The organism is Methanothrix thermoacetophila PT (genome assembly GCF_000014945.1).
Taxonomy (GTDB): domain Archaea; phylum Halobacteriota; class Methanosarcinia; order Methanotrichales; family Methanotrichaceae; genus Methanothrix_B; species Methanothrix_B thermoacetophila.
The window spans coordinates 1,493,035-1,550,705 of record NC_008553.1; the positions used below are offsets into that span (position 1 = coordinate 1,493,035).

Annotated in this window: 55 protein-coding genes, 2 tRNA genes and 1 other RNA gene (2 of these 58 only partly in view); 37 read left to right on the forward strand and 21 right to left on the reverse strand. The window is 53.9% G+C overall.

What is annotated here, in order from left to right; translation table 11 throughout:
* The 3 genes from MTHE_RS07285 to MTHE_RS07295 form a co-directional block, all read left to right on the forward strand.
* Window positions 1-518: the 3' portion of a VIT1/CCC1 transporter family protein gene (locus MTHE_RS07285; protein WP_011696563.1), read on the forward strand. Its footprint begins 76 nt before the window's first position; only the last 518 of its 594 coding nucleotides appear in the window; its start codon lies off the left edge, out of view; its stop codon occupies window positions 516-518.
* Between the two features lie 234 nt (window positions 519-752).
* Window positions 753-3,578 (forward strand): DNA-directed DNA polymerase, encoded by a 2,826-nt coding sequence (locus tag MTHE_RS07290; RefSeq protein ID WP_011696564.1) that lies wholly within the window; start codon window positions 753-755, stop codon window positions 3,576-3,578.
* A gap of 166 nt (window positions 3,579-3,744) precedes the next feature.
* Complete coding sequence (locus MTHE_RS07295) at window positions 3,745-4,695, forward strand: EF-Tu/IF-2/RF-3 family GTPase (RefSeq protein ID WP_011696565.1); 951 nt, start codon at window positions 3,745-3,747, stop codon at window positions 4,693-4,695.
* A gap of 134 nt (window positions 4,696-4,829) precedes the next feature.
* On the opposite strand, the gene glgP is transcribed toward MTHE_RS07295, so the two are convergent.
* Window positions 4,830-6,983, reverse strand: a complete 2,154-nt coding sequence (glgP, locus tag MTHE_RS07300; protein WP_011696566.1) for an alpha-glucan family phosphorylase — start codon at window positions 6,981-6,983, stop codon at window positions 4,830-4,832.
* Between the two features lie 544 nt (window positions 6,984-7,527).
* Between glgP and MTHE_RS07305 the strand changes: the two genes are divergently transcribed.
* The 3 genes from MTHE_RS07305 to MTHE_RS07315 are packed head-to-tail and all read left to right on the forward strand — an operon-like array spanning window position 7,528 to window position 10,367.
* Window positions 7,528-8,538 (forward strand): hypothetical protein, encoded by a 1,011-nt coding sequence (locus tag MTHE_RS07305; RefSeq protein ID WP_011696567.1) that lies wholly within the window; start codon window positions 7,528-7,530, stop codon window positions 8,536-8,538.
* A gap of 1 nt (window position 8,539) precedes the next feature.
* Entirely contained in the window at window positions 8,540-9,751 is a 1,212-nt protein-coding gene (locus tag MTHE_RS07310; RefSeq protein ID WP_011696568.1) for a YcaO-related McrA-glycine thioamidation protein, read from the forward strand.
* On the forward strand, window positions 9,708-10,367 hold the full coding sequence (locus MTHE_RS07315) for a TfuA-related McrA-glycine thioamidation protein (RefSeq protein ID WP_175265908.1): 660 nt from the start codon (window positions 9,708-9,710) through the stop codon (window positions 10,365-10,367). Before MTHE_RS07310 ends, MTHE_RS07315 begins: the two co-directional genes overlap by 44 nt.
* Window positions 10,368-10,507: 140 nt before the next feature.
* Here MTHE_RS07315 and MTHE_RS07320 read toward each other — a convergent pair whose 3' ends face one another.
* Window positions 10,508-11,602 carry a methionine adenosyltransferase gene (locus tag MTHE_RS07320; RefSeq protein ID WP_011696570.1) on the reverse strand — a complete coding sequence of 365 codons (1,095 nt, stop codon included), beginning with the start codon at window positions 11,600-11,602 and terminating at the stop codon, window positions 10,508-10,510.
* Window positions 11,603-11,877: 275 nt separating this feature from the next.
* On the opposite strand from MTHE_RS07320, the gene MTHE_RS07325 reads away from it, so the two are divergent.
* From MTHE_RS07325 to MTHE_RS07350, 6 genes are all read left to right on the forward strand, one after another.
* The gene (locus MTHE_RS07325; protein WP_011696571.1) at window positions 11,878-13,560 is read left to right on the forward strand and encodes a hydantoinase/oxoprolinase family protein; all 1,683 of its coding nucleotides are present in this window, start codon (window positions 11,878-11,880) and stop codon (window positions 13,558-13,560) included.
* A 28-nt stretch (window positions 13,561-13,588) separates the two neighbouring features.
* A complete protein-coding gene (locus tag MTHE_RS07330; RefSeq protein ID WP_232840931.1) occupies window positions 13,589-14,986 on the forward strand; it encodes a histone deacetylase family protein in 1,398 nt (465 codons plus the stop codon).
* 31 nt (window positions 14,987-15,017) lie between these two features.
* Complete coding sequence (locus tag MTHE_RS07335; RefSeq protein WP_011696573.1) at window positions 15,018-15,545, forward strand: hypothetical protein; 528 nt, start codon at window positions 15,018-15,020, stop codon at window positions 15,543-15,545.
* A 228-nt stretch (window positions 15,546-15,773) separates the two neighbouring features.
* Window positions 15,774-15,857 (forward strand) — tRNA-Asn (locus tag MTHE_RS07340).
* Window positions 15,858-16,144: 287 nt separating this feature from the next.
* Complete coding sequence (locus MTHE_RS07345; RefSeq protein WP_011696574.1) at window positions 16,145-17,515, forward strand: AIR synthase-related protein; 1,371 nt, start codon at window positions 16,145-16,147, stop codon at window positions 17,513-17,515.
* Between the two features lie 223 nt (window positions 17,516-17,738).
* The gene (locus MTHE_RS07350) at window positions 17,739-18,191 is read left to right on the forward strand and encodes a hypothetical protein (protein ID WP_011696575.1); all 453 of its coding nucleotides are present in this window, start codon (window positions 17,739-17,741) and stop codon (window positions 18,189-18,191) included.
* Between the two features lie 81 nt (window positions 18,192-18,272).
* Here MTHE_RS07350 and MTHE_RS07355 read toward each other — a convergent pair whose 3' ends face one another.
* Complete coding sequence (locus MTHE_RS07355; RefSeq protein ID WP_011696576.1) at window positions 18,273-18,920, reverse strand: RNA 2'-phosphotransferase; 648 nt, start codon at window positions 18,918-18,920, stop codon at window positions 18,273-18,275.
* Window positions 18,921-19,139: 219 nt separating this feature from the next.
* The gene (locus MTHE_RS07360) at window positions 19,140-19,835 is read right to left on the reverse strand and encodes a MarC family protein (RefSeq protein ID WP_011696577.1); all 696 of its coding nucleotides are present in this window, start codon (window positions 19,833-19,835) and stop codon (window positions 19,140-19,142) included.
* Between the two features lie 213 nt (window positions 19,836-20,048).
* Here MTHE_RS07360 and MTHE_RS07365 point away from each other — a divergent pair, with 213 nt between their 5' ends.
* On the forward strand, window positions 20,049-21,413 hold the full coding sequence (locus tag MTHE_RS07365) for an NAD(P)/FAD-dependent oxidoreductase (RefSeq protein ID WP_011696578.1): 1,365 nt from the start codon (window positions 20,049-20,051) through the stop codon (window positions 21,411-21,413).
* A gap of 95 nt (window positions 21,414-21,508) precedes the next feature.
* The gene (locus tag MTHE_RS07370; RefSeq protein WP_232840844.1) at window positions 21,509-21,940 is read left to right on the forward strand and encodes a 23S rRNA (pseudouridine(1915)-N(3))-methyltransferase RlmH; all 432 of its coding nucleotides are present in this window, start codon (window positions 21,509-21,511) and stop codon (window positions 21,938-21,940) included.
* On the opposite strand, the gene acs is transcribed toward MTHE_RS07370, so the two are convergent.
* From acs to MTHE_RS07395, 5 genes are all read right to left on the reverse strand, one after another.
* Window positions 21,937-23,907 (reverse strand): acetate--CoA ligase, encoded by a 1,971-nt coding sequence (gene acs / locus MTHE_RS07375; protein ID WP_011696580.1) that lies wholly within the window; start codon window positions 23,905-23,907, stop codon window positions 21,937-21,939. The two genes, MTHE_RS07370 and acs, sit on opposite strands and share 4 nt — an antisense overlap.
* 691 nt (window positions 23,908-24,598) lie before the next feature.
* Window positions 24,599-25,006 (reverse strand): DUF1699 family protein, encoded by a 408-nt coding sequence (locus MTHE_RS07380; protein ID WP_011696581.1) that lies wholly within the window; start codon window positions 25,004-25,006, stop codon window positions 24,599-24,601.
* A gap of 830 nt (window positions 25,007-25,836) precedes the next feature.
* Window positions 25,837-26,118 (reverse strand): 2TM domain-containing protein, encoded by a 282-nt coding sequence (locus MTHE_RS07385; protein WP_011696582.1) that lies wholly within the window; start codon window positions 26,116-26,118, stop codon window positions 25,837-25,839.
* Between the two features lie 850 nt (window positions 26,119-26,968).
* A complete protein-coding gene (locus MTHE_RS07390; protein ID WP_011696583.1) occupies window positions 26,969-27,631 on the reverse strand; it encodes a peroxiredoxin in 663 nt (220 codons plus the stop codon).
* A gap of 537 nt (window positions 27,632-28,168) precedes the next feature.
* Window positions 28,169-28,477: a 4Fe-4S dicluster domain-containing protein gene (locus MTHE_RS07395; RefSeq protein ID WP_011696584.1), complete on the reverse strand. Its 309-nt coding sequence runs from the start codon at window positions 28,475-28,477 to the stop codon at window positions 28,169-28,171.
* 288 nt (window positions 28,478-28,765) lie between these two features.
* On the opposite strand from MTHE_RS07395, the gene MTHE_RS07400 reads away from it, so the two are divergent.
* Window positions 28,766-29,668: a sulfite exporter TauE/SafE family protein gene (locus tag MTHE_RS07400; RefSeq protein ID WP_011696585.1), complete on the forward strand. Its 903-nt coding sequence runs from the start codon at window positions 28,766-28,768 to the stop codon at window positions 29,666-29,668.
* A gap of 65 nt (window positions 29,669-29,733) precedes the next feature.
* On the opposite strand, the gene rpl12p is transcribed toward MTHE_RS07400, so the two are convergent.
* The 5 genes from rpl12p to MTHE_RS07425 are packed head-to-tail and all read right to left on the reverse strand — an operon-like array spanning window position 29,734 to window position 32,673.
* Window positions 29,734-30,051 (reverse strand): 50S ribosomal protein P1, encoded by a 318-nt coding sequence (gene rpl12p / locus MTHE_RS07405; RefSeq protein ID WP_011696586.1) that lies wholly within the window; start codon window positions 30,049-30,051, stop codon window positions 29,734-29,736.
* A 15-nt stretch (window positions 30,052-30,066) separates the two neighbouring features.
* Window positions 30,067-31,032, reverse strand: coding sequence for a 50S ribosomal protein L10 (locus MTHE_RS07410; protein ID WP_011696587.1), 966 nt, complete (start codon window positions 31,030-31,032; stop codon window positions 30,067-30,069).
* A complete protein-coding gene (locus MTHE_RS07415; protein ID WP_011696588.1) occupies window positions 31,032-31,670 on the reverse strand; it encodes a 50S ribosomal protein L1 in 639 nt (212 codons plus the stop codon). Before MTHE_RS07415 ends, MTHE_RS07410 begins: the two co-directional genes overlap by 1 nt.
* A gap of 55 nt (window positions 31,671-31,725) precedes the next feature.
* Complete coding sequence (locus MTHE_RS07420) at window positions 31,726-32,208, reverse strand: 50S ribosomal protein L11 (protein WP_175266079.1); 483 nt, start codon at window positions 32,206-32,208, stop codon at window positions 31,726-31,728.
* A gap of 3 nt (window positions 32,209-32,211) precedes the next feature.
* Window positions 32,212-32,673 carry a transcription elongation factor Spt5 gene (locus MTHE_RS07425; protein ID WP_011696590.1) on the reverse strand — a complete coding sequence of 154 codons (462 nt, stop codon included), beginning with the start codon at window positions 32,671-32,673 and terminating at the stop codon, window positions 32,212-32,214.
* Window positions 32,674-32,996: 323 nt separating this feature from the next.
* On the opposite strand from MTHE_RS07425, the gene MTHE_RS07430 reads away from it, so the two are divergent.
* The 5 genes from MTHE_RS07430 to npdG all read left to right on the forward strand — a co-directional run bounded on the left by MTHE_RS07430 (window position 32,997) and on the right by npdG (window position 36,748).
* On the forward strand, window positions 32,997-33,191 hold the full coding sequence (locus tag MTHE_RS07430) for a hypothetical protein (RefSeq protein ID WP_175265909.1): 195 nt from the start codon (window positions 32,997-32,999) through the stop codon (window positions 33,189-33,191).
* A 20-nt stretch (window positions 33,192-33,211) separates the two neighbouring features.
* Window positions 33,212-34,300, forward strand: coding sequence for an acetoin utilization protein AcuC (locus MTHE_RS07435; RefSeq protein WP_232840845.1), 1,089 nt, complete (start codon window positions 33,212-33,214; stop codon window positions 34,298-34,300).
* A 15-nt stretch (window positions 34,301-34,315) separates the two neighbouring features.
* The gene (locus MTHE_RS07440) at window positions 34,316-35,368 is read left to right on the forward strand and encodes a tRNA (guanine(10)-N(2))-dimethyltransferase (RefSeq protein WP_011696593.1); all 1,053 of its coding nucleotides are present in this window, start codon (window positions 34,316-34,318) and stop codon (window positions 35,366-35,368) included.
* A 266-nt stretch (window positions 35,369-35,634) separates the two neighbouring features.
* Window positions 35,635-35,964, forward strand: a complete 330-nt coding sequence (locus MTHE_RS07445) for a hypothetical protein (RefSeq protein ID WP_011696594.1) — start codon at window positions 35,635-35,637, stop codon at window positions 35,962-35,964.
* Window positions 35,965-36,085: 121 nt separating this feature from the next.
* Entirely contained in the window at window positions 36,086-36,748 is a 663-nt protein-coding gene (gene npdG, locus MTHE_RS07450; RefSeq protein WP_011696595.1) for an NADPH-dependent F420 reductase, read from the forward strand.
* Between the two features lie 101 nt (window positions 36,749-36,849).
* Here npdG and arsM read toward each other — a convergent pair whose 3' ends face one another.
* Window positions 36,850-37,638, reverse strand: a complete 789-nt coding sequence (arsM, locus tag MTHE_RS07455) for an arsenite methyltransferase (protein WP_011696596.1) — start codon at window positions 37,636-37,638, stop codon at window positions 36,850-36,852.
* Between the two features lie 147 nt (window positions 37,639-37,785).
* Here arsM and hisF point away from each other — a divergent pair, with 147 nt between their 5' ends.
* Window positions 37,786-38,601, forward strand: coding sequence for an imidazole glycerol phosphate synthase subunit HisF (hisF, locus tag MTHE_RS07460; RefSeq protein ID WP_175265911.1), 816 nt, complete (start codon window positions 37,786-37,788; stop codon window positions 38,599-38,601).
* Window positions 38,602-38,881: 280 nt separating this feature from the next.
* Here the strand turns inward: hisF and MTHE_RS07465 are convergent, their stop codons facing one another.
* A complete protein-coding gene (locus MTHE_RS07465; RefSeq protein ID WP_011696598.1) occupies window positions 38,882-39,106 on the reverse strand; it encodes a TRAM domain-containing protein in 225 nt (74 codons plus the stop codon).
* Between the two features lie 124 nt (window positions 39,107-39,230).
* Window positions 39,231-39,328 (reverse strand) — tRNA-Met (locus MTHE_RS07470).
* 332 nt (window positions 39,329-39,660) lie between these two features.
* On the opposite strand from MTHE_RS07470, the gene coaBC reads away from it, so the two are divergent.
* From coaBC to MTHE_RS07520, 10 genes are all read left to right on the forward strand, one after another.
* Window positions 39,661-40,878, forward strand: a complete 1,218-nt coding sequence (gene coaBC, locus MTHE_RS07475; protein WP_175265912.1) for a bifunctional phosphopantothenoylcysteine decarboxylase/phosphopantothenate--cysteine ligase CoaBC — start codon at window positions 39,661-39,663, stop codon at window positions 40,876-40,878.
* Window positions 40,856-41,773, forward strand: a complete 918-nt coding sequence (locus tag MTHE_RS07480) for a pantoate kinase (RefSeq protein ID WP_011696600.1) — start codon at window positions 40,856-40,858, stop codon at window positions 41,771-41,773. Before coaBC ends, MTHE_RS07480 begins: the two co-directional genes overlap by 23 nt.
* Window positions 41,766-42,551, forward strand: a complete 786-nt coding sequence (locus MTHE_RS07485; RefSeq protein ID WP_011696601.1) for a 4-phosphopantoate--beta-alanine ligase — start codon at window positions 41,766-41,768, stop codon at window positions 42,549-42,551. The genes MTHE_RS07480 and MTHE_RS07485 overlap by 8 nt, the downstream gene beginning before the upstream one ends.
* A gap of 198 nt (window positions 42,552-42,749) precedes the next feature.
* Window positions 42,750-42,941, forward strand: a complete 192-nt coding sequence (locus MTHE_RS07490; protein ID WP_011696602.1) for a hypothetical protein — start codon at window positions 42,750-42,752, stop codon at window positions 42,939-42,941.
* Window positions 42,942-42,977: 36 nt separating this feature from the next.
* Window positions 42,978-43,337, forward strand: coding sequence for a cell division protein SepF (locus MTHE_RS07495; RefSeq protein WP_011696603.1), 360 nt, complete (start codon window positions 42,978-42,980; stop codon window positions 43,335-43,337).
* Window positions 43,334-43,909, forward strand: coding sequence for a ZPR1 zinc finger domain-containing protein (locus MTHE_RS07500; RefSeq protein WP_011696604.1), 576 nt, complete (start codon window positions 43,334-43,336; stop codon window positions 43,907-43,909). Before MTHE_RS07495 ends, MTHE_RS07500 begins: the two co-directional genes overlap by 4 nt.
* A 2-nt stretch (window positions 43,910-43,911) precedes the next feature.
* Window positions 43,912-44,799, forward strand: coding sequence for a 2-phospho-L-lactate transferase (gene cofD, locus MTHE_RS07505; protein ID WP_011696605.1), 888 nt, complete (start codon window positions 43,912-43,914; stop codon window positions 44,797-44,799).
* A 105-nt stretch (window positions 44,800-44,904) separates the two neighbouring features.
* Window positions 44,905-45,867 carry a methanogenesis marker 12 protein gene (locus tag MTHE_RS07510; protein WP_232840846.1) on the forward strand — a complete coding sequence of 321 codons (963 nt, stop codon included), beginning with the start codon at window positions 44,905-44,907 and terminating at the stop codon, window positions 45,865-45,867.
* Window positions 45,830-46,096: a hypothetical protein gene (locus MTHE_RS07515; RefSeq protein WP_011696606.1), complete on the forward strand. Its 267-nt coding sequence runs from the start codon at window positions 45,830-45,832 to the stop codon at window positions 46,094-46,096. The genes MTHE_RS07510 and MTHE_RS07515 overlap by 38 nt, the downstream gene beginning before the upstream one ends.
* Before the next feature lie 693 nt (window positions 46,097-46,789).
* A complete protein-coding gene (locus tag MTHE_RS07520) occupies window positions 46,790-48,199 on the forward strand; it encodes a DHHA1 domain-containing protein (protein WP_011696607.1) in 1,410 nt (469 codons plus the stop codon).
* 91 nt (window positions 48,200-48,290) lie between these two features.
* Here the strand turns inward: MTHE_RS07520 and MTHE_RS07525 are convergent, their stop codons facing one another.
* Complete coding sequence (locus tag MTHE_RS07525) at window positions 48,291-48,731, reverse strand: hypothetical protein (RefSeq protein WP_011696608.1); 441 nt, start codon at window positions 48,729-48,731, stop codon at window positions 48,291-48,293.
* Window positions 48,732-49,311: 580 nt separating this feature from the next.
* Here MTHE_RS07525 and MTHE_RS07530 point away from each other — a divergent pair.
* Complete coding sequence (locus MTHE_RS07530; RefSeq protein ID WP_011696609.1) at window positions 49,312-50,529, forward strand: replication protein A; 1,218 nt, start codon at window positions 49,312-49,314, stop codon at window positions 50,527-50,529.
* Window positions 50,529-51,524, forward strand: a complete 996-nt coding sequence (locus MTHE_RS09195; protein WP_235619459.1) for an RPA family protein — start codon at window positions 50,529-50,531, stop codon at window positions 51,522-51,524. Before MTHE_RS07530 ends, MTHE_RS09195 begins: the two co-directional genes overlap by 1 nt.
* Before the next feature lie 172 nt (window positions 51,525-51,696).
* On the opposite strand, the gene MTHE_RS07540 is transcribed toward MTHE_RS09195, so the two are convergent.
* Window positions 51,697-52,881: an argininosuccinate synthase gene (locus MTHE_RS07540; protein ID WP_011696611.1), complete on the reverse strand. Its 1,185-nt coding sequence runs from the start codon at window positions 52,879-52,881 to the stop codon at window positions 51,697-51,699.
* A 595-nt stretch (window positions 52,882-53,476) separates the two neighbouring features.
* Here MTHE_RS07540 and MTHE_RS07545 point away from each other — a divergent pair.
* Complete coding sequence (locus tag MTHE_RS07545; protein WP_175265914.1) at window positions 53,477-54,412, forward strand: transcriptional regulator; 936 nt, start codon at window positions 53,477-53,479, stop codon at window positions 54,410-54,412.
* Between the two features lie 47 nt (window positions 54,413-54,459).
* Window positions 54,460-55,437, forward strand: coding sequence for a phosphoribulokinase (locus MTHE_RS07550; protein ID WP_011696613.1), 978 nt, complete (start codon window positions 54,460-54,462; stop codon window positions 55,435-55,437).
* A 41-nt stretch (window positions 55,438-55,478) separates the two neighbouring features.
* Here the strand turns inward: MTHE_RS07550 and MTHE_RS07555 are convergent, their stop codons facing one another.
* Complete coding sequence (locus MTHE_RS07555; protein ID WP_011696614.1) at window positions 55,479-55,991, reverse strand: nitroreductase family protein; 513 nt, start codon at window positions 55,989-55,991, stop codon at window positions 55,479-55,481.
* A gap of 18 nt (window positions 55,992-56,009) precedes the next feature.
* Window positions 56,010-56,252 carry a winged-helix domain-containing protein gene (locus tag MTHE_RS07560; protein ID WP_011696615.1) on the reverse strand — a complete coding sequence of 81 codons (243 nt, stop codon included), beginning with the start codon at window positions 56,250-56,252 and terminating at the stop codon, window positions 56,010-56,012.
* A gap of 50 nt (window positions 56,253-56,302) precedes the next feature.
* On the opposite strand from MTHE_RS07560, the gene ffs reads away from it, so the two are divergent.
* Both ffs and MTHE_RS07570 read left to right on the forward strand, forming a co-directional pair.
* An RNA gene (gene ffs, locus MTHE_RS07565) (signal recognition particle sRNA) lies at window positions 56,303-56,618 on the forward strand.
* Window positions 56,619-57,421: 803 nt separating this feature from the next.
* A protein-coding gene (locus MTHE_RS07570; protein ID WP_011696616.1) for an aldolase crosses the window boundary here: on the forward strand, window positions 57,422-57,671 show its 5' portion. It continues 311 nt past the right edge of the window; 250 of the gene's 561 nt are visible here — the first part of the coding sequence; its start codon is at window positions 57,422-57,424; its stop codon lies off the right edge, out of view.

The window sequence follows — 57,671 nt, forward strand, 5'->3', positions numbered from 1 at the left end:
TCGTTATGAACGCATTTGATGGCGTTCTGACGATCATGGGTGTGGTTCTTGGGGCATATCTATCAGGTGTCCAGGATTCTGGATTTGTGATAACCGCAGGAATGGGCGGAAGCATAGCGATGGGCATATCGGGAATGAGCGGAGCTTACATGGCGGAGAGGGCTGAAAGGATGAGGGATATCAAGAAGCTGGAATCTGCGATGCTCAGAGATCTCAATGGCACTCATGTTGTCAGGGCATTTAGAACTGCGAGCGTTGTGGTTGCGCTCGTCGACGGAATCAGCCCGGCGATCGCAGCCCTTCTCCTGATCTTGCCGTTCTTCATGGTCCCGATGATAAGCATAGGCGTTGCGGCCATGCTCTCGCTTGCTCTCGGGCTGGTGGTGCTCTTCTTCCTCGGGCTCTTCCTGGCCAGGATAAGCGAGGAGGTGGCACTGATAAGCGGTCTGAAGATGATGCTTGTCGGCGTTCTGACCATACTGATCGTGAGCCTTGCGGTCTCTCCGGATGCGCTGTGATGGGTCATTGAGAACGCCAGTTTTCTATGCATCATGCCAGTGGTCGATCCCCATCAGAACCACCCACCTATTCCGGCCCACTGCCCATATGGTAGGCGATCCCGCAGAGACTGTGGTCGCCCTGGCCACCAGTGCGAGCACATGGGGGCGGCTGGATATGGGTATTATGAGAATCGGATCGCAGCCGAATGTACTTAGAACACTTTATAATTGATCTGGTGTATCTCCTATACGATGCACTTTCAGATCCTGGATGCAAATTACGTCTACGACATGAGCGGCTATCCTGTGGTACAGCTGTTTGGCATCAGAGATAATGGGGATAGCATCATCTGTCGCGTCTCGGGATTCAGGCCGTATTTTTACGCAAGCGCTCATGATATCACCAGTGCAGCGGAAGCTGTCGAATCCATGGACCTCGATGTGGAGATCGTCGAGCGATACGAGCCCATCGGGTACCAGTCGAAGCCAATAAAGATGCTGAGGATAATCGCGAAGGACCCGAAGTCTGTCAGGGAGATAAGGGACAGGGTGAGAGAGATTCCCTCTGTGAGGGCAGTCTACGAGACCGACATCCTGTTCAAGAACAGGTTTCTCATTGATACAGGTCTCGGCGGCATGGCGTGGGTTAAAGTCCTGGATGTTGAGAGAGATTCGACCTCAGCGAAGGAGTCGAGGGATGGCCTTTCGTGGTATGGGCTCGCAAATTACAGAGAGGTTGAGAGAGATTCGACCTCAGCGAAGGAGTCGAGGGTGCTCGAAGGATGCGAGATGCGCGAAAGGCGCCGGTTTATCGTTGATGTGCCTGTGGAGAAGCTGGCGCCGGAGGATCTGGAGAGCACTGCGCCCCTCAGGTTCATGTCCTTCGATATCGAATGTCTCCCACAGAATGGGGAGATGCCGAGGCCGGAGAGCTCCCCTGTGATACTGATAAGTATGGCGTTTCATCCCCCTTACCACGGGATGAGCGATCTCGTTCTCGTGGGGAGAGAACTCGAATGTGATAGGCCGGATGTTGAGGGGTGTGCAGACGAGAGAGCCCTTATCTCCAGATTTGTGTCCGTGATCGATGATTACGATCCCGACATAATCGCGGGCTACAACTCGAACGAGTTCGACATTCCATATCTAAGAGAGCGTGCATCCAGGCTCGGCATCGAGATGAATGTGGGTCGTGACGGAAGCACGTGGCTCATCAGGAGCATGGGCAGCAACAAAAACGTCGCTGTGACAGGCCGGGTTGTTGTTGACCTGCTTCCGATCATCAGGTCCTCATTCAGCCTGAAGCAGTACACTCTGAGAAATGCTGCCATGGAGCTGATCGGGGAGGAGAAGCGAGATATGGACCCTGCCAGGATGGAATCGATCTGGCTTGGGGGAGATGGGCTGGCCGATCTAATACGCTACTCGAGGCGGGATGCTGTGCTTGTGATGCAGCTCCTCCTCCGCCTGAGGCTGATGGATAAATACATAGCGCTGGCGAGGGTGAGCGGATCGCTGCTCCAGGACATAGTCAACGGCGGCCAGAGCGGCATGGTGGAAAATCTCATTCTCAGAAGGTTCCGATCGCATAAGAGAGTCCTCCCGCCGAAGCCAGACTCGGAGGAGTCGGGTGAGCGGTTCACGGATGCAGATGAGCTTAAGGGTGGTGCGGTGCTCCCCCCGGTGAAGGGCCTTGTGGAGAATGTGGTCATCTTGGACTACAAATCGCTCTACCCCACGATAATGATGGCCCACAACCTCTGCTACTCAACGGTGGTCACAAAGGAAAGACCTCCAGAGGTTGTTAAATCGCCATCCGGCGGGTATTTCGCATCTCCCTCTGTCTGCAAGGGGATCGTGCCGGAGATACTGAGGGAGCTGCTGGAGAAGAGGACGGAGACGAAGATGCTCATGAAGAGCGCAGGAGAGGACGAGCGCGCATTTCTCGATGCAAAGCAGTACGCGCTCAAGATCCTGCTGAACAGCTTCTACGGGTACTCCGGATACGCAAGGGCGAGGCTGTACAGTCTGACTCTGGCGAACGCTGTCACAAGCTTCGGGAGACACAACATACTGAGGACAAAGGAGATGATCGAGGAGATCGGCTCAGTCTACATTGTTGACGGGAAAGCTCTGCTTCCCGAGGAGACTTCCGTCTCCTCCAATCCGAAACCCCCCGACACAATTGAACTTAATTCCGCCGGAAGACGCTACGACCTCTCTGTTGTCTACGGTGATACAGACAGCGTCTTCGTGAGGATATCATCAGGTTACAGCATCACCCCCGAGGATGCGGAGCTGATAGGAAGAAAGATCGCTGAGACGATCACATCGAAGCTCCCTAAGCCGATGGAGCTCGTATTCGAGGCGTTTGCCAGGCGCGCGATATTCCTGGCGAAGAAAAGGTATGCCCTTTGGCTCTTCGAAAGAGTTTCGACGCAGTCGAAACCTCTCGACGGAGTCGAGGGATCTTCGAAGACCCCATCCGAAGGAAGTGGGATCATATGGAGGGACAGGATAAAGGTCAGGGGCATGGAGACCGTGCGGCGGGACTGGTGCGACCTCACATCAAAGACCCTGAGGAGATGCCTGGAGCTGATTCTGAAGGAAGGCAGGGTGGATGATGCAGTTCAGCACGTGAGGGACGTGATCCAGCGGCTAAGGGATATGGACATCAGGCGGGACAGAGAGCTCCTTGATGATCTTGTGCTCACAAGGCGATTCACAAAGGATCCATCCTCATACAGGAACAAGCAGCCACACATCCAGCTAGTCGAGAAGATGAGAAGGCGCGGCGGAAGGGTCCCCGGGGTGGGAGACCGGGTCCCGTTCATAATAGTCAAGGGAGGCAAAAAGACGCTCTTCGTCGACAGGGCTGAGGATCCGGAGTATGCGGTGGAGAACAACCTTCCAATAGATACAGAATACTATATTGAGAAGCAGCTTCTTCCGCCTGTCCTCAGGCTCTTCATGCCGTTTGATGTGGACAGAGAGAGCCTTCTCCAGTGCAGATCTCAGAAGAACCTTCTCCATTTCGATCAGAAGGCTCAGAGGCAGCGAACCCTGCTGGATTTCTAGAATTGCAAACATAGCTGGCATCCATGCGTTGCTGGTCGGTTTTGAGAAACTTTACCAGCATATCTCAAATATCCCTCAAATATGTCGGTCATATCAATTGCCCATGGGCAGAGCAACTGAATGCAACCGCAATACCTATAACTCCGGTCTGGATTTCATTCAGCTCATGCCAAACCTCAATGTGGCGGTGCTCGGTAAAGCAGAGTTCTCGAAGGATCTGGGCAAGAGGGGCACAGCCAGCGATATAACGTTTTACAACCTCAAGAGAGGTGGGACGACCGTGACCTTCGTCGAGCCCACCAGGTATCCGGAGCGACTGGCGCCGCTCTTCTACGTTCTGTCCATGGCTCGCAGCGCCATCCTCATCGTGGAGAAGATAGACCAGCTCTTCGGGGAGGCGGTTCTCGCCCTGGACTGCATGGGCATTCGCGATGGTTACATCGTTCTGAAAAACTACATAACAGAGGAGGAGATCGCGCCTCTTGTCAGATCAACTGCTGTCGAGAGATATACTGTGATCGATGACAATCCCATAGAGATACGCGAGAGTCTTCTTGAAGATGCAGATGCTGTGGTACACGAGGAAGATGTCTCAGGAACGCTCCCCGTGGATCATTTCTTCAATGTTCGGGGCGTCGGGACTGTCGTCCTGGGAAATGTTGCAGAGGGGACTATCAGAAAGCACGATCTTCTCAGGGTTCTGCCTGGCGATAAGAATGCTCAGATACGCTCCATCCAGAAGCACGACGAGGATTTCGAGAGCGCGAGCGCGGGGGAGCGCGCGGGTCTTGCGCTGAAGGGCATAGAGGTCTCTGAGCTAGATCGTGGAACTGTTCTAACCACGAATGATGCTGTAAAAACCTCCACCAGTCTCAGATCGAGAGCAGAGATCGTGAGGTACTGGCAGTCACCGCTGAGGGAAGGGATGGTACTTCATCTGGGACACTGGATGCAGTATCTCCCTGCGAGAATCGAATCTTCCTCAGGCGATCCGCGAAGCCCTGATCTCAATCTCTCGCTGGACAGGCCTCTCGTCCATCTCCCGGGAGACAGGGCGCTCATGACATACCCAGAGGGAGGAAAGCTGAGGATAGTCGGGACGATCTCGTTACCGTGAGTGCAGTCTTCAGAAAGTGACTCTGAGGATTGGAGTTTGCGCCCTGCAGCTCTCAATCCGTAACCCAGGCATGGTGTGACCAAACTGAGGCCTGAAGGACCGGAACATCCTTCCTCGCAATCCTGCAGAAACTGTCAGCTCTCCTGGGTCATGCTCATGCTGAAGCTGTTGGCCGCATCCAGGGCATTCACGTAGAATTTGTTTGTATACTCCTTCACCATCCTCCTCGAGGAGAACCTCGGTGCGGTGCTCTTTATCGCCTCCTTCATTACCCTTACCCAGCCATGCGGCACTCCATCGTTGTTCTCCACTCTGTAGAAGAGAGGCACGATGTCGTTCTCCAGAAGCTCGTAGAGGCTGTGTGCGTCCCTCACATCCCGATCCGCTCCCTCGGCGCCCTCGAATGCCCAGCCGTTTCTGCCGTTGTACCCCTCTAGCCACCAGCCGTCAAGGATGCTGAGCTGTGGCACGCCATTGACCATCGCCTTCATCCCGCTGGTGCCGGATGCCTCGAGCGGCGGCTGCGGCGTGTTCAGCCACAGGTCAACACCATGGACCATATACTGGGCGAGCTGCTCATCATAATCCTCTACGAACGCGATCCTTCCCCCAAAGCTCGGATCCTTTGCCACGTTGTAGACCTTCTGAATTATCTGCTTGGCCGTATCGTCTGCAGGATGCGCCTTGCCTGCGAATATTATCTGGACCGGCATGTCCTCGTTGTTGAGAATGCTCCTGAGGCGGTTCAGATCCTGGAGTATCAGCGTGGCTCTTTTGTATGTAGCGAACCTCCGCGCGAAGCCTATTGTGAAGACAGATGGATCAAAAAGCACACCAGACGCGACTATTATCCTGGGATCTGCGCCGTCCATGGACCACCTGAGCCTGGCGCGCTCTCTTATCGTTGTTATCAATCTCATTTTTGCCATTCGGTGTGCCATCCAGAGCTCTCTGTCAGGTATGTCGTCCACAAGCGCCCATATCGAGGGGTCGTCGTGCTCCTCCAGCCATCCAAGCCCTAGATACCTGTTGAACAGATCCTCCATGCTGCGATCGAGCCACGTGAGTACGTGTACCCCGTTGGTGACGTGGTCGATGACAGTACCATTCGATTTGAGCTCTGATAACAGGTGACGCCACATCGACTCGGTGACCTCGAGATGCCTCCTGCTGACACAGTTCCTGTACAGTGACATCCGCATCGCGAATGCGGTCATGTTGAACCCAACCTGTGGGTTCGCTGGATCTATGCCCAGCCTGAAGAACTGATCGCGAGTTAGTCCAATCGTGGGCAGATATGAGTTGAAGTACTTCTCCATGAGATGGAATGGGAATATATCATGGCCCGCTGGAACTGGGGTGTGTGTGGTGAACACGGTCGTTCTCCTGACATAATCGATGGCTTCCCTGCAGCTCATGCCATTTCCTATGAGGTACCTGAGTCTCTCCAGGACCGCGAATGCCGGGTGGCCCTCATTGAGATGCAGCACCAGATTATTTATTCCCATGCTCTCGAGTACGCTCATACCCCCTATGCCCAGCACTATCTCCTGCCTCAGCCTCTGCTCAGCATCTCCAATGTAAAGGCGTGATGATATCCCCCGGTTCCAGGGGTCGTTTGCCTCGATGTCTGTATCCAGAAGATACAGTGGGATCCTGCCTATCCTGAGCTTCCACACACCCACATATATCGGCGGCTCTATCACAGGAACCCTTACGAGAAGCGGTTTGCCGTTTTCGTCGAGCACCTGAGATATCGGCGCGTGACTCTTGTCCAGGATCTCGCTCTCGCTAAGCTGCCAGCCATCTGGAGATAATCTCTGCCTGAGATACCCGCCGGGATACATGAAGCCCACACCGATAACCGGAAGCCTGAGATCGCTGCACTCCTTGAGGTAATCACCCGCCAGGAATCCCAGGCCGCCGGCGTAGAACGGCATCGAGTGATGGAGGCCATACTCTGCTGAAAAGTATGCAATTGGCACATTCATCGGGTTCCTGATGTGTGATGGGAACCACCCACCTTTTCCCCTCATCTCGGACCTGAACCTGGAGATGACCGCGTCGTAGTGTCTCAGGAAATGATCGTTCTCAGCTGCCCTCTCCAGCACAGATCTGTCTATCTCGTGGAGCAGCTTCACGGGGTTATGAACGCTGAGCTGCCATGCGGCAGGATTGAGCATGTTGAATAAATCTCTGGCAGGATGGTGCCACGACCACCAGAGGTTGCACGCCAGCTCCCTCAGCCCTTCAATCCTCGCCGGTATGTCTGGAAATCTGTCTATCATTTCGCTCCCACCCATCAAACGCCGACTCTGACTCCCTTGCCATGCAGGGCGGCCTACTTTTTCCACTTCCCCCCGGCATCATTATCCTCAAGCACATTGCCCATTCTCGGGGGTATCAGTCTGTTCCATTTGAATAACCTGCAATGCCCTTCTTCACCATGGTGATAGGCCGCATGGACCTGTCCAAATAAGGATAGTGTGCTTATGACAAACAAGAGCGGTATGGCTCATATTCCTGGCTCCAACCTCTTATTCGGACTCGCCGGCCGCATGGGCTCAATTGCGGGTCCATCTTAAATGACAGATATGCTGGCTCATGATTAGAGAATAAAAGGGTTGCGCATAACAGAACGTCCTCGCTCTTATCCGAACAGCGGCTTGGTTCAGGCACATGCGCGCTTATGGCATTAATCTGATCTCCGAAAGTGTGTTCAGCTATTCAATCCCACGATCAGCAGATGACAGATGAGTCTTCTGTTTTGGTTGGCAGTCACATCAGACAATCCCATAAAGTTAATAGGGGCATTGTACTGATTTTTGATGTATGTACAGGGACGAGCTTGTGGAGCGTGTTGCGAGGAGGATCAACCCCAGGGAGGGCGTATGCGGCACCTGCCACGCAATTGCTGAGGAGGTTTGCGCCACAGGGGGATCGATCCTGGCATACGAGCGTCCATCAGGAATACTCGCAAGGATAACAGACGATAAAGGAGAGGTGATCGGAGAGGGTTTTGGAATCGTCTGGTCTCCCGCAGTTCTCGCAGCGGAGCTGGATGCAGGCATAGTGCCAGATGATCTTGAGGATCGTCTCAGAAGAGATGGAACGAGCTCCCAGGATATTGTGGATAAGGTTGCAGCGCTCTTCGGCTACGGCAGGGTCGTGACCCCAGCAGTCATCGCGCTGAACATGGTAAAGGAGATGGGCGGGAGGACCCTGATCAGGCGAGAGGGGCTGGGCGTTGTGGCGACCTTCTTCGACTCGAAGGGAGATGTGATTGCATCATCCCCTTCATCTTACTGTCCGACATGCGCGGTCACGATCGCCGCCGCGATCACGCCGGAGATCGCAGATTACGTTAAAAAAACGCTTGAGGGGAAGCAGAACACAGGGAAGAAGAAGCTGGATCTCGGCCTTGAGAACCGGTATGAGATAGAGCACGGCCACGTCCGTGTCACCCTTGCGAGGGGAGATGAGGTTCTGGCCAACAGAGTTCTAGGATGCTGCATGGCATACGCCACTGTCAAGGCCGAGATCGTCGCAGGGCTTGTGCCGCAGGCGAGCGCGGAGCAGTTCAAGCTCTACTGCAACCTCTGCCCGTTCAAGCACTGCTGGATGGACAAGTCCATGGGCGCCACGGGGAACATCATACTCCAGAGGCTCACAGAGATCGGCGCGGAGATCGAGGTCTCGGCTGAGGGCTACATAGTTGCAAGGCTCGCGGGAGAGGAAATCGAGGGGCGCGGCACCCTCTGCTCCCTGAGCGCACTGACCAACATGCTTCTAAAGGGTGACGCTGAGAGGATCCTGAAGCCTTCATCTGCCAGGAGATGGTGAGTTGCGACTTAGATCCTGCCTGAAGAGGTACAAGAAGGACACACATCGTGCTCTGCCTCCGGAGGAGACGCTCGAGATAGTAGAAAAGAAGATGCCTGCAGCTGGAATAACAAGAGTCGCGGACATAACCAACCTCGACCGGATAGGCATACCGGTCTTCACTTCCATAAGACCAACAGCGGAGAAGGGTGCGATATCTGTTTACAATGGAAAGGGCGCGACTCCAACCGAGGCGAAGGTCTCCGCCATAATGGAGGGCATCGAGAGGTACTCTGCCGAGGTTCGGAATGCCGATCTCAGAACTGCCAGGTTCTCCGAGCTCAGGGAGAACGCGCTGAATCCGGCGGAGCTCATACTGCCGAGAGATGCCGATCCAGATGCGGTGATTCCGTGGGTGACAGGATATGATCTCATGGGGGATGAGGAGATCCTGGTTCCGGCGAATGCTGTATTCCATCCGCTGCCCTCGAGCTACACGCGTCTGTTCAGGACAAACACCACAGGTCTCGCATCTGGGAACCAGCTGGAGGAGGCGATCTTCCATGGGCTCGCAGAGGTCGTTGAGAGGGATGCGTGGTCGATAGCAGAGCACGCCAGGAGTATGGGGCCGCTGCTCCGATACAACGGCGATGGCCTTGCAGGGGAGCTTCTTGAAATGTTCCAGCGCGCAGAGGTCCAGGTTTACGTGAGGGACATAACGAGCGATGTGGGTGTTCCAACATTCGCCGCGGTCTCGGATGATGTGAAGTTGAAGGATCCCGCGCTTCTGACAGCTGGAATGGGAACGCATACCGATCCGGAGGTGGCGCTGCTGAGAGCGCTCACAGAGGTCGCACAGAGCCGTCTCACGCAGATACACGGCGCCCGGGAGGATACTGTGAGCGCCGAATTCAGGCGCATGATGGGTTATGACAGGCTGAAGCGCCTGAACAGGCACTGGTTTGAGTACGAACGCGAGGAGGATTTCAGCTCCTTAAACTCTTACAATACCGATGATTTTCTTGATGACATAAGATACATGCTCGATCGGCTTCAGACCGCAGGATTTGAGAGGGCGATAGTTGTGGACCTCACGGCTTCTGAGATAATGGTGCCAGTGGTCAGGGTGATAGTGCCCGGGCTGGAGATATCGGCTGTGGATCCGGAGAGGGTCGGCAAGCGGTGCAGGGATGCCAAGAATCGTCGTGTTTCTGGGCCCAAGCATGCCTCATGATGAGGCGCGCTCCATACTCGATGCAGATTATCGGCCGCCAGCAAGGCGCGGCGACGTTCTCGCCGCTGCAAGAGATGGCGCGGACCTGATATGCCTGATAGATGGCGTCTTCTTCCAGGACTCATCCGTGGCGCACAAGGAGATCCTCGAGGCGCTGCGGATGGGTGTGAGGGTCATCGGCGCCTCCAGCATGGGTGCTCTGAGGGCAGCTGAGATGGATGTCTACGGGATGGAGGGCGTCGGCGAGATCTACAGGGCATACAGGAGCGGGGAGATAGTCGCTGATGATGAGGTCGCTCTGGTCTTCGATCCCGTCACGCTAGCGCCCCTTTCAGAGCCGCTCGTCAACATACGCCACAACCTCAGGCTTGCCGTGAGTGAAGGATGGATCGATAAGCAGACCGCTGCGGATCTGCTGGATATTGCTAGATCCAGGTACTTCCCGTCCAGGAGCTACGAGAATCTGATGAAGGATGCAGCCGGCAGGGTCCCTGAGGAGAAGCTTCTCCAGTTCAGGAGATTTCTTGAGAGCAGACGAGCGGATCTCAAGAGGGAGGACGCCATAAGGGCGCTCAGGAGGGCTGCGGAGGTTGCCAGGGAGCTGCAGCTCCAGTGAATCCAGCACTCAGGTCACTGTAAGCATTGCATGCGCCATTTCCATCCGCACCAATGAACCTGCGTCATGAGCGCTTCCCTGAGATAATGCACCAGCCCGCCCTTCGTTATCGCTGCGTTAGAGCTGCATCATGACCACAGTCAGAATATCCTGATCCTGCCGGATACGAACTCATCTACAAGACTTTCTGCTCTTCCCAACCAGTCCTCCAGTATCGACTCTGCCTCGTATCCTGCACTTTCTGAGCCTGCGATGCTCAATGCCTTCATGAGCGGCTGATCGAGAGGAGAGCCGATTCTACTCACCAGCGTTACATATGCCTCCTGGACACCATCAAGTTTTGATATATCCTCGGCTGCGCGCTGAGCTATCACATTGTATATCTTGCCGACGTGGTTCACGGGGTTCTTGCCCGCGACCGCCTCCATGGTCATGGGTCTCATCGGAGTGATCAGTCCGTTCGCGCGGTTGCCCCTGCCTGTGGCGCCATCATCCCCCATCTCAGCGGACGTTCCTGTCACCGTGAGGAAGATGTTGGAATCATGATCTGCAGCATTGACATCGACCTCCACATCGCAAGCGCTCTGTATCGTCTCCCTTATGCGGGATTTCATCTCGATGTAATCGTCCATGGAGAACATGTACCTCGAGATGGCGGCTGCGGCCACAACCACCTTCACTCGGTCATCAAACCTGACAGCCATGATCTTTCTGTCCTCTCCAACCCCCTTCATTCCCTCTAACATGCGGTCGATCTCCAGGACCATCGATTCGAGCGGTCGGAGGGGCGCGAACCCGGATCCGATGGATGTATCATTGGCGCCTCTACCGATGAGGCTCCTCAGCTCTGGAGCCCCCTCCCGTGTTCTGGGCTCCACCACAAACTCGTTCAGGTGTCTTACAGCTTTTCTCAGATACGAGGACGCAGCCTCTCTTACGACATCACTCATGGAGGATCTCACAGAGGTTGCCCGGCCGCCGACCACGATGGCAGGCGGCTCAAGTATCCGGCCGCCTCCGAACTGGGGCTCTGCCCTTCCACCTATGATGAGGACCTTGTCCACGTTGTGGTGCATGATCTCCCCGAACTCCTCCATGTAGATCCTGCAGAGCTCCCTGGATATCGACTCTGAGATCCCATCTGCAAGTGTATCCGGATGCCCTGTGCACTTTCTCTCCACAACCTCAAATCGAGGAAGCTCAAAGTTTCGGAATGTGATGAGTGTATCCAACATCAATGGTTCGTGCTCTCTGGAGTTCAATATAGTTGCTGGTCGCTCCAGGGTCGAGCTACGGGCGTCCTGCTGCAGATGGTGTTTCCCTGCCACCCACGAGCTCGCTATGTTCTAGAGTGAACAGAATGGGTCTCAAGTATGTGATATTGGCGGGCGCATCAAACCGCTTTGAGGATGTTGATCTGCGTCGCCACTTAACGCTAACTGTATGGGGCACTCACCAAAAGGCCGATATACCTCAAACGCGTTAGCGGGCCTTGGAAAAAGGCGATACGATGTTTGTAGGAATAGACGTCGGTGGAACAACAACCAACGCGGCGCTGGTGGACGGCAATAAAGTTGTTAAGACCGCCATCGGCCCGACAGACCATCAGGAGATCCTCGGCAGCCTGCTCAGAACAATGGACAGGCTCATCGAGGGTGTTGACGTTGAGAGGATCGAGAGGGTGGTGCTCAGCACCACGCTGATCACAAACCTCATCGCGGAAGGAAAGGCGGATAAGGTCGGCCTGGTTCTGATACCCGGTCCCGGAGTCAATCCACGGGACTACAGGTTCAGGACAGAGCCTGTGATACTGGATGGTGCGATCGACTACAGGGGAAGAGAGATCGCGCCACTCAGGGACGATCAGATAAGAGCGGCTGCGCAGAGCCTCGCCGACCAGGGGTACAGAAAAGTCGCAGTCGTGGGAAAGTTCTGCCAGAGGAATCATGAGCATGAGACGCACGTCAGGGAGATATTCTCGAAGGTCGCTCCCGCGATCGAGGTCGAGATGGGACACAGGGTCTCAGGCCAGCTGAACTTCCCGCGGAGGGCTGCCACGACAATGCTGACCCTCGCGACCCGCGACCACTACAGGCGGTTCGCGGAGCAGGCAGAGCGCGCCATGCGGGATCGCGGAATAAGAGCTCCGATATACATTCTTAAAGCGGATGGCGGAACGCTCCCGCTTGACAAATCTCTGGATAAGCCTGTTGAGACGATATTCTCGGGACCGGCTGCAAGCGTCATGGGAGTGATGGCCCTGACCCCCAAGGGGCAGACATCAGTTGTAGTGGATATAGGAGGAACAACAACAGATCTCGCTCTGATTCTCTCCGGAAAACCCCTACTCTCATCGAAGGGCGCGAAGATAGAGGACATGCTGACGCATGTAAGAGCTTTCGCTGTGCGCTCCATAGGGATCGGCGGGGACAGCGTCGTCAGAGTGTCTGATGGAAAGATCACTGTGGGTCCGGATCGAGCAGGGCCTGCATTCGCGCTCGGCGGGCCGGAGCCGACGCCAACCGATGCTCTCATGGTTCTCGGTCACACGAACCTTGGGGACGTGGCCCTTGCTAGGAAGGGCATTGGCATAATAGCGAAGATCCTCAGATGCAGCACCGAGGATGCGGCCAGAATGATAGTTGATACTGTTGTGGAGAGGATAGTTGATACCGTGAACATGATGTTTCTCGAGTGGGAGCAGGAGCCAGCGTACAGGATCTGGGAGCTGCTTCAGAGGACGAAGGCCAGACCGCAGAATGTCGTCGGGGTTGGTGGAGCTTCGCCGCCGCTGGTGCCGCTGGTCGCGAAGAGGCTCAATGCGAATGCCATCATCCCGGAGCACGCACCCGTGGCAAACGCTATAGGCGCCGCGGTCGCCAGGCCCACGATGACTTTGAGCCTCAGGATAGATACCGAGAGGGGCATGTACACGGTCGAGGAGGATGGCACGCTCGGCGAGGCGAAGGGGAGGAACCTCAGCCTCGAGGGAGCGCAGGAGATGGCGAGACGGCTCCTGAGGGAGAGGGCCGAGCGCTTCGGAATCCACGAGTATGCTGACGAGGCCGAGGTGGTGGACAGTGAGATCTTCAATATGGTCAGGGGTTGGTCGACTGTTGGGAAGCTTATCGATGTCAGGATGGAGATCCCAGCAGGAATCATCACATCATGGAGGAGAGATCATGGCAGCTGATGTTCATAAGAAAGGAGAGGCTGCAGAAATGACTGAGAGGAGTGTCGAACCTCCCGTGAGGCCTGCCAGGACCTCTTCTGTGAGAAAGACCGGCCTGATATTCTTCCCGGCATTCGACTGGGCCATATCCCCCACCCATCCGGAAAGGGAGGAGAGGCTTCTCTACACAAGAGACCAGATCTTTGAAGAGGGACTTATGGACTTCCCGGAGATCGTCGAGTACAGGCCACGCCTGGCGGAGCTGAAGGATGTTGCCAGGGTCCACTTCTGCGTTCCAGATGTCCAGTCGCAGGTGACCGAGGCGCACCTGATAGCAGCAGGCAGCACTCTGGTCCTCGCAGATGCTCTGATGAATGGAGAGATAAGAAATGGCTTCGCTCTCGTGCGCCCTCCCGGCCACCACTCGATGAGGGTGGTCCATGGGAACAGAGGCTTCTGCAACATCAACAACGAGGCCATAATGGTCGAGTACATACGCAGGAAGTACGGCGTGAGGCGCATCGCCATAGTCGACACAGATGTGCATCATGGAGACGGCACGCAGGACATATTCTGGCACGATCCGGATGTGCTCTTCATAAGCTTCCATCAGGATGGCAGGACGCTCTACCCCGGCTCGGGATTCACCAACGAGATGGGCGGGCCGCTCGCTTTGGGACGAACACTGAACGTGCCGCTGCCTCCTGGTACGACAGATGAGGGGATACTGTACGTGCTGGAGAATCTTGTACTCCCTGTGCTGGATGAGTTCGATCCGCAGCTCGTCTTCAACTCAGCAGGCCAGGACAACCACTACACAGATCCTCTAGCCAACATGAGGTTCACAGCTCAGGGCTATGCCAAGCTGAACGAGGTGCTCGCCCCGGATATGGCGGTGCTCGAGGGCGGCTACGCCATTGAGAGCGCACTGCCCTACGTCAACACCGGAATCATCCAGGCGATGGCAGGACTCGATTACTCAAACGTGAAAGAGCCGGACTATGTTCCGGACAGGTTTGTCCTGACGTCTGATATGAGGAGATCGATAGAGGCAACTGTGAACCATCTCCTCACAATCTGGGAGAGCAGGGACGATCTCGTGGCCAAGGCGAGGCAGGAGCACGGCAGGTTTTATTCCCGGAGGAAGAGGATATTCTACGATACAGACATGATAACCGAGGGTCAGGAGGAGACGTTGAGGATGTGCACGGATTGCCCTGGCTACCTCACGATCTCCACACAGGCTGCCAGGGGATACGGCCGGCTTAACACAGCCTTCTGCGTCTCCGTACCGCTCTTCGCATGCAGGAGCTGCATCGAGGATGCGCGGGAGGAGTATGAGGAGCACAAATCCGAGATGAAATATGACTATGTGTACCTCCAGGACAGGCCATCTGATAAATTCAGGGCGTACTGCACCAGAACCAGAAACGAGATCGTTCTGTGAGAGGGCCGCAGCCCGGATATCAAATGAATCCGTGCTCAAGGTGAGGGGCGCGATCAGGGCGAGGGCAGAGGAGTTCCTGAAGGTTCTGGCGGAGGTCGAGCAGAGCCTGTCGAGATGCTCTGATGAGACAACCAGGCTGGCCAGGGCGCTCGCGCTACTGGAGCTCGCCTACCTCCCCCTCAGGCCGGAGATGTGTCCCTTCTGCGTGGAGTACGCAGATGAGCGATGCTCAGAGTGTGGTTATGCAGAAACGCACGGAGGCATATGCAACAGTGATAGCTCAAGATTTGTGCAGCTCTCAGATGCCATCATGAATCTGGGGGCTGCAGTGAAGTTCTCAGATCCAGATGGTATCGCGGAGGAGAACATACAGAGTTCCATCAGCTCAGCTCGAATGGCGACAGATGCTCTTCTCTCAGAGCTGGGCAGGCTCGATGCATCCGGGCTGATGCGCGCAAAAGCCCTGTACATAAAAGAGATCTTGCGCGCGCTGCCAGTGCGGGGAGCGCTCGATCAGCTCAGGCAGATCTGCATAAGTAGAGCTGAGCTGTACTGGTGAACTGACTGATGTAAAGTTGCAGGTCCCATAAGTTTCGCTTCAGTGGAGTGAATTTCACTATGAGCCGACAAGGCATCTCTTGAAGTGCGCGTACTTTGCCCGAATCGTAGAGATTGGAGGTGACTCTGGTCATCTGCTCTACAATTTTTCGCGCCTCACAGGTTTCATATTTTTAACATCTGTCATCCAAAAAGCTTAAATGGATGATGTGGATATCGAAATGAGCGGGCCGCCATAACTCAGTTGGTAGAGTGTCTGGCTGTTAATCCGGCAGATACCAGAATGTCACAGGTTCGAGCCCTGTTGGCGGCGCTATTGCCACTTTATTCTGAGTTCATTATGGCTCTGATTTCTTCATGGGTGATTTCTCTCATTTACCCTCAAATTGGCGTGCATATCGGGGACACTGTCCGGCTTTCGATCCCGCACAGGTTTGTCTGTCGGTCGTCACGCAGGTGAAGATTGCTCCGGATGCGACACTGTCCGGCTTTCGATCCTATACAGGTTTGTCTGATGTGTGCAATAAGCTTTTGTCAGGACCTCCCTGCGCGCAATGGCGGCCATCAGGTAGTTACTTATGATATGCCGCCGGAGCCGGAATGGAGGTGAGCGGGCGCGGGGTCGTGGCCCGCGCCCATCGTATGGATCTTGAGGGCTATGCCAAGCTTGGGCTGAGGAGAAACGACCCGAATATCAGGAATAAGCTCGCAGATCACATCGTCGAGATCAAGGGCATGAGCAGGGAGAGGGCTGTGGCACTGGCAGGAGCCGTGCTCCAGGAGGCCAGAGCAACGCTCAACCCCAGAGGGGATGTCTTCGAGCTGCACAACTCCGGCGTGAGCATGGGCGAGTTCGGGGTCGGCTCGCGCGGCCTGGGTGACTTCTACATGCACACGAAGATTGCAGAGGTCATAGGAAGGACAGGTGCAGTTGTGGACTCCTCACAGCTGGATGATTCGGGCGTGGTGAAGGCAGGCGACAAGTATCTTATTGTCACTGTTGATGGAATGCACTCCAGGCTTAGCGACTATCCGTTTCTCGCCGGATTCCATGTGACGAGGGCAGCGTTGCGCGATATCCTGGTAATGGGCGCGAGGCCTGTCGCGCTATTCTCAGATATACACCTCGCAGACGATGGCGATGTCGCAAAGGTGCTCGACCACATAGCCGGAATCGCCACTGTCGGAGAGCTTGTGAACGTCCCGCTGATCACTGGCAGCACGCTCAGGATTGGAGGGGACATGGTCATAGGCGACAGGCTCACGGGCTGTGTGGGCGCGGTTGGCATCGCAGAGAGAATCACTCCAAGAAAGGATGCAGCTCCTGGGGACGTCATAATCATGACAGAGGGTGCTGGTGGAGGGACGATCTGCGCTGCTGCTCTCTACTACGGGATGCATGACGTTGTGGAGGAGACGTTGAACATAAAGTTCCTGGAGGCAGCTGGCGCGCTGATCGATGAGGGCCCTGAGATACATGCGATGACCGATGTGACAAACGGCGGTATACGCGGGGATGCAAAGGAGATCTCCCACACTGCAGGAGTTAAGATGGTCTTCTTCGAGGAGCGGATGAGATCTCTGGTCAACCATAGAGTTCTGGAGATGCTTGAGAGGCTTGAGATCGACTATCTCGGGGTATCGATAGACGCTCTCCTCATAATCGCCCCGGAGAGAGAGGCCGATGTGATACTGGGTGTCATAGAAAAAGCGGGTGTCGCTGCTGATATCATCGGCAGAGTCGAGCGGGGCTCTGGCGTGGAGCTCCATACGAAAGAGGGGATTAAAGACTTCTCGCCGAGGTTCAGGGAGTCAGCGTACACCCCCATAAAGAAGTTTGTCGGCGAGGAGGCGACGAGGGACTTCGAGGAGATGCGCGCGCTCGTGGATGCGGCTGCAGAGCGCGCGATCGAGAAGAAAAAGCGGTTCGTGGAGATGATCAGATCGAGGCAATCGGGCCGAGCAGCCTGATTTTCTGTAACGCACAGGTTGCGGAGGATCTGATTCCGCCGAGTGCTGAAGAGCAGTGATCGCAGCAGCACGTTAAGCACCACGCATTATCTAATGAATTCGGTGAGGTCATTTGCTGTGGACGATATGAGTACACAGCTCTCCTGGTGCGATGAAGACGCAGGAAACTCCGAGTCAGGGGGGCACGCGATGGGATTTAATACATCATCGCGTATATTGACATATGGACTGTGAGCATCACTGCAGGCACATCTGCAACTGGATAGAAAGGATGCCGTACCACAGGAAGTATGCGCTGCCGAAGGAGTGCTGCCCTGAGTTACCTGTGTGCTTCAACGAGACGCTGATGGGAGAGATGCTCCCCGGAGCGATCAGGCAGTTCAGAGGACCGTCAGGGGCGCACGTTCATGAGTTTGATGATCACTGGCTATTCCACAGGGACATCGTGAACGCCTCTGACGATCCTGTGGGGCATCTGATGAGAGATGCCCCTGAGTATCTAGTCTCCATGGCGATCGTCTTTCTCACAAGCCTGCTGATGGGAAGAAAGACCAGAGATAAAAAGGTGGAGGCTGCAATAGCAGGCGGCCTGTCAGGCCTCTTCGCGCTGCTCCTCGGCAAGCTCGTGAAGTCCATCGACGAGGAGCGTGGAATGGAGGAGGTCAGGGAAATATAACCCAGGAGGCCCGGCAGACCGGTATTTGTATGGGCCGGCCACATCTTACATGCATCCGTAATGCATCCATAATTTTTGTGTCTACCTCTGAGCCTTAGCCGGCATCATGCTCAGAAATCTCGGGGGTATCGGATCGGAGATGACCATGCTCTCGTTCACCTTCATCATTCTCACCCCTTCACGCTGAGCTCCTGCCGCGTCAACCACGATTATCTTCGGGTTGCTCGTCCTGAATGTGCCGACCTCCCATGCCTTATCCGGAGTGGTGCTGAGGTGTACATACCTCTGTGTGGCTGACTTCAGGCCGACCTCCAGCAGCCGCTCTGCCTCCTCCTCTGCGGTCCCGTAGTAGAGTGTTGGCAGCTCGTTCTCCGGGTAGTCGAGATCCACACCGACAGAATGGCCGTATCTGGCCCTTATTCGCGTGCCGTTTATCTCATACCTCCCCTTTGGATCTGATCTTACGAGCGCCATTACGAGATTCTCGTTTGCCCATCTATATCTGGTCCGGATGGCATCCACAAGCACCGGTATCTCCACCCACCCCTGCGGGCTCATCGCCAGCCCGAGGTCGTCAGGGAAGTGTCGCAACGCTCCTGCAAGCAGTCTCCCGAGCTTCTCGGTCCTCACACCATCGAGAACCAGCTTCCCCCTGCTCCCGCAGCTGCATACATTCCCTCTGAAAAATCCATGCTGCGGGCATCTCCTTATCGCCTGCTCTGAATCCATTGATTAACCGGACCTCCACGCCAGGGTACACTCTGCGACCTGAATAACAGGCCGACACCATCATCTTGAGGGAGATGATGTATAGATTTATCGGTCTGCAGAGACGATATGACGTACCATCCTCTTGAAGATCTAATGAATCCGATTTATTGGCATCCGAGAGTGAGATGCACCTGCCCGGATATCTCCCGCGCGGGATTGTTCCTAATGTCGGACAGCTCATGCGCCCGAAGCCATCGATATGTAGATATTCCAGGCGCCCACGCTGACAAAATCGACTGCTATCGCACCCAGGATCAGCCCAAGTATCCGCGTGAATACCATGATGCCCGTGACACCAAGTATATCGTGGATGTGCTCTGCGGATTTGAGTATCGCATAAGTTGCACCAAAGGTGAGACATATCGCCAGAAGCACAATCATCTTCTCCGGAAGTGTATTACTCGCACCCATATGCACTATCACCGTGGTTATCGTTCCAGGGCCAGTGAGCAGCGGTATGGCCAGCGGAAATATCGAGATGTCCTCCCTGGTGGTTGCATCCTCTATCTCGGCCTGTGTGACCTTCTTGTGAGGTTTTGCGCGGAGCATGTCTATGGCCACAAGGAAGAGCAGTATACCACCTGCAACCCGAAGTGAGTCGACAGTTATTCCAAAGAATCTCAGAATCATATCGCCTGCAAGAGCAAAGACCATTGCTATGGAGAACGCCACAAGCGTTGTGCGGACGCATATCCTGTCCCTCTCAGCAGGGCTGGCATCTTGCGTCAGAGAGACGAAGACCATCGTCGCCTCGATGGGGCTCACTATTATGAACAGCGAGGTGAACACATATACGAAGTACTGAAGATATATGGCCAGATCCAGATAGGAACCCCCGATGTACCTCGCCTCCAGATTATGAGTGCATGACACATAATCTTAATGGGGGTGCATGGCGACGGAGCCCCACATGCTGCAAAGAAACGCAATCTTGCAATCATGCAACAGTGGTATGCTGTGATCCCCAGCTGCATAGGCGCTGCAGCCATCCCCTCTTTGTGGGGGCCTCAGCCTATCGTCGATGCGGTGATACTCAGATCCCACATTTCCGCGGGTTAAAATACCATTGATGCGTTATATTAACGTATGCAGGATGTAGTCGTGGTCGGTGCCGGGCCTGCAGGACTCTTCGCGGCTCTTGAGCTATCCGTCCACGGGAAGAGCGTGGTGGTTGTCGACAAGGGCAGGGACATCTCTGAGAGGAACTGCCCCATGAAGAAGTGGGGGCACTGTCTTCACTGCGAACCCTGTCATATAATGTGCGGGATGGGCGGCGCTGGCACATACTCAGATGGCATACTCAATCTCCATCCGGCAATAGGCGGAGATCTCACGCGCCTTACGGATGATCCATGGGCTCTTGTGGATGAGGTGGACTCGGTATTTCTGAGATATGGCGCCCCCCTTGAGACTCAGGAGCCCACGCAGAATGATGTGGAGGAGCTGAGCCGGAGGGCTGCATCAGTCGGTGCGAGATTTATACCGATAAAGCAGCGCCACATGGGATCCGATAGGACGCCTGAGATAATAAGGGAATTTAGCAATGACCTCAAAAGGCGTGGTGTCAGGTTCGTGCTGAACAGCTCGGCAGCAGACCTCATAATAGAAAAAGATGTGTGCATGGGAGTCAGGCTATCAGATGGAGGAGAGATAAGAGCTGAGAGCACGCTCCTCGCGCCCGGCAGGATAGGCGCAGAGTGGATCGGGGAGGTGATCGAGAGATATGGCATTAAAGCACGGTATGGACCTCTCGATGTCGGGGTGCGTGTGGAGGTGCCATCGATAGTCATGGATCCTGTCACGAGGATCAACAGAGATCCGAAGTTTCACATCATAACTCACAGATACGATGATTTCATAAGGACATTCTGCACAAACCCTGGGGGGTTTGTGGTCAAGGAGGAGTACAGGGATTTCATAGCAACAAACGGACACTCAATGTCAGGGGAGCGATCTGAGAACACGAACTTCGCATTTCTTGTCAGGCTTGAGCTGACGAAGCCGATAGAGAACACCACAGCATACGGAATATCGATAGCGAAGCTCGTGACAACTATCGGCGGGAGGAGGCCCGTGATCCAGCGGCTCGGAGATCTCCACAGGGGGAGGAGATCGACCGGGGAGCGGATCGCCAGGAACCCTGTCAGGAATACCCTGAAGGATGTGACTCCGGGCGACATATCGATGGCTCTGCCCCACAGGATAGTCATGGATGTCATCGAGGGGCTTGAGATCCTGAATGAGATCATTCCAGGAGTAAATGCTGACTCCACGCTGCTTTACGCGCCGGAGATAAAATTCTACGCTCGTGAGATAAGCGTCGACAAAGACCTGCAGACCAGCATACAATCACTCTACGCTGCAGGCGATGGCGCCGGTCTCTCGAGAGGCATAGTGGCGGCCGCTGCCACCGGACTGCTCGCAGCGCGCGGAATACTCAGAGGTGAGTAGCTGAATGTCAGCCTGTCCAACTGGCGCAATATCACAGACCGCGCCGGTTTGGGGAGCCTGAGAGCGATCGCACTCAGACAGAGAAGAGCATGCACATGAGGATAATCGCTGTAGGTCGGATCAGAGAGCGGTTCTGGCAGGATGCAGCATCGTACTATCTGAGACGCCTCTCTCCATACACCAGACTCGATGTTGTGGAGGTTCGCGAGGAGGATCCCATTAAAGAGGGAAGGGGTATACTCGCGCATCTGTGCGGAGGAGTGACAGTAGCTCTCGATGAGCATGGTGAGAGCATGAGCTCACAGGAGCTGGCGTTGTGGCTCCAGAACAGAATCGTTGAGGGATGTGGCAGCATCAACTGGATAATCGGCGGGCCAGAGGGTCTATCTCAGGATGTTCTGAATCGCTCTGATCTCCAGCTCTCGCTCTCAAAGATGACGTTTCCGTATCAGATGGCGAGAATTCTGCTCCTGGAGCAGCTCTACAGGGCGTTCAAGATAATAAAAAATGAGCCATACCACCGCTAAATCGCGGGTATGGCATCGATGGCATCTTTGTTTATTACAGAGGATGTATCGCCGAGAGCTGCTCCAAGTGCCTTCGCCTTGATCACTGCCCTAACAGGCTTTCCCGTTCTGTCCTTGGGTATGGCGGAGACGAAGTAAACCTCAGAGGGCATCGCTATCGGTCCCATGGTCGCCCTGACATGGTTCCTGATATCCTTCTTGAGTTCCTCGCTTGGATTGATGCCCTCTTTAAGCACAACGAAGAGAATGATGTTCTCTCCTTTGACCTTGTCCGGCCTGCCGATGACAGCTGCATCCGCGACATTCGGATGTGAGAGCGCTGCGCTCTCGACCTCTGCATTGCTTATCCTGTGGCCTGCGACCTTCAGAACATCATCTATCCTTCCGAGTATCCACCAGTAGCCGTCAGCATCCCTCCTCGCCCTGTCGCCGCTGAGGTATATACCAGGTTTGATGCTCCAGTAGTAGTCGTAATAGATCTCCCTGAGCTTCTCCGGCTCTCCGTATATACCTCTGAGCATCGTCGGCCATGGGGCTGTGAGCACGATGTTCCCACTCTCTCCAGGACCAACTGCTCTCCCGTTCACATCAAGGAGATCAACGTTGTATCCGGGAAGCGGGAATGCAGGCGAGCCCGGCTTGAGCGGGGTTATCGGCAGTGGAGCTATCACATGGCATCCTGTCTCCGACTGGAACCATGTGTCCATTATGGGAGCCCAGTCGTTGCCGACATGCTTTCTCCACCACAGGAAAGCATCGGGGTTCATGGCCTCTCCCACAGATCCCATGAGCCGGACGCTTCTCAGGTCGTACTTCCTAGGCCACTCCTCGCCCTCCTTCATGAACATCCTGATTGCGGTGGGCGCTGTGTATATCACAGAGACACCGTAATCCTCTATGATCTGGAACCATCTCCCGAAATCAGGGTAATCCGGAGAGCCCTCGTACATAACGCTCGTCGCGCCGAGGCAGAGCGGTCCGTATACTATGTATGTGTGGCCTGTGATCCACCCTATGTCAGCAGTCGACCAGTACACATCAGTATCCTTTATGTCGAAAACCCAGCTCGTCGTGTACGCAGGCCCGACGCAGAAGCCGCCGTGCGCATGGACAACACCCCTCGGCTTTCCTCCAGCTCCAGCTGTGTAGAGTATGAAGAGCGGATCCTCCGAGTCCATCTGAAGCGTCTCACACTCATCAGGCTGGTTCTTCACGAGCTCATGCCACCAGATATCGAATCCGTCCTTCCATTCGATGCTCTGGCCAGTCCGTCTGTAAACAATCTGGCGTTCGACAGAGGGCGCGTCCTGAAGGGCCTCATCCGCTTGGGCCTTTATCGGGATAGGCTTGCCCCTTCTGTATGATCCATCACATGTTATCAGGACTCTGGCCCCAGCATCGTTAATCCTCTCGCGGAGCGCGCCTGCGCTGAATCCGGAGAAGACTACGACATGTATCGCGCCGATCTTAGCACAAGCCAGCATCGCCACCGGCAGCTCGGGGATCATCGGCAGGTAGATACCAACCCTGTCGCCCTTCTTCACGCCAAGACTCTTCAGACCATTTGCGAGCTTATTCACATCTCTGTAGAGCTGATAGTATGTAATGGCCCTGGTATCTCCGACCGGCTCACCCACGAAGTAGTAAGCGACCTTGTTTCTTCGCCAGGATCTTGCATGCCTGTCGAGGGCGTTGTGCGCGACGTTACACTTTCCTCCGACAAACCATCTCGCATGCGGTGGGTTCCACTCCAGGACCTTCTCGTACGGCACAAACCAATCTGCATATGTCTTTGCCATCTCGTCCCAGAACTCAACGTAGTTCTCGGAACACCAGGCCCGCAGCTCTTTCTCACTCCTGAATCCCTTTCTCTTCATCCACTGCATCACATTGGAGTTCTCCACCAGGTCGCTTGCCGGCCTGTAGACGTTCTCCTGAGAGGATACCTCTGCTTTTTCATATACCATTTCGGATCGCCTTCTGAGTTTATTCCGTTCAGCAGGCAATTGCGGAATAGGCTACATGCTTATTTAGGAATAACACGATTTTTTGTAGCCTATTTCCGCAATAAAGTATTTTTAAACGGGTCGATCTACTATGAAAGTCATTTTAATTTATAAATTTGTCGCATAGGATTTATTATAACATATTTTCATGAAAACACCGATTATATGTTGCAAATGGCCCAACCAGTGCTTAACATAATGGATAGAAAAAATCTTTCATAGGTATATAAAAATAAACCAACGAGTATTCCTAAAAACCTCTGGTTTTGAGGCAAATGTGAGTCAAATACAATACAGCGAGAATCCGCCATTGTAAAAATAAGGGTTTATAGGAATACTCCAACTTGATTCAGCGGCTTAGCAGAGAGATGGAATAGACTGCACCGATCCAGAAAGGTTCAATCCAGATAGCTGGGGATCGAGCTGGCAGGAGAGAACACATCTCTAAATGGCCAGACTGGCCAGGCGATCTTGCTGGGGCGCATATATGTTCTAGGGCTTGGAGGCACTGCAGCGGAGATGATGAAGTTTAGAAAGCTTAGATGCGAATACACGAGAACATGCGGAGATGGGTACACTTCTGGTACCGTCTGCGCAAAAACAGCACAGCAAGCCCACGTTGATGGTGCGATCCAGGAGTTTTGCTCCTGGGTCACGCCGTTACCTTTGTCTTTACAATGTATTTTATAAGATCCGGGCCGATCCTCGCCTTCTTTTGGAGCTCCTCTGCCATCTGCTCAAAGGAGACGCCTTTGTTGATCATCGACCTTATCTCTTCTATTGTGGTGTCGCTCACTGTGAAGTATTCGTCAAGGTCCTTCCTGTGGCCCCAGACATCACCCTCGAGCAGTTCGATGCCCTGCATCTCCAGGAACACCTGAATCGCGTTTGACATCGTCTTCTTGTACGAAGGTGGTACCTGGATCACCCTGAGCCGCGGGCACCTCTGCATAAGATTCAGGAAATCGACATTTGATGCCCTGAAGGCCAGATGCACCATTCTTTCATTCGGATTGAGCTGTGCGATCTCGCTCTTGGAGCTGACTACTCTAATTCTCATAAAGACTCACCATATCTGAGAACAATATCGTATTATTAATAGACACTTGTGGTTTATGGTAATGTATAAAAAAAGATCTATCAGTAATAATCACAATTAAAATTTTAATTATGTTTTCTGAGAATCAGTATCTATATCTGACGAGAAGATTCGGCATCAATGGATGATGTTACGAGCTGCTGCACGGTGCTGGAAGCCCAGCCGCTCTGAAAATTCTCGGTAGGATCAGACGGATCATCCGCGGATCATCACTGCCAGAATAATAAGCAGTGGCAGTGCAAGAGTTACAAGCAGGCTCCACAGCCCAAAGCGTTCAGCAACACGACACCATGGGGCACAGAGCCGGCCGCCGGTGAGTCCGCCGCACACAAGAGAGCACCACCATCTGAAGAGAGGGCATCGCGCGACCTTCCAGTCCCTGCACCTCTCAGGTATACTGCCCATAATCGTCCATCATCCTGCTGAAATAAATTTTTAACTGCCGTTAAGCACAGCAGCCAGGCTGCATATAAAACATCCAAGCTGTTAGTGGGGTGTGGCTCGTACACTCTGAGGGATATGGCTCCACAGGGTTGCGATCTGTTACATCAGGGAATCCCGACTCCTGAAATTCCATTCAGTGATTCTGGATAAGTACAGGCCGTGAGGGGTCATGTGCGCACCACGAGGTCAACAGCATGCACTCCCGCTGGACTTATCTGACATCCATCCAGTGTAACCCGAGCGCCCGGGGCGATATGTTCTGTATAGCATGCGACGACCCCGGGCTCACATCACTAACACAGGCACTCGACTGATCCCGGACGCACTGGCTAAACTGGCTTCAGGCTTTATCCCAGCCTGGATTCTATCTCCCTTTCCCTGAGTTTGCAGAGGTTCTCAGCACCGCGCACGTAGAACCAGTAATGCACCACCACCAGCAATCCCCACCCCACGATGGGATAGTACATCGCCCAGCCAGGGATAGTCTTTATCGTGCCCATGGCATTCAGGGCTATCCAGATTGCATTCACCACAATGTAGATCGCTATGTGAAGCTGGAACAGCTTCACCTGATCGGAGACAGTCGCCTCTCTAAAAAGTCTTTTATACTCTTCCAGAGTCTCAGCCAACAGTCCCACCCCCTTATATGCGGTTCCCGACGTGAAGGACTGCCTGTCATGGATTTATTTAAGGCAGCGTATCTCAGCGGATGGCAGCACGTGTCTCAGCGCTAAACAGTATGGAGGTGACATCCCCCACATTGGTCACAGATCCAGTTCGCACAGATGCTCATACGCCAGGAATCGTTATAGATAATTGCCATTTAACTTTATATAGATTGTTCTGGACCTGCTGTGTCGGATAACCAATAGCTCTGGAGTAGAACGTTATCGATTTCTGCCAGAATTAGTATTTGTATGAATTCAGTCTATGCTATCGGATTCTCAAACATTATTCAACCGATTCATCTCGAAACTATTTAAGCAACGATGCGGATCTGCATCGATCCTGCGCGGAAATACAATCCGTACAAATTAATACGCCTGGGAATTTTGAGACGATTTCATGGAGTAGAGGCAATTGATGCTGGCTGTACAGAGCTCACCACTCCGATGATCCAACCTCATGGCAACCGGTTGGGAGCTTAGTGCTGCCCAGGGTGGTTGCGTACAGAGCTCACCACTTCATGAGCTGCTGGACGTGTCCGAATAAGGATTAGGTGTATATGATGTGTAGAAGAGGAGAAGATCCAGATTTCCGGCCACAGCTCTTATCCGGACAGATCCGAGCCGCCTACGATTATGTTAAAATATATGATGATGCAACCATTCTCCGCCGGGCAGCCGGCCTGTGGCGGGATCACATGATGCGAAGGACCACAGCGGACGCGACATAAAATAAAAGGATGCTTCACGCGTTCGCGCCATGACCTTGCTGATCGATCCCCTCTCAGAATGGCAGCATCACCATAGTACTATCTCATCTGGATATCTTCTTGTGGCAGAACCACCAGTCGTAGCAGTCGTACATACTCAGCCGTTCCTTTGCGCTCTTCTCATCTGAGGGTGGTGGTATGATGACCTCATCGCCTATGAGATCGTTATTGGGCCAGTTCGCCGGAGTTGCCACCTTGTTCTTGTCAACAACCTGGAGAGCCTCCACGACCCTGAGGATCTCGTCTATATTCCTGCCAACCTCCTGAGGATAATATAGAATCAGCCTTATTATTCCGCTCGGATCCACCACGAATACAGCTCTCACAGTGTTTGAACCCTTTCCCGGATGGATCATGCCGAGCAGATCGGCAACCTCTCCTGTATCTGCTATTATCGGGAACTTTATCTCCACCCCCATCTTCTCTCTGATCCATTCGGTCCACTTCATGTGGGAGAAGATCTGATCGACTGAGAGGCCGATGAGCTCGCAGTTGAGCTTCTTGAAGTCCTCCCTGCGCTTCTGGAACGCTATGAACTCCGTGGTGCATACGGGCGTGAAGTCTGCAGGGTGGCTGAACAGAACAAACCACTTGCCTGCGAGATCGTCTGGCAGAGTTATCGGACCGTGTGTGGTCCTCACTTCCATTCTTGGAAGCCTATCCCCAAGGAGAGGCATTCCCTCATCCATATCGGCTGTGCAGCTCATACAAGATCACCCAAACACAAACTTCTGGACTGCTCTCATGCTGCCCGGGCTTTTACGGCATGGAGCAGCAGGATGTGCGCTGCGGTCTCGCCATCTGGAGATCAACTGCTCCGCAGATGTGCAGAAGATACAGCCAGCAACAGTTCCCCCACAGATGCATATGGCACGGGCATCTGACCGCAGGTTGCAACTATATGTTTCTTTCATTCAGTAATCAATTATAAACCTTATGAGGCGAGTATTCCTATAAACCCTTATTTTACAATGGCGGATTCTCGCTGATATCGTATTTGGCTCACATTTGCCTCAAAACCAGAGGTTTTTAGGAATACTCAGGCGTTCTCGAGACCGATCCGAATAAAGAGCGAATGCCAGAAATATGCACTTTACTGCTTCTGGACATCTAAGGTACTTAATACTTATTCAGACATGTTCTGTTTCACATATATTAATATGAAAATAATTCTCGCAAAGGTCCATTTTCATCCACATAGGTGACCTTGGGTCATGGGTGTTTATTCCTTTTGCGATCAGATCTCACTTTGGCTTCAGCTTTCCCTCCTCTTCGAGCTGTTTTTTCACCTTCGCCCAGATATGCTCCCGCTTGTAGATCTCCCTGATGGGCTTTATATCCGGGAACGATATCGCCTCTCCCATGCAGAGATTCGCGCACGTATTGCAGCCAACTATGCATTGATTCGGCCTTGCGACCACAGGCCCATCCTCTGTCCAGTCGTAGACGTTCATGCCACAGTTCATGCACATCCCGCACTTCAGGCACTTTTCGCGATCTATGGTGGGATGCCAGGTTATCTTCTCTCTCGGATAGCCAACAAGCCATGCCATGCTTCCACCAAAGTTAAATCGATATTTTTCGATTTAAATCTTTCGAGGAATAAAACATATTAATTTTCATTGTTAAAAATTTTTTGTTAACCAAACCCCCCGACCACAAAATTATCGCATCTCTGCACAGCCAAAAATGAGAGTTCGAGTAACGGTGTTAATAATAACATTGTGAATTTATACTCTTGACATGCAAAGATTTAAATCGATAAAAATCGATCCATAGGAACGTGGCCTGTGAGTCACACATGGCAGTGGCCCTGACGCCACTGTCCGGAGGGATGTGATATGAATGGAAGATTCTGGCAGGTATATAGGCCGATAATCGTACTTCTGATTGTTATAGTGGCACTCGCGATCTGGTCATACCTTTCTGGAGGGGATCAGGTGAGCGGTGCGCCGCTGCTGACCCCTCTGAGAGGCATATTGCTGATCGCCGTCGGCCTGGCGGCTGGCTTCCTTGGAGGGTTGATCGGAACTGGCGGATGCAGCATAATGCTCCCAGTGATACACTTCTGGATGGGCTATTCAGCGCCCATCGCGATCGGCACGACGATCTTTGCCGTCATCTTCACCGCCATCTCCGGGGGGTACGGGCACCTCATAAGAAAGAATCTGGACAGAAGAGCGACGCTCTGGCTTGCGGGCGGTGGTATTCTCGGCGTGATCTTCGGATCATGGCTTTTCACCATTCTGGTCGAGCACATAGATCTACTCCAGCTGATTCTCGGATTAGCATTTCTGCTGCCCGCAATAAGGATGATCTACGAGGGCATCGGCCGCTCCAAGCCCAAGCAGGAGGGCGATACAATCCCAGGCGGAAGCAGCGGCTTCGCGGTCTTTGGATTTGCGATTGGCGTTCTGACCGGAATAGTGGGACTTGGCGGCGGATATGCACTCGTCCCGGGGCTGATCTACCTCTTCGGCGCACCTGTGTACATCACCATGGGGACATCCCTGGCGGTCATGATACCAATGGCGGTTGTGGCAGGCGGCATAAAGCTCGTCCAGGGGTTTGTCGCGCTCACCACCGCGCTAATCCTCGCAGCCGGAACCATAGTGGGAGCGCAGATCGGGGCAGCGGTCATCAAGAGGTTCAGGCCGAACACGCTCAAGCTGATATTCGGCATATACTTCCTCTATGTATCGCTGAAGTTCATAGCGGCATACTTCGGAATAGCGATATGGTGAAAAGCGAAGACGAGAAAACCGAAAAACTGAGAAAGAGTGGACCGCCCTTAAGGGCGGATCCCTGCTTAACCGAAGAGCGCGCCCAGTCCCTCGATGCCGCTCTCCTCTGCCTCTTCCTTCTCCTCTTCTTCCTCTGCCTTGGCTGCAGGCTTCTTGGCCTCGGTCTCAGCGGCAGCCGCAGCAGGGGCTGCAGCCGCTACCGGCATGGCGGTCGCCTGGGAGAGTATCTTATCGATATCAACACCTTCAAGCGCTGAGACCAGGGCCTTGATCCTGACCTCATCGGGCGCCACACCGGCTGCCTCTAGGACCTTCTTTATGCCATCATCGCTTACTTCCTTGCCTGAGCTATGTAGTAACAGTGCTGCATATATGTATTCCATCAAACTCACCTTTCTTTAACCAAACAGAGAACCCAGCCCGGCGGCTGCGTCCTCTTCTTCCTTCTTCTCCTCTACTTCTTCAACGACCTCTTCGACCTGCCGCTGCTCCGGCGCGCTCCCCCCTGGGGACATCAGACCTGCGATCGCCTGAGCATTGGCATGTGCCTTCATTATGACAAGATCCATCATGCCGGGAACGGGTATTCCGCGCTCGGCCACCAGATACATCGCCCTTGATGCTGCACGCTGGATGATCGGAGATACGGTCTGGGGCGTCACATAGGCTATCTCGACTGCGAAGGCAAGCGCCTTTCCAGCAGCCTCAGATATATCCCTCAGAACTGCCTCCGTATCCACTGCCAGATCCTCTGCAGTGAAAACCAGCCTGTCGCTGTAAGCTGCCCGGAGCTCCAGGCCCACAAGCTTCGGATAGATCTCCATGAGCTTGAGGACCTCTGCCACCTTCGGTGTTATCACATCGCCCTGCTTTGCGAGCACCACCCTCTGGTTTATCACAACCTTGCCACCTTTTATGGCAGCAGGTATTCCAGCGCTCTGGAGCTTCCCGACCATCGGTCCTGGTGAGAAAGACGTCTCTCCGCTCTCAACCACTATATCCACGGGCGCAACAGCACCGGCCTTTATGGGCATCGGGCGTTTCTCTGCGTCCAGCATCTTCTTGAGTGCAAACGGATTCGCATCTGAGAATATCAGAGCTGTCTGATCCTCAATGTAATCCACAAGCGGCCTGATGGACTCATCCGACTTCAGTATGGCCCGCCGGGCAATGTTGTTGTTGACAACCCTTACCTCAGAGATGGGCCTCAGGAGGCCGCGAAGCCTCTGGAACTCATCTGCCGGGAGCTCGCGTATACCCGCGACGCCTACGACACGGCTGCTTCTTATGCGCTCCACCAGCTCATCCACTTCTCTCAGCTTCCATTCAGGCACACGAGCGCCGTGGCGAACATCTGCTGACATTAGATCACCCTTACCGCTGGCCCCATCGTCGTCTTGACATATACTGACTTCAGGTTGCGACGACCATCTTTCAGGGTCTGCTCCAGCTTTGTGATTACAGACTCTATGTTCTCTGCAAGCTGCCTGGCGTCCATATCTCTCCTGCCCACAGCTATGTGGAATGTTGGCCTGTCTCTGGACCTTATCCTGACGATGTTCTTAAGTCTCGAGATCATCTGAGCGACATCCGCATTGGGTGGAAGTGGCGTGGGCATCTTTCCCCTTTTGCCGAGAATGGGTCCGAGTGTCTTACCGATAACTGGCATGAACTGCGTCTCGGCTATGAAGAAATCGTATTCATCCGCCAGCTTTCTTGCGTTCTTCCTGTTCTCCCCCAGAAGCTTTAGCTCTTCTGGAGATATCACATAATCGGCGCCAGCGGCCTTTGCCTTTAGCGCAGTATCTCCAGCTGCGAAAACCGCGATTCTATTAGGCCTTCCACGTCCGTGCGGAAGTATAACCTCAGTATCGACCCTGTTGCCGGGCTGTGTGAGATCTATGTTATGGAGATTTATTGCAAGATCGACGCTCTCCTTGAAGCCCCTGGGCGGGGCCTCGGAGACCGCCTTTTTAACCGCCTCTTCGATATTCTCTTTCATTCAAATCATCCGTAGTCCACGACTTTTGGTCTTCTACGGCTCCACCAATCGCGATCTATGACTTTGCCTCAAAGAGGTGATCGTAGCTGCCAGACGCAAGCGCCTTCTGCACCTCTTTTGAGGTCAGACCATCAATCTTTATCCCCAAAGTGCCACATGTTCCCACGATCTCGCTGACTGCACTCTTCAGGTTGCTCGAGAGAAGATTCTTCCTCTTTATCTCTGCGACCTTTATCACCTGATCCATCGATATGTCACCAACGAAATTCTTCTTGTCGCCACTTCCCTTCTCAACACCTGCCTCCTTCAGCAAGAGCGCCGAGGTTGGAGGTGTGCCGACCTCTATCTCGAACTCGGTCCTGCTCTTCACAATTATCTTCACAGGAACCTGCATTCCGTTCAGGTCTTTGGTCAGCTCGTTTATCTTGGCGACGACTGCTGCTACATTGACACCTAGAGGTCCAAGCGCCGGGCCAAGAGGCGGTCCAGCAGTTGCCTTACCACCTGATACCAGCGCCTCGACGACATTAGCCAATATTGTTCACCTCTGAGTCTCTTCTTTGCTAAGGACTCTCACATGATCCCCTCTAACCGTTATTGGTATGGGCACCATGGCCTCGAAGAGCTCCACGGTTATCTCCTCCTTCGCTATATCGACCCGCTTCACCCTGGCCATCTCGCCCTTGAACGGTCCCGAGATCAGCTCCACAATGGCGCCCTCGCTTATGCCAACAACTGCGGGCTTCGGCGTCAGGAAGTGCTCTATTTCTGCAAAGCTGGATGCGCCTTTTATTACAGAGCGCGCATGTGGAACCCCCTGGATAGCCTGCTCCACTATCTCCGGGGCTGAAGCCTCCACCAATACGTATCCCTTCAGCACATCAGGAACTAGTATCGCCCGGATGTCCAGCTTCTCTTTCCTAGCCACCTGGGCGACCAGATTCGCGACCGCACGCTCCTGATTTGCTGTGGTCTTGACTACGTATATGCTGGTCTCGGACATCCTCAGTGTAGAGGAGAAACCATATATAAAAAGGTTTGTGACTGCTTTGGCACTCAAGGATGCCCAACTGCAGGATATCGTCCATGTCTGCTGCTGTCCCTATCACATCCCCTCCATGATATGCGCATAGCTTATATGCAATCGCATCTTCGCATACCTCGGAACATCGGTCGTGGGCTCGAATAACCGAATATGCTGTTAGGAATCGGCATGTAATGCGATGGCCCACATGAAATCCATAAGGTCGCATGCATCGGAGGTCAAGTGACACGAGTTACACGGCCAGAAGCTGTTTGATTACAGGCGCGAAGGAGGTCGCAGAGTTGGAGGAAGACCAGAGCGTGCTCGACCAGTTCGTCCCGTTCTGCCCGAAATGCGGGAACGAGTGCCTGCCCAAGGAGCTGCGGAGGGCTCTCGATGCCCAGAGCTGGAAGAAGATCATCGTTGAAACTATATATTATTGCCCCAGATGTGATAACTACTGGAGCGAAGGTCTGGTGGAAAAGGGCTATAAATGATCTATCTATACTATACAGATATGTTCATGGGCTACAGCTTCGGCCCTGAACACCCGCTGCAGCCTGCGCGGATCATGCTTACCTACAGGATGATCGAGGAGTACGGTTTCTTCCTAGGATACGACACAGAGGTTCAGATGCCGTACTATGCAAGCGAGGATGACCTCCTCATGGTCCACGATCCAGGGTATATCCAGGCGGTGAAGGAAGAACGGCCAGATCCAGCGCTTGGCCTGGACGAGCCCGACACTCCAGTATTCCCAGGCATCTACGACGCCAGCGCGTTGATCGCTGGAGCCAGCATTGAGGCCGCGAAGCGTGTTGCATCAGAGCCCTGTGTGGCGTTCAACCTCGCCGGCGGTCTCCATCACGCGTTTCCGGCCAGAGCAGCAGGATTCTGCGTTTTCAACGATTGCGCTCTCGGAATTCGCACACTGAGGAAGCGCTTCGACAGGGTTCTCTACATAGATATCGATGCTCATCACGGCGATGGTGTGCAGTACATCTTCTATGAGGATCCATCAGTACTGACTATATCCATCCACGAGTCTGGAAAGTACCTCTTTCCCGGAACTGGATTCGTGGACGAGATCGGCAGCGGCGATGGGTATGGGTACTCCGCGAACATACCGATGCCGCTGAATGCGGATGATGAATGCTACAGGTACGCCTTCGAGTCTGTCATCCCCGCGCTGTTCAGATGGTTCAAACCTGATGCAGTCGTCGCGCAGCTCGGCGTCGATACGCATTATGCAGATCCCCTTGCGAGCCTCGATCTGACGCTTGAAGGCTACGGCTATCTCGTTCGGAGGATAAAGGAGCTCACAGATGAGTATGCGGCCGGCAGGATGCTCGCCCTGGGCGGAGGCGGCTACAACCTGGAGGTCGTGCCGCTTGCATGGACGCTGGCATTCCAGACTTTGAGAGGGGAGAAGATGCCAGAGGAGCTCCCGAAGTGGTGGGTTGATGCGATAATGAAAATGATCGGAAGACCACCTATATCTCTTCCGGATCGACCAAAGAAGAAGAGCGATGTCCCAAGGGAGCTGATCGAGACCGTGGCAAACCTGAAAAGAAGGCTGACCATAATACACGGCGACATATTCTGAGCGTGAGGCCTGTCGATGGTGGTGGAAGGCTCGGTCAGGGTGAATACAGACGGGGTCTTCTACAATCCAAGAATGAAAACGAACAGGGACATCTGCGTCGCGATGGCATCGGAGCTCGGGGTAAATGAGTATCTGGATGCGTTCTCTGCCAGTGGCATACGCGGGATCAGAGTCAGAAAAGAGGCGGGTGTCGAGCGCGTCGTGATGAACGACATCAGCCCTTCAGCGTGCAGGCGCATCAGGGAGAACCTTGCCCTTAATGACATATCGGACTGTGAGGTGACATGCGAGAGCGCCAGTGCTCTCATGAGCAGGAGACGGTTTGAGGCGATCGATCTCGATCCATTCGGCTCCCCAGCCCAGTTTCTCGCTCCTGCAGCATCCTCCGCCAGATCGTATCTCTTCATAACAGCCACGGATACCGCTCCGCTCTGCGGGGCACATCTCAAAAGTGGTGTGAGGAAGTATCTCGCAGTTCCTCTGAATACCGAGTACCACAGGGAGATGGGTGTGCGGATCCTGATGGGAGCTGTAATACGGGAGATGGCGAGGGTGGACAGACGGGGCATACCTCTGCTCTCGTATGCCACAGAGCACTATGTTCGAGTGCATATGCGCATCAAAAAAGGTGCGCGTGAGGCTGATGAGGCACTTGAGTCTATGGGATACGTCGAGCACTGTTTCGGTTGTGGCGGCTGGAGTCTGAGAATGGGCATGGGCTGCAGATCCTCCGGCACATGCAGCTTCTGCGGGGGGAGAACGTGCACCGCAGGGCCTCTCTGGCTCGGCCCGCTGCATGATAAAGATCTGCTAAGAGCATCTCTGAAAAGGCTTGATCCTGAGAGCAGGGCCCACAGATTAGTATTACTATGCTCTGAGGAGATTGATGTGCCGTTCTACTATGATCATCATAAGATATGCAGGAGGCTGAGAATCACGCCTTCCAAGGTTGAAAAAGTCATATCGGATCTGCTTGAGCATGGCTACAGAGCTTCCAGGACTCACTTCAATGGAGTTGGTATAAAGACCGATGCCCCTATGGGGGATCTGATTTCTCTACTCGCCTGATGAGATGTTTGAGAATATGAAACTAGGTATTTCGTGATAATCTGCCAGATCCTCTCCGGAAACCATGAAATCTGGCAGGAAGATCTTCAGCCTATAATTGAGAACCTAAAAGTTAATAAGGAAGAAGGTATATGATAATGATAACTGTAGTGCTCCAAAGAGCATTGCAGGCAGATGTATATGTGGCACGAGGTCGCGTTTAACTACCCCCTTCATTGCTACTCCCTTTCGCATCTCGTGCCATCCCTTCTTCTTAAAGAGGTTGCATGCGTCTGCTGATATACTTCTTGCTTGGTGGGATCATCACAGCGCTCGTCGTCCATCTCGGCAGCTCGGGCCGCGGGACGCTCTCAGCGTTCATCGCCACGTTTCCAGTGCTCACAGCCCTCACATTCATACTGATATCCATGGAGGGAAGCAGCGCTGATTTCTGCGAGTATGCGAGAGGCCTTCTTATTTTCACGCCTGCCTGGATCGCATATGTACTGACTGTGCTGATCACCTTTGAACGCATTGGCGTTTGGCTATCAATAGCATTGGGTATGGTGGTATATGCAGTGGCGTCGTGGCTTCTGAGGGTTGCCATCATCCACTAATATTTATACTAATATTATATTTTGTTACTATTATTCTTTGCTTGTCACATTACTATCATCATTAATACCAACTTTCTTTTTCAGAAAAGAATAAATATCATGTATATGCAGCCTGTAGCCCATGAGGGTTGCTCTTGTCGGTGGTACAGGGGATATCGGTAATGGATTTGCGGTTCGCTGGGCCCCACATTATGATGTGATCATCGGGTCCAGAAAGGCGGAGCGGGCTCAGGAGAGCGCTGCTGAGCTCAGCAGATACATGAGGTCTCTGGGTATTGATGCGATGATGCATGGAACAGATAATGCAAACGCGATCATGGATGCAGAGGTAGTCGTTCTATGTGTTCCTCCAGAGAGCCTGGGCATGGTGACATTTGACTTAAAGGATTGCTACTCAAACCAGATCGTGATCTCGCCCGTTGTCCCCATGGCCCGCACGAACCACTTCGAGTACAGGCCGCCTCCTGAGGGATGTGCAGCGTTTTTTGTAAAGAGAGCACTGCCGGAGAGCGTGAGGATCGTCTCTGCATTTCACACGATACCGGCCAGATCTCTAATGGATGTGGAGAAGATTCTCCGGTTTGATGTGCCGATTTGTGGCGATGATAAAGCTGCAAAAGACGTTGTGGCGGAGATGTGCAGGAAGATCCGCGATCTCAGGCCACTTGATGCTGGCCCGCTGAGCGTATCTCATCAGGTAGAGGGGCTTACGCCGCTTCTGCTCAACATCGCGCGCCTGAACAAAATGCGACGCGTCGGCATACAGTTCGTCCAGGAGGAGTAACATCAGCAGACGTAGCCGGGGGAGCTTGGTCAGATGCATTTTTGCAATCCCCTCAACAAATCTGTTGGTGCACTCGTAGTGGCGACGCCTTCTGCAATCTCTCAAGCTGGTTTCCTCGCAGATATCCTCATGCTGCACACCGACTCTGAGAGATCGACTTTGGTGATGTTTGCGGGCAGGCACTCGACCGGGAAGGGTGACTCTCCGAGTATCGAGATTTCCTCAAACCCAGCGGATCGCATCGCATCGATGTACTCCTCCACAGTCACCGCACCTGCCAGGCATCCTACGTAGGCCTCTTTAGATCTCCTCACAGCCTCGGGGATCTCTCTTTTAAGGACAATATCTGATATGATCAGCCTGCCTCCAGGCTTCAGTACCCTGAAGGCCTCCCTGAAAACCCTGCGCTTGTCCGGAACGAGATTTATCACGCAGTTGGACATGATAACATCGACATAGTTGTCGGCAACCGGCAGGTTCTCCAGTTCTCCCTGCCTGAAGTCCACGTTCCTGTATCCGCCCTTTCGTGCGTTCTCCCTTGCCCTATCCACCATCTCGCTGGTCATGTCCACCCCTATGACCATCCCTTCGGGACCAACGGCTCTCGCCGCCAGGAAGCAGTCGAATCCAGCGCCTGATCCCATGTCAAGCACGTATTCTCCCCTCTTCAGGGATGCGATGGCCACAGGGTTCCCGCATCCCAGGCCCAGGTTCGATTCCGGAGGTGCTGAGAGCATCTCCTCATCTGTGTATCCGATTCTCCTGCTTATCTCAGCTGCAGATCCTGTTCCGCAGCATGATCCAGAGCAGCACGTTGCCTGCATTGCGATCCGCGAGTACCCGTCCCTCACAGCCTTCTTGATCTCTCTTTCTCCGAGCATGTCAAACATCTTCCGACCTTCAGTCTTTTATCCCTTTCTTTCCGGATTGCTCAAGATTCGCCCTGCGCTCCTTGCAGATGCTCCCCACATCGCTCCCAACAAATGGCGATCCTGCCTGGCAAGGCTTTTATCTCCGGCGATCCGCTTCTAACAGCCATGAGAGATTATGCCAAGATCGTTCCATGCCTCGATGTCAAGGTCGTGGACGGTGTCCCTTCTGTTGTCAAGGGTGTGAAGTTCGTGGATCTGAAGCATCAGGGCGACCCGGTTGCATTCGCACGGCGCTACCAGGAGCAGGGCGCCGACGAGCTTGTTTTTCTGGACATCACCGCCTCCCATGAGGGGAGAAAGACGATGGTCGATGTGGCCAGGAGGGTTGCGGATGCTGTTGATATCCCCTTTACTGTGGGAGGCGGAATCAGCAGCATTCAGGGTATAAAAGAGATACTCGATGCGGGCGCGGACAGGGTTGGGATCAACACAGCCGCGGTGAGGAATCCTGATCTAGTCAGGAGCGCAGCCCAGGCGTTCGGATCTGAGAGGATCACGGTCGCGGTTGACGCCAGGAGAAACGCTGAGATCATCCCGGGCGTGAACGTCTACGAGCTGGAGGACGGCAGCCGCGCATGGTTCGAGGTTGTGATCTATGGAGGGAGAGAGCCGACAGGAATAGATGCCATAGAGTGGTGTAGGAGGGTGGAGCGGCTCGGAGCAGGCGAGATACTGCCTACAAGCATGGACAGGGATGGCACGAACATCGGATACGATCTGCCGCTCACGAAGGCGATATGCGACGCGGTCGATGTTCCCGTCACTGCCAGCGGAGGAGCCTCCACGCCCCAGCATATACTGGAGGCGTTCACGGTAGGAGGCGCGGACAAGGCCCTCGCTGCAGGCATGTTCCACCGCGGGGAGTACACCGTTGGCCAGGTCAAGGACTACCTTAGAGCGAATGGACTACGTGTAGTATAGCTAAAACATCGAGATATGCTGGGTGATCGAGCAGCTGAATAAGGCCAGCAGAATTACAAAAGTCATTAAAGATATGCTGGGCCGCGGTCTCCGGCTTCCAGGCGAAAGAGGAAGCATCCGGATCACTCCAGCAGGCATTTTTCATCGAATGCACATTTTCATCGCATGCACAGTCGCCTGCCCCGGAAAATGCACAAAAATATATGACTACCAGCAAAAAAACAGAGACTGCGTGGTTCACAGAACCAGCAAACTCCTTGTGCAAAAGCTAAAGGTTTCTTCAGACCTTGTGGCCAATCGCGAAGCGGCGCATCACACGGTCGATCTGTATCCTTACCTGGTCCCCAACCTGGGTCTCCGGGACAAAGATAACGAAGCCTTCAACCCTTGCGATACCGTCCCCTTCACGGGCGATATCCTCGATCTTCACGTTGTACTCGCTGCCAACAGCCACTGGGGCAGAAGGAGCAGAGCCACGAGAAAATCCTTCCTCACTTCTAAACAATTCTTCACCGTCCTTAGCGAAAAACCACACAGAGTTTTTGCGCGTTCATAACTCTGAAACACTGGTATTAAAACCTTTTGCCTTGCTTGCTACGATCTGGATGTCACGATCTTCGCAAAATAAGTGCCGGGGGCGGGATTCGAGCCCGCGACTTCCAGATGACCCAGGCGCCTGTGGCTTACCCTATGAGTCTGGCGCCCTAACCAGCTAGGCCACCCCGGCCCGGAGAGAGCCCTCGTTCGAGATCTTAGATAAGGTTTGTGCTCAATGGATCACCACGATCCCAGTCGCTCGAATGAAGAACAAATAGCCGACATCGAGAATGTATGGCAGCGCACTTGAATCGCTGTATGGAATTTCAGGAATCAGATTTCAGTGTCACAACAGATCACGAATCCTGAGAGGCCAAACGCAGATCGGTTCGATGATGCAAGCAACAGAATGTTTCGATATATCTGTGAAGCATGCAAGGGCTGAGCGCTGCGGATCTCTGTGATTCCTGCGCATGATATACCTGGGATAAATTTTTCTCGATGAACTCAGAGCATCACGTGATGGAGCTTAGCATCTCTGGAACTGTCAGCGATACCCTTGCGGGAAGGACGGTGGCTCTGGGCGTCACCGGGAGCATCGCGGCCGTGAGGGTTGTCGACCTTGTGCGCGACCTCATCAGGCGCGGCGCAGATGTGCACTGCGTGATGTCTGAGGCGGCACAGAGGATACTGCATCCATATGCTCTTGAATATGCCAGTGGCAATCCGGTGATCACTGAGATAACCGGCCGTGTCGAGCACGTGGAGCTCTGTGGAGTTGAGGGTCGCGCGGATATGCTTCTAATAGCCCCTGCCACCGCGAACACGATAGGAAAGATCGCATGCGGCATAGATGATACGCCTGTCACGACCTTCGCCACCACCGCGATAGGGAGCGGAAAGCCGGTCGCTGTGGTGCCTGCGATGCACGAGGCGATGTACCGCCACCATGCTGTCGTCGAGAACCTGAATAGGCTCAGATCGATGGGAGTTGTGTGCATAGACCCCAGGATCGAGGAGTCTAAGGCGAAGATCGCTGAAAACTCACGGATAGTGGCTGAGGTTGAGCGGATTCTGGGACCGAGGGATCTCAGATCGAGGCGCATTCTTGTGACCAGCGGCGCAACCGCTGAGAGCATAGATCCGATCAGGATAATAACAAACCGTGCCTCAGGAAGAACCGGCGTGGAGATAGCGCGCGAGGCCTACAGGCGCGGCGCGGATGTGACGATCATCCACAGGGCCAGGCTGGGGCTGCCATTTAAGGAAATATACGTCGAAAGCGCTCAGGATACGCTTGACGCTGTTATGAAAGAGCTCTCAGGCGGGTACGATGCCCTCATAGGTGCAGCAGCCGTCGGCGACTTCACCGTGGACACAGAGCAGAGAAAGATCAAATCGAAGGAGGAGCTTGTTCTGAGACTCAAACCTGCCCCAAAGATACTGAGGTCTGTGCGCTCAATGTATCCAGATCTCACCATCATCGGGTTCAAGGCCGAGACATTCGTGAGCGATGAGGATCTGCTCAGGAGCGCTCGCGAATCCATGGACGCATCGCGCCTGGATCTCGTGATCGCGAATGATGTGGGTGCAGGTGGAATGGGAACTGACGATAACAGGGTTCTGATTTTGAGATATGATGGCTCGCACGCAGAGGTCTCTGGAAAGAAGACCATCATCGCGAGAAGGGTGATCGACGAGCTTGTGAGGATCCTGAATGGTAAAGATAAGGGATGCTGAAAAGAGCAAAGACGGCAGTAGCAGTCGAGCTGACCAGGAGAAGGTTGCTGATGTGGCGAGGGCCACGGTTCCTGGACATGTGACAGGATTCTTCGCGGCAAGGCGCGAGGAGGACCCTCTTGCAGCTGGCTCCATTGGCTGCGGATTCACACTCGGGCTTTTCGCACGGACCACTGTGAGCGCAGCAGATTCAACCCAGATAATCATCAGCGGCCAGCCATCAGATGCGCCTGTGAGCAGACACGTCGTTGATTCGATGGCGCCATCGCCTGTCAGGGTCGAGACGGAGCTGGATATGATCATGGGCGCAGGCTTCGGAGCGAGCGGCGCAGGAGCGCTGAGCTGCGCATACGCGCTGAACCAGCTATTCAATCTCGCTCTGACATCAAACCAGGTTGCTGCGATAGCGCATCGCGCCGAGGTCATTAACGGCACAGGCCTCGGAGATGTCATAGCGCAGAACACTGGCGGGCTTGTCATTCGTATAGCGCATGGCGCTCCTGGGCGGGGTGTGGTCGACAGGATACCCGTGCCAAGAACAAAGGTATATGTGGTCGTGAGAGGGCCTATCTCGACCGGAGATGTGCTGAGGGATGCAAGTATTATGAAGAGAGTCAATGCAGCGGGAGAGAGGGCGGTCAGGGAGATCCTGCGCAGGCCGACTATGGGAGAGTTCATGCGCCTGTCGAAGAGGTTCACATGTGAGACAGAGCTGGCAAGCTCCTGGGCGATGGATGCAATAGAGGCAGTCGAGTCTTCAGGTGGAATGGCGAGCATGATAATGCTTGGCGACTCTGTCTTCGCGGTGGGTGGGGAGGAGTGCAGAGAGGCGCTTCGGCATTTCGGAGATGTAATCGAGACTGAGATCGTTCAGAGGGGGCCTATGATTGACTGATATACCGAAGTCGCATCCGAGATACGCGTCTCTGATGGCACGCGAGAGGATAGCAGATGGTGTGAGAAACGGGATAACAAGCGCCCAGGGGATGATCGCGCAGGGCAGAGGCGAGACATTCGATTACATTCTCGGAGAGAGGACGATGAGATCTGCGGACAGGGCCACACTAGCAGCAGCTGCAGCTCTTCTCCTCGCGGAGAGGCCGGCACTCAGTGTGAACGGGAATGTTGCGGCTCTCGTCCCCGCGGAGATGGTAGAGCTCGCATCTCTCCTGAATGCGCCTCTCGAGGTGAACCTGTTTCACAGGAGCGAGGATCGGGTGAGAAAGATCGCAGATCTCCTCAGATCTCACGGCGCACGCATGGTGCTTGGAGAGAGCCCGGATTGCAGGGTGCCGGGACTAGAGCACAGCCGTGCTCTTGCCACGAGGGGTGGCATATATGATGCTGATGTTGTGCTGATACCCCTCGAGGACGGCGACAGGTGCGAGGCGCTTGTGAGGATGGGAAAGACTGTGATAGCCATAGATCTCAATCCCCTCTCAAGGACGTCCATGAAGGCCAGCATATCAATTGTGGATAACATAATGAGAGCGGTGCCAAATCTCATTGGGAAGATAAGATCTCTCTCAGGATCTCCCAGAGAGGATCTTCAGGCTATACTGCGGGATTACAGCAACAGGAACACATTGAGCGATGCTCTGCTCGAGATGCAGGAGTACATCACTGCAAGGATGCGTGAGCTTGATACTGCAGGGCGCTCAGCCGGTAGGTAAGTCCGTGAGTCGATGTGAGGTGGTGGCGGTCTCGGAAAATTGAGCATTCTGCCGGGAGATGGATATCTGGCTGCACAACACTCTCGCAAATACATATAATTCGCACACCATCTACGGGCACACGACCTCAAAAGAGTGCTGAATCAGATCTCTGAGCGTCCGCAAACAATATCTCTGAGATGATCTTGTGATCACATCATGGATAGAAAGCAGCTGGAGATAGTAACGAGCACGGGCATGGTTCTGGCGCTGATAGTTATGTTGCTCGCAATACAGCTTGTGCTCCCTGAGAATATGAGGCCCCTCGGTTTCGTCGGAGCTGTGACTCTTTACATAATCATGATGTCGCTGATCGGTCTCAGGCTTGCCAGTGCAGGCCAGCAGGCCTAAATATAATAATAATAATCACATCCTTGAGGGTTTAAGATGGTGAAGTTCCTTGAAAGACTGATGGGTAGGCCACCCACAGATGAATACGTGGAGGTGGACCTTGGCCAGTTCGAGGATGAGCCTGAGCGGCCGAGGGCTTATCTCAGAGTGGCCGAGCTCACGTCCCTCGATGTGCTGCCGGAGATAAAGCAGGAGATTCGATCCCAGAATATACTGCTGATTGATATAGCGCCCATGAAGAGAGACAAGGCATCTCTGGACAGGGCGATAGGTGAGCTTAGGAAGATCGTCGAGGATATGGCCGGGGATATAGCTGGAGTTGGAGATGATCTGGTCATAATAGTTCCGAGTGGTATAAGAATCGACAGGGAGAAGGTTGTGGGAGGAAAAGATTGAAGCTCAAGACGAAAGCGAGCTGCCCCATGTGCGGGGCGACGATGGAGTTCAACTGGGAGACGACAGAACTGCCGTACTTCGGTGACGCCCTCATCATCGGAGGGGTATGCGAGTGCGGCTTCAGGCACAGCGATACGATGCTTCTGAGCCAGCGCGAGCCGTACAGGCACACTCTTGTTGTTAGGGAGATTGAGGACCTGAATGCCAGGGTTCTCAGATCATCCAGCGGCACGATCCACATACCCGAGATCGGCGTGGACATCGAGCCCGGATACGCATCTGAGGCGTATATAACAAACATCGAGGGCGTTCTTGTCAGGGTAAAGAACATCGTCGAGTTCGCAACGAACGCCGCGAGACAGGCCCGGGATGTGGAGAGGACCGCAAAGGGCGAGGAGATACTCTCAAAGATAGAGATGGCGCTAAGGGGCGAGTTCAGCCTAACGGTGATCCTGGAGGATCCATTCGGAAACAGCGCCATAATATCAGAGCACGTTGTGGCAACGCCTCTATCCATAGAGGAGGCCAGCAATCTGAAGACGGGCATGATAGTTCTTGACCTCTCCGAGTGAGCATGCTGATACTCAGTGGAGGCACAGGCACACCAAAGCTGCTTCGCGGCTTGGTGAGGGTCCTCGATCCGGATGAGATCACAATTGTAGTCAACACAGCCGAAGACCTCTGGGTCTCCGGAAATCTGGTATCCCCCGATATTGATACAGTCATCTACACACTCGCGGGGTTGATAGACGATGAGAGATGGTGGGGGATCAGGGGAGACAGCTTCATCACCCACACCCGTCTGCGAGAGATGGGGGTGAAGGAGATGCTCGCGATAGGCGATGCCGACAGGGCATTTCATATTCTCAGATCGGATATCATTCGTAGAGGGGGCACGCTCAGCGATGCCACCGAGATGATGAGGGCAGCGCTGGGGATCAGGTCTAGGGTGTTCCCGATGAGCGACGAGAGCGTATCCACGATCATAGCCACGCCTCTGGGCGAGATGCACTTTCAGGAGTTCTGGGTCGAGAGGCGGGGTGAGCCTGAGGTCCTGGGCGTTCGCTTTGATGGTATCGATGATGCGAGACCCAGCAAGGGATTTCTCGATGCTCTCCGGAGGGAAAACACAGTCGTAATCGGACCCAGCAATCCGGTGACGAGCATCAGCCCGATTCTCTCGCTGAAGGGCGTGAGGGGTGCGATGGCCGGCAAGACAGTTGTGGCGGTGAGCCCTCTCGATGGAGACAGGCCGTTCAGTGGGCCTGCGGCGAGGTTCATGAAGGCAGCGGGGTTTGAGCCGAACGATGAGGGAGTCATCTCGATTCTGGGAGATGTGGACCATTTCATAGTATCGAGGAGCAGCAGCTATCCCGGAAGATGCATACGCATGGACACGCGCATAGATAGCATTGAGGATAGCATGAGGCTCGCGAAGGAGATATTGAGGCTTGCAGGATGAAGGCGACATTTTCATGTCAGATTCCTCAGTACAGGGCTGTGCGCCGAAATCTAGGATTTTGTGGGAGGTCACAGGTCTGCAGAGAAAATCCCGTTGTGGAGATTCGTGGCACAGGAAGGAGGGCACATGTTCATAGGCGTCGACCACGGGACGAGGGCGGTAAGGTTCGCGAACAATAACGGAGATGGCATCGCAATACTCAGATCTGAGGCCGGGGCACTCAGGCCGGAGGAGATTCTGGAAAGGATAGAGGATCACTTTCATGTTGAATCGTTCGACCTGGTGGCGCTCTGCTACTCGATGGGCGACGGCATAACGCGCATAACCAGAATAGAGGATGCTGAGAACAGAGGTCTCGCAAGGCTCAGCGGCGCTGGTATCGAGGTCGGTGGCGGGACCAGGGTCTACGAGGCTATGGCGATCTCCGGCTGGCCGGTGGTCTTGCTCCCCGGTATACACAGAGACTCCAGCATAGATGTCAGGATGAAGATCTTTTCACATGGAGCAAGCCCTGAGAAGGTCGGCCTTGGGTACTACGTGGTGCGCAGGGGCGTGGAGAACGCTGTGATAGCGGATGCGAGCTCCAACACCGTAACAATCGGCATAAGTGATGGGAGGATAGCAGGCGCGATAGATGCGCCGATATTCGCTCCTGGCCTGCTCCAGGGGCCTTTGGATGTAGATGCGATAAGAGCCGTGGATGACGGAAGGATGACAGCAAACGAGGCCTTCTCGCGTGGCGGCATACTCAGAAAGATGAAGATATCAGATGAGTGCGACGATCTTGCGCTGGAGACTCTGGCCCTTTTCGCAGCGATGGAGATGAGCGCGATGTCCATTCTTCTCAAAGATCTCGGCGCTGGATCTCCTGATATGTTTCTCGCAGGAGACCCTGCTGCACGTATAGCTGAACGCGTCTCTGAGCTCCTGGGCACTGATGTCGTACCGCTGCCATCATTTGCTTCAGCCACAGGCTGCGCCTGGATCGCAGAGGATATATTCGCAGGGATGAGATCCATCATGGGGATAGATGTTGACGAGCGGGTTTTCAGGTACCAAAGAGGATGAGTGGCTGGAGGTACTGAGCGAGATTGAGGAGATTGCGAGGTCCTCTGAGAGCAGCGTGGCTGCACATGCCCTTCTGCATCGGGTGGAGGCGCTTGCAAAACGTGAAGACGTGCCGCCTGAGCTTGAGGACAGGCTTGACATGCTGCTGATTGAGCTGACAGAGGCAGCGAGAGATGCATGCACAAATACGAAGTGCCCGCATTACGGAAAAAGATGCAAAATGCGATAAATACAGACGCGGGCAGCAATCCCGCGGGGTTGAGTTACAGGATTTACCTGACGCCCGACCTGCTGTCGGACCACTTGTTCGATAGCCATGGCAGCGCAACTACCAGAACTCCGAATATCACAACAACAAGCACATGATCCATGATGCTCATCAATGTCACCTCCTGAGAGACAGAGCTGTATCCCCTGCGATCCACTAGAACTTAAACCTTTTGACATGATTGATAACTTCTTCAGAGATCGTTTAACACAAAAGGGACAATTTATAATCATTAATCATGATTTTGATAGCTAGTTGCTAGAAAGGATGAACCGACCGCCGGCACACATCCTCTGACGAGATGTTCTATGAAGCGAACTACCCTGAGGGGCAGGGCTTTCCACTTCATAGATTCCGAGTTCTACGCACCTTTCTTTGGATTCTTTCAGCTCTTGGAGAAGTTTATTATCCATCTACAAGCATCCAGCGCTTCAGCTAACTTTTGCTGTGTCGCCTTATCGGAAATATTGGATACTTGTAGCTGATAATCATTATTTCTCCATCTGAGACTCTACATACTGCATCAGAACTAAATAGTTATCTTTGAGCATGTCAGAAGCAGGGAGGGCTTCGCTCTCATCCGAGGACTTCCCGCTGCGCCCTCTCCTTTCCCAAGAGTTAAAAGTTGTGTGGTTATCTCTAGAAGGGGGGTCGGTGAAAATAGAGAAAATCTGTACATCTCTGAGGAGGCTGGCTGAGGATGGTGCAGAGGTTATCTCCAGATCAGAGGACGTCCTGGTCGTGTCGCACATCGATGCTGATGGACTGACTGCAGCTGGTGTGATATGTACAGCCCTCTCAAGAAAGGGCATAGATTACACACCTCTATTCTTCAAGCAACTTGATAGTAGAGCAATTGAGCGCATTGCAGATGCGGGTTCGGATCTGGTGATCTTCACCGATCTTGGAAGCGGCATGATCCAGGAGATATCATCTTTTGGCATCAGAGCTGTTATCGCGGACCATCACCGTCCCGGGAGCGCTGAGATCTATAGAGGAATTGTGCACATCAATCCTCATCTCCTTGGCGGGGATGGTGCAACCCATATAAGCGGCAGCGGGACTGCATTCATCCTCGCGAATGCTATGGGGAGGAACGAGGATCTCTCTGCTCTCGCAGTTGTCGGCGCTGTCGGCGATCTCCAGGATCTATCGTCGGGCAGGCTGGTCGGGCTCAACCGCAGGATAATCGAGGTGGGATCAAGAGCGGGCGTCCTGTCGTTCGGTCCGGATCTAAAGCTCTTCGGAAAACAGACGCGGCCTGTCTTCAAGATGCTTGAATACTCAACAGATCCATATATTCCAGGGCTATCTGGAGACGAGGAGGCGTGCATATCCTTCCTCAAGGAGATCGGCATACGGCTCGGCGGGGAGCGATGGAGGAGGTGGATAGATCTGGATCAGGATGAGCGCGCCAGGATCGTCTCCGCACTGATCCGTCATGGTTTGCGTTCTGGCATCCCCGGGTTCAGGCTTGAGCGTCTCGTCGGGGAGGTATACACACTCTCACGTGAGAGGGAGGGCACCGAGCTCAGGGACGCGAGCGAGTTCTCCACTCTGCTGAACGCCACAGCCAGATATGGCCATTCCAGGATCGGTTTGGATGTATGCCTCGGCGACAGGGACAGGGCTCTGGAGGAGGCGAGGCTTCTTCTGAGCCAGCACAGGCAGAACCTTCTCAACGGCATAAAGCTGGTGAAGGAGAGAGGTCTTGTACAGCTCTCACATATACAGTACTTCGATGCAGGTGAGGAGATCCTTGATACCATAGTGGGCATCGTCGCAGGGATGGTCTTTCAGATCGCAGATAGATCCAAGCCAATTCTTGCATTTGCAGCCACTCCCGACGGCATGCTCAAGGTCTCGGCGCGTGGTACGCAGGATCTCGTGAGAGCAGGCCTGGATCTCTCGCGTGCCGTATCCGCATCAGCTAACGAGGTCGGTGGCGTCGGAGGGGGGCACAGCATTGCAGCTGGCGCCACGATACCCCCACAGAGCAGGGATGAGTTTCTTTCGATAATTGACAGGGTCATCGGGGAGCAGATGAAGTCGAGGGGCAGCTGAATGCAGTTGAAGCTGCATGGAGATATCCAAATAAGAATGTGTACGGGCTCAGGACCAAGCTTGCGGATGCAGGCCCGATGCAGCTCAAATCCTATACAGGAGGCAGGTATCCGGCCTCCACAGCATGGTTCTTTGCAACCAGCAGCCGCTCATCCATGCTGAAGTTTCCTATGAACATGTGGGTGATTGTCGACTGCTCCTCCCTCGGATGCTCTCGCTCTTCATCGTATACAACATAGCCCATCCTGCCTATGCCGCTGAAGTTCGCATTTATGACCAGCTCGGTCCAGCTTGGAAACATCCTGAGATCCATGCGCGATGAAAGCCTGCTGCAGTCCTCGAACTCCTTCTCACCAATCATGCTCAGATTGTAGTTCATGAAGCGCGTGCTCTCCCTGAACTTCTGGTCATAAGTGAAGAGATGGGCTTCAGGATCGGTCTTCGATCCTATGCGAATCATCGGCTGAGACTGGGCGATGCCAAGAACCACCAGTATCAAAGCTATCACCAGCAGCCTCCTACATCTGAGCATCACAGTAAGAGTGGTGGTATAGTGTTATAATCTTTCCGCATTGCTTTACGGGCCTGTCCGAATAAGGAAAAAACACCCATGCCCCAAGGTCACCCATGTGAATGAACATGGACCTTGCGAGAACCATTTTCATACCAAGTATTCGCTCATATGTGCGTGGTAACTTGTAGGGCATGCGATGTGGTTGATGATAGCACTTATTCATTCGACACGAACGCATAGCATGACCGCTGCTCCTTCGGGCAAGTCATCAAATGGATAAGAGCGAAAGTATTATGACAAACAAAAGCAGCAAGCCACAGAGTTCTGAAGGTCTTGCTTTACGGACATGACCTTGCGTGCTGGGTTGAAAGGGCTGTACAGTCGAATGCCATCGATTTTTACCAGAATCAACGTTGCAGGATTCGACATCTGCTTCAGATCCTCAGAGATCATCCAGCACATCGGTAATCAGCACAACGCATCAGCATAACGCTTTGCGCACCCGTCTGGATATTACTTTCGCCTCGGATGGCATGAGTTTATCTATGATGCTCTCTCATATCCAACTACCTCTCAAAGAAAACTAGAGGCTGGTTGAATGGAAGATATTGAGCAGATCATATCCAGGCTCAGCGAGCTTGGGGTCGATGTCAACATCGAGGATGTGGAGAATAGGTACCGTCTTCTTGTCGACAAGTTTCAGGTCCCTCCTCGGGAGGCGCAGAGAAGCGTTCTGAATTTTTATTTGAAAGAGAAAGGCATCGCGCTCCCCTCCAGAAAGAGCGAGCAGGTGAAGATAAACCAGATCCGCGAGCCTGGAAGGTGGGTGGACCTTGAGGCGAAGGTTCTGAGCCTCTTCGAATCACCCAGCCCGGCTATCTCCCAGGCAGGGATCCTGGGAGATGACACAGGAAACATACGGTTCGTCAAGTGGGCGAAGTCCGGGCAGCCAGACCTTGTCGAGGGAAAGAGCTATCTCCTAAAGAATCTCGTAACTGACGAGTTCCAGGGAAGGTTCAGCGTCAAGATAAACAGAAGCACCGAGATCGCGGAGCTCGACAGAGAGATCGAGTCTGTTGTGCTTCCACAGAGCTCCGCAGATTACAGGGTTGTGGACATCAGCGGGCCAGGGCAGTGGATCAACCTCCGGGCCAAGGTCGTCCAGCTCTGGGAGCCCTCAAGCGAGTCGATCCAGCAGCAGGGCCTGCTCGGAGATGAGACCGGAGTCGTTAGGTTCGTCAAGTGGGCGAAGTCCGGGCAGCCAGACCTTGTCGAGGGAAAGAGCTACCTCCTAAAGAATCTCGTAACTGATGAGTTCCAGGGAAGGTTCAGCGTCAAGATAAACAGAAGCACGGTCATAGAGGAGACCGACGAGCCCATAGAGGTATCTCTAAACAGAAGGATCACAGGTGCCATAGTGGATATACAGAAAGGCTCTGGACTGATCAAGAGGTGCCCGACATGCAGGAGGCCGCTCTCCAAAGGTATGTGCACAGATCACGGGAAGGTTGAGGGCGTATACGATCTCAGAGTGAAGGCTGTAATAGACGATGGCCTCGTCGCTCAAGACATACTGATAAACCGCGAGCGCGTTGAGGAACTCATCGGCCTCACCATGGAGCAGGCGAAGGAGATGGCCATAGAGGCGCTGGATCACGAGGTCGTCCTCGCGCTCATCGAGGAGAAGCTGATAGGAAGGTACTTCGAGGTCACCGGGCCAGTTAGGGACAGGTATCTGCTCGTGGACAGCATAAATGAGATGACCTTCAGCGATGATGATGTCTCCCTGCTCGTGAGCAGGGCGGAGGGACTATGATGTACTCCAGAGAGGTTGCCAGAAGGGTATTTCTGGAGGAGCTCAGAAGATCTGATCTCTCTTTCCGAGAAGGAGATGACTCGCAGTATGCACCGCAGTATCTCCTGACGCCGACAGGCGCCAGATGCAATCGGGTTTTTGTCGTTGGGACGCTGATAGACAGGGATGACATCGGCGAGGAGGTCGAGTACTGGCGCGGGAGGCTGGCGGATCCGACTGGCAGTATTCTGATCTACGCAGGACAGTACCAGCCAGAGGCGTCGAGGGTGCTTGCTGAGATTGAGATCCCAGCATTCGTGGCTGTCGTCGGCAAACCCTCAGTCTATGAGACTGAGGACGGGAAGAAGATCACATCGATAAGGGCAGAGGCCATACAGAAGGTGGATCTCGACACACGTAACAAGTGGATAATGGAGGCAGCGCGCCGGACGCTCGAGAGGCTGGAGCTCATGCGCAGCATCGATGTACCACATAACACAGACTTCCAGCCCGGAACCATGTACCACCCTGAGGCAACCACACTCGAGGACTGCAAAAAGGCCATGGGCCACTACTCCACAAAGATAGAGGAGTACAGGCAGATGGTCCTCACAGCCCTGAACGCCATCAGGAAGGAGCAGGAGATCGAAGAGGTGACCCCTGCCATGGCGCCTGTTGAAACTGAGGTGCCTGCGGATGCCGGCAAACCTCTTGGCGAAGAGGAGATGCTGGACTCTCAACTGGCCCCGACTGCGCCAAGGGGTTCCGACTCTCGACTAAGTCAAGAGGTTTCGACGGAGTCGAAGCTAGTCGAAGCACGTCGAGATGTTTCGAGGGGGTCGATGCACCACCCGGCTCGCGGAAAGACACCCGTAGAATATGAAAAGGATACCGAAACCGAATTACACCGACCATACACCAGACCGCAGCCCAGCAGGAGAAAACAAACGGGATCTAAACGCATAAGCAGCCTGATCGACCTAGATGACGATGATGTCGAGGAGATAGATATCTGAGAATCGTCTCGTGTAGCAGGGCGCAAATTCCGGTCTTCAGGTAGGGGGTGGTTGACAGCCCGTTCCTTGTGCCGGGCTGTTTGGGGGGTTCAGCAGCTCATCTCATTGCTTTGGGGAGGCCAGGGACACACCCTCCCGGGTATGTGTCCGGGCCTCTCACCAATCCCTCCTCTCACCCAGATCTTCTCCTGAGCAGCCTGGCCTGGAATCCGTGGTACTTTGCGAAGCCCTCGGCGTCCCGCTGGCTCAGAGTCTGGGAGTCGAATGATACCATCTCCTGAGAGTAGAGCGCATCAGGAGATCTCCTGCCCACAGGCATCGCATTGCCGCAGAAGAGCTTCATGCGAACGACCCCATTGACCCTTGAGTTGGCCTGATCGATGAACGCATTCAGATCTGCAAAAAGCGGATCGTCCAGAAGTCCCATGTAGGCCATCTCCGCCCACGCCTCATCGACGCTGGCCTTGAACCTGAGCTCTGCTCTCGAGAGCACAAGCTGTTCGAGATCTCTGTGCGCCGTCAGGAGAACAGTCGCTGCTGGATGCTCATAGTTCTCCCTGGCCTTGAGACCAAGAACGCGATCCTCTATCATATCAGTGCGTCCGATCCCGTGCTTCCCTGCGATGAGATTCAACCGCCTGATCAGCTCGACGCCGTCGAGGCGCTCGTTGTTTAGCGACACGGGCACGCCTCGCTCGAACTCGATCTCAACAATCTCAGGAGGTACACTTCCATCCGGGGTTCTGGTCCAGGCGTAGATCTCCTCTGGCGGCTCGAAGAATGGGTCCTCAAGCATCCCACCCTCGATCGATCTCGACCACAGGTTCTCGTCGATGGACCAGGGGCGCTTTTTCGATACCTGGACGTCTATGCCATGCTCCCTCGCATAGTCGATCTCCCACTCCCTTGAGAGGTCAAGGTCTCTCATGGGCGCAATGACCCTCATTCCGGTGGCCCTGAAGACCGCCTCGAACCTGAGCTGGTCGTTGCCCCTCCCTGTGCAGCCATGGGCAAGCGCATTTATCCCAAGCTTTCTTGCAACATCAACGACCTTTCTTGCAATCAAAGGCCTCGCTATGGCGGTTCCGAGGACGTAGCCCTCGTACGAGCCATTGGCCTTGATGAGCGGGAATATGTAGTCCCTGACGAACTCGTCCTTCGCATCTATGATGTAATGCTCATCGCTCAGCTTCTCAGCCCGCCTGTTACCCCGCTCGATATCCTCTGGCGGCTGGCCGACATCAACAAGCACTGTGACAACGCGCTTCATGCCGTAACGCTCACGCAGAAGCGGAATGCAAACAGATGTGTCAAGCCCGCCGGAATAAGCAAGAGCAACCTCAGCTTTATCTGTCATGCTGGTAACCGGAAGGGAGCAAGTTATTTCAATTTTATGAGTGGCCAGGTGACCTTCCCATACAAGGTGCTCTGCTGAAAAATATTTGAGAATTCGATAGCAGAAACCGAATTCATACAAATTCTGATTCCAGCAAAATCGATCGCATTCGACATCAGAGCTATTAATTATCCAACACAACAGTAGGACGTGTCCGAATAAGTATTGAGGATCCTGCTTTTGGACGGAGGAGATCCTCAATATCCTCCATCCAAAAGCAGCAATCCACACATTTCCAAATTCAGCTCTTATTCGGACAGGTCCCAACAGTACAAGGACAAAGTAATTACGACGAAAAATGAGATGCAGGAAATCGATTCCGGCAGTCTAAGAACTTGAACGAGATAGCAGAAAAAAAACAACATGACCCAAGGTCACCCATGTGGAGGAAAATGGACCATTGCGAGAACCATTTCCATACCAGAAGAGCTAGCGTAAAGCAAAGGCTGCCACGCTGGAGCGCTCTAAATAGAAGAACCACAGCTTCATGGCGCCGGGCAGGCGCAGGGATCCCAGCTCAAGATTTAAATATCTGCTATTCAGATTTAATACAGCGATGGAGAAGGAGCTTCTGACCCGCAGCGTGATCAATGTGCTGAGAGAGGCAGGCTTCCTGGTATCGTCCATGTGCGATATCAGACCAAGGAGCTTTGATCTTGCAGCCAGGCGAGAGGAGCTGCTCCTACTGCTCAAGATTCTCTCGAATATAGATGGGTTGAACGAGCGCACAGCCCGCGAGATCACCAGACTTGCTGGCCATCTGCTTGGACAGCCGCTGATTGTGGGTGAGAAGACAAGAGATCAGATGCTTGAGAGGGGTGCGGTCTACTACAGGTATGGAGTTCCGACAGTGAGCCTGCCGACACTTGCCGATTACCTGCTTGGTGGTATCCCTCCCCTGGTATACGCAGCACATGGCGGTCTTTATGTCAAAATCGATGGGGAGATGCTCCAGCGGCTCAGAATAGAGCGCGGGATCTCGATCGGCGAGCTGGCAGCGGAGCTCGGCGTTTCGAGACGCACCGTGAGCAAGTATGAGAGCGAGTCGATGGACACATCGATAGATATAGCCCTGAAGCTCGAGGAGATCTTCCAGGAGGAGCTGATCCAGGCAGTGGATATATTCAGGCAGCGTTTCGTGGAGGAGGCCACCACAGAGGTCAAGGACAGCATTCTGCGTAGACTCGTGGAAATCGGGCTTCGCGTATTCCCTATATCCCAGGCGCCCTTCAATGCGATAACGAGAGATGAGGACATGGTGGTCCTCACAGGCGTGAGCAGGCTCACCACAGGCATGATCAAACGTGCGAGGCTAATGAGCAGCCTCTCATCTGTCACACTCACACACTCCGCGCTCATTGTCGATGGTGAGACGAAGATAGACAGGATAGAGAGGACTGCGGTCATAGGTCGGAAGGAGATAGAAAAAATCGATAGCAGAAAAGATTTCGCGGATCTCCTGATGACCAGGCGAGAGAGCTCAGCTTATTAGATCACACTGAGCGTTATTTTATTAAATATTCGGCAGGACCTGGATCTATGCGACTTCTCGAGAAGATCCGTGAATCTGGCAGAGTGTTTGTTGTTGCGGTTGCCGGCGACAGCGGATCCGGCAAGACGACGTTCACAAGAGGCATCCGCCGGCTGCTGGGCGAGGACGTGGTCAGCACCTTCTCCATGGACGACTATCACAGTCTTGATCGGAGACAGCGAAAAACCCTCGGGATAACGCCTTTGAGGCCAGAGGCAAACAGGTTCGACCTGCTGGCCGAGCATCTGGCGATGCTCAGGAGAGGACTTGCGATAGAAAAGCCCGTCTACGATCACACAACTGGAGAGATCAGAGGGCCGGTTATATTCAAGCCCTCCCCTGTGATCATTGTCGAGGGGCTCCATCCATTCTACACAGAGGAGCTGAGAAAGCTCTCGGACTTCAAGATCTTTGTAGATCCAAGCAGAGCTGTGAAGAGGAGATGGAAGCTCAGGAGGGATGTGGGAGAGAGGGGCTATGCCCCGGAGGATGTGATGAGGGAGATTCTGGAGAGGGAGCCGGACTACAAGCTCTATGTGGATGTGCAGAAGGTTTATGCTGAGATGGTGATAAAGATCCAGGACTCGAGGATACCGCCGGAGTGGACGGAGATCGCGAGAGGCTCTGCTCGGGAGAAATACTCGGTGCGAATCATACAGCAGATTCTGGATCATCCCCTGGACGAGGTCGATCTCACGATAGACCTGAGCAGGATAATGCGGCTCACAGAGCGTGAGTTCTCGATAGAGTTCCAGAGGGACGACTACTACGGGAAGAGAGTTGGGGTCATGACCCTCGATGGCGAGTTTCCACTTACCATGATAAAAGATCTGGAGAGGAAGCTCTGCGACTTTCTAGGCAGAGATGTTCCCTCTGTAACGGAAGGATGTCAGGAGGATCACGGATCCTATGTCAATGCGACCGAGATGACACAGCTCATCCTGATCTGGAGGTTCCTGGAGAAGATCGCGAATCTCGCCTGGTGACCTCCTCTCCGTTCTCGAAGTTTGCGCACTGCTGCTCTATATCAGCACCATCTCTCGTAGCAGACGATCTCCTCAACAGGTTTTCTCGGCCTGGGCTCGGGATCCTCCGCAGGGTATCCGAGGGGGAGAAGCGCGACAACGCGAATGTTCTCCGGGACATCCAGAATCTTCTTGACCCTGTCCTCGTAGAAGGCGCCGATCCAGCATGTCCCGAGACCGAGCTCGGTCGCCTCCAATGTCATGTGGTCGACCGCTATCGACACATCTATGGTGTATGTGTGCTGACCGCATGTCATCACATATTTAGTCTCTGTCCCACAGGCCACTATGACCACAGGCGCCTCTGCGATGAACCACTGGTTCTTTGCAGCTTCAGCGAGCCTCTTGCGCCTCTCTTTGTCTCTCACAACTACGAACTTCCAGTCCTGGAGGTTCTTTGCAGATGGAGCGAGCCTTCCAGCCTCAAGTATACGATTGAGCTTCTCCTCCTCTACAGGCCTCTCCTGATACTTCCTTATGCTCCTTCTCTTTCTTATGGCCTCGATCACGTCCATTAGCTCTGCCTCCCCACTCTAAGATCTCCTCTTGAGCTCTCGCTCGAGCTCAACACCCCTCTCTGTAAGACGCCATGCGCCATCCAACTCCTCGATCAGGCCCCGCTCGTCCAGATCCTGAAGCACTTTTCTTATAGCGGGCGGCGTTATCCTCTCGATCTTCGCGATCTTGTCCGCACTCATCGGGCCCTTCGATCCCAAAACCTCTATCACGCGCCCCCTGTGTTTATTTCCCAGAACGAACCCTATCAGATCATCCATTCTGCATACCTCTACGATAGTTTTATTGCTTCCAATATCCTAATAGATTGTGGCGGGTTAGTCCGGGTGGTTCGGCGTCACCTGTAACCCGAAATCGCCGATATGCGGGGGACAAAGCTGGTGGGCGACTTTATGCGCCGTGTATTCAGCCCATCTGCGTACAATGATTCTCCGTTCTGTAGGGACGGCATCGGTCAGGGAGTCAGCCGGAGGGCGGGCTCGCTGGCCCTAACTGCAGGCACCGGTTCAGGCCCGGAAGGGAGCAGACCCACTGCGGGTAACCGTCGCTTACAGGATCGCGGGGAGGAGAAAGCAGATGGATCAACTGGTACGCGGTGCTTCTGGCAACCTCCAGCGCACCCGCCAAAAATGATCTGCCATTTCCGCGAACCGTCTCCGGTCCGGTTATCGATCGGCAGCGAGATCTCCAGGGATCCGGTCGTGTGTATTTATGAGACCTGCAGCATCCGCTCACTGGACTTACGCAGTGCTATGTGATTGCTGATTTTTTGACGACCCACTCAGTTATTCGGTCCCACAACATGACACATGGCAGTGAGATTGAATCGCTGAATGGAACTCCAGAAATCCGCATCCACTGGCACAACAGATACAACAGATCACAACTCCCGGAAAGCAATATGCTTTTGCCGTGAAAGCACGACACTCAGGGTTAACCTCTTGTAGCGACACGTTTTGGGAAACTGACCATCACCACGGATGAATTCATCTTCTAGCATGCCTTTTCATTGCATGCGGGGTTTCAGTGAGCATGCTCGATATGTTGAGGTAAATCGCCCTCCCGGCAGATTTCTGGTTGAACCCCGATGATAGCAGCCTCACTGATCAGTAACTCAAGCACTCTCACCGAGCAGATACGTTTCAATGATCTGAGTAACACCACCTTACAGACTAAGAGGACAATTGGCTCCGAACTCACCACAGACATGGGCCAGCAGAGAATTCGTTGCGCCCTTCATGGGTACTGGAAGAGGAACTGCAGGATCGCTGGACCTCTCCGAGTAAGAGGCTGGAGCCATAAATACGAACCTTACAGCTATTGGTTGTCATAAGCACATATTCAGACGGACCCAGATCGCCGGTCGCATTGTTTATGCGGTTCCGAGATGAGTCCAATAGCGTAACTTGATGGTTGCAGAGGAGATACCATGATCTGGATGGAGATTGCCAGGTTCGGGAAAAAGCTTGTTGAGCAGGGTCTGACCGGCTCGCGCTTCGGCAACATCTCGGTGCTGACTGAAGATGGGATAATTATAACATGCACCGGCTCCATGCTCGACGATATCGACGAGAGACAGGTGGTGCTTGTTGAGAGAGACGGAGAGTGTGCCGATGACAGCCTCGCGAGCTGTGAGACCCCGGTTCACAGAGCCATATACCGCAGCACAGATGCCAGAG

Coding starts and splice junctions, on each gene's coding strand:
- MTHE_RS07290 (WP_011696564.1), top strand. CDS start 753: ATGCACTTTCAGATCCTGGATGCAAATTACGTCTACGACATGAGCGGC.
- MTHE_RS07295 (WP_011696565.1), top strand. CDS start 3,745: ATGCCAAACCTCAATGTGGCGGTGCTCGGTAAAGCAGAGTTCTCGAAG.
- glgP (WP_011696566.1), bottom strand. CDS start 6,983: ATGATAGACAGATTTCCAGACATACCGGCGAGGATTGAAGGGCTGAGG.
- MTHE_RS07305 (WP_011696567.1), top strand. CDS start 7,528: ATGTACAGGGACGAGCTTGTGGAGCGTGTTGCGAGGAGGATCAACCCC.
- MTHE_RS07315 (WP_175265908.1), top strand. CDS start 9,708: ATGCCAAGAATCGTCGTGTTTCTGGGCCCAAGCATGCCTCATGATGAG.
- MTHE_RS07320 (WP_011696570.1), bottom strand. CDS start 11,602: ATGTTGGATACACTCATCACATTCCGAAACTTTGAGCTTCCTCGATTT.
- MTHE_RS07325 (WP_011696571.1), top strand. CDS start 11,878: ATGTTTGTAGGAATAGACGTCGGTGGAACAACAACCAACGCGGCGCTG.
- MTHE_RS07330 (WP_232840931.1), top strand. CDS start 13,589: ATGACTGAGAGGAGTGTCGAACCTCCCGTGAGGCCTGCCAGGACCTCT.
- MTHE_RS07345 (WP_011696574.1), top strand. CDS start 16,145: ATGGAGGTGAGCGGGCGCGGGGTCGTGGCCCGCGCCCATCGTATGGAT.
- MTHE_RS07350 (WP_011696575.1), top strand. CDS start 17,739: ATGGACTGTGAGCATCACTGCAGGCACATCTGCAACTGGATAGAAAGG.
- MTHE_RS07355 (WP_011696576.1), bottom strand. CDS start 18,920: ATGGATTCAGAGCAGGCGATAAGGAGATGCCCGCAGCATGGATTTTTC.
- MTHE_RS07365 (WP_011696578.1), top strand. CDS start 20,049: ATGCAGGATGTAGTCGTGGTCGGTGCCGGGCCTGCAGGACTCTTCGCG.
- MTHE_RS07370 (WP_232840844.1), top strand. CDS start 21,509: ATGAGGATAATCGCTGTAGGTCGGATCAGAGAGCGGTTCTGGCAGGAT.
- acs (WP_011696580.1), bottom strand. CDS start 23,907: ATGGTATATGAAAAAGCAGAGGTATCCTCTCAGGAGAACGTCTACAGG.
- MTHE_RS07380 (WP_011696581.1), bottom strand. CDS start 25,006: ATGAGAATTAGAGTAGTCAGCTCCAAGAGCGAGATCGCACAGCTCAAT.
- MTHE_RS07390 (WP_011696583.1), bottom strand. CDS start 27,631: ATGAGCTGCACAGCCGATATGGATGAGGGAATGCCTCTCCTTGGGGAT.
- MTHE_RS07395 (WP_011696584.1), bottom strand. CDS start 28,477: ATGGCATGGCTTGTTGGCTATCCGAGAGAGAAGATAACCTGGCATCCC.
- MTHE_RS07400 (WP_011696585.1), top strand. CDS start 28,766: ATGAATGGAAGATTCTGGCAGGTATATAGGCCGATAATCGTACTTCTG.
- rpl12p (WP_011696586.1), bottom strand. CDS start 30,051: ATGGAATACATATATGCAGCACTGTTACTACATAGCTCAGGCAAGGAA.
- MTHE_RS07410 (WP_011696587.1), bottom strand. CDS start 31,032: ATGTCAGCAGATGTTCGCCACGGCGCTCGTGTGCCTGAATGGAAGCTG.
- MTHE_RS07415 (WP_011696588.1), bottom strand. CDS start 31,670: ATGAAAGAGAATATCGAAGAGGCGGTTAAAAAGGCGGTCTCCGAGGCC.
- MTHE_RS07425 (WP_011696590.1), bottom strand. CDS start 32,673: ATGTCCGAGACCAGCATATACGTAGTCAAGACCACAGCAAATCAGGAG.
- MTHE_RS07435 (WP_232840845.1), top strand. CDS start 33,212: ATGTTCATGGGCTACAGCTTCGGCCCTGAACACCCGCTGCAGCCTGCG.
- MTHE_RS07440 (WP_011696593.1), top strand. CDS start 34,316: ATGGTGGTGGAAGGCTCGGTCAGGGTGAATACAGACGGGGTCTTCTAC.
- MTHE_RS07445 (WP_011696594.1), top strand. CDS start 35,635: ATGCGTCTGCTGATATACTTCTTGCTTGGTGGGATCATCACAGCGCTC.
- npdG (WP_011696595.1), top strand. CDS start 36,086: ATGAGGGTTGCTCTTGTCGGTGGTACAGGGGATATCGGTAATGGATTT.
- arsM (WP_011696596.1), bottom strand. CDS start 37,638: ATGTTTGACATGCTCGGAGAAAGAGAGATCAAGAAGGCTGTGAGGGAC.
- hisF (WP_175265911.1), top strand. CDS start 37,786: ATGAGAGATTATGCCAAGATCGTTCCATGCCTCGATGTCAAGGTCGTG.
- coaBC (WP_175265912.1), top strand. CDS start 39,661: ATGGAGCTTAGCATCTCTGGAACTGTCAGCGATACCCTTGCGGGAAGG.
- MTHE_RS07480 (WP_011696600.1), top strand. CDS start 40,856: ATGGTAAAGATAAGGGATGCTGAAAAGAGCAAAGACGGCAGTAGCAGT.
- MTHE_RS07490 (WP_011696602.1), top strand. CDS start 42,750: ATGGATAGAAAGCAGCTGGAGATAGTAACGAGCACGGGCATGGTTCTG.
- MTHE_RS07495 (WP_011696603.1), top strand. CDS start 42,978: ATGGTGAAGTTCCTTGAAAGACTGATGGGTAGGCCACCCACAGATGAA.
- cofD (WP_011696605.1), top strand. CDS start 43,912: ATGCTGATACTCAGTGGAGGCACAGGCACACCAAAGCTGCTTCGCGGC.
- MTHE_RS07515 (WP_011696606.1), top strand. CDS start 45,830: ATGTTGACGAGCGGGTTTTCAGGTACCAAAGAGGATGAGTGGCTGGAG.
- MTHE_RS07525 (WP_011696608.1), bottom strand. CDS start 48,731: ATGCTCAGATGTAGGAGGCTGCTGGTGATAGCTTTGATACTGGTGGTT.
- MTHE_RS07530 (WP_011696609.1), top strand. CDS start 49,312: ATGGAAGATATTGAGCAGATCATATCCAGGCTCAGCGAGCTTGGGGTC.
- MTHE_RS09195 (WP_235619459.1), top strand. CDS start 50,529: ATGTACTCCAGAGAGGTTGCCAGAAGGGTATTTCTGGAGGAGCTCAGA.
- MTHE_RS07540 (WP_011696611.1), bottom strand. CDS start 52,881: ATGACAGATAAAGCTGAGGTTGCTCTTGCTTATTCCGGCGGGCTTGAC.
- MTHE_RS07545 (WP_175265914.1), top strand. CDS start 53,477: ATGGAGAAGGAGCTTCTGACCCGCAGCGTGATCAATGTGCTGAGAGAG.
- MTHE_RS07550 (WP_011696613.1), top strand. CDS start 54,460: ATGCGACTTCTCGAGAAGATCCGTGAATCTGGCAGAGTGTTTGTTGTT.
- MTHE_RS07555 (WP_011696614.1), bottom strand. CDS start 55,991: ATGGACGTGATCGAGGCCATAAGAAAGAGAAGGAGCATAAGGAAGTAT.
- MTHE_RS07560 (WP_011696615.1), bottom strand. CDS start 56,252: ATGGATGATCTGATAGGGTTCGTTCTGGGAAATAAACACAGGGGGCGC.